Origin of the sequence: Limnobacter litoralis (assembly GCF_030160455.1) — a bacterium.
GTDB classification, from domain to species: Bacteria; Pseudomonadota; Gammaproteobacteria; order Burkholderiales; family Burkholderiaceae_B; genus Limnobacter; species Limnobacter litoralis.
In genome coordinates, this window is record NZ_BSOJ01000027.1 from 1 (window position 1) to 57,671 (window position 57,671).

General features: G+C 54.5%; 48 protein-coding genes (1 of these 48 running past the window's edge). 30 read left to right on the top strand and 18 right to left on the bottom strand.

Features of this window, described 5'->3' with window-relative positions:
- The first annotated feature begins 219 nt into the window (after nt 1-219).
- Genes QQJ87_RS10920 through QQJ87_RS10930 form a run of 3 tightly spaced genes read left to right on the top strand, consistent with a single transcriptional unit; the run spans nt 220 to nt 2,041 of the window.
- Nucleotides 220-1,320: a substrate-binding domain-containing protein gene (locus QQJ87_RS10920; protein WP_284281757.1), complete on the top strand. Its 1,101-nt coding sequence runs from the start codon at nt 220-222 to the stop codon at nt 1,318-1,320.
- Between the two features lie 4 nt (nt 1,321-1,324).
- A complete protein-coding gene (crcB, locus tag QQJ87_RS10925) occupies nt 1,325-1,708 on the top strand; it encodes a fluoride efflux transporter CrcB (RefSeq protein ID WP_284281758.1) in 384 nt (127 codons plus the stop codon).
- Nucleotides 1,709-1,723: 15 nt separating this feature from the next.
- The gene (locus tag QQJ87_RS10930; protein ID WP_284281759.1) at nt 1,724-2,041 is read left to right on the top strand and encodes a DUF190 domain-containing protein; all 318 of its coding nucleotides are present in this window, start codon (nt 1,724-1,726) and stop codon (nt 2,039-2,041) included.
- A gap of 24 nt (nt 2,042-2,065) precedes the next feature.
- Here QQJ87_RS10930 and QQJ87_RS10935 read toward each other — a convergent pair whose 3' ends face one another.
- Both QQJ87_RS10935 and QQJ87_RS10940 read right to left on the bottom strand, forming a co-directional pair.
- On the bottom strand, nt 2,066-3,478 hold the full coding sequence (locus QQJ87_RS10935; protein ID WP_284281760.1) for a WS/DGAT/MGAT family O-acyltransferase: 1,413 nt from the start codon (nt 3,476-3,478) through the stop codon (nt 2,066-2,068).
- 47 nt (nt 3,479-3,525) lie between these two features.
- Nucleotides 3,526-4,200, bottom strand: a complete 675-nt coding sequence (locus QQJ87_RS10940; protein ID WP_284281761.1) for a TetR/AcrR family transcriptional regulator — start codon at nt 4,198-4,200, stop codon at nt 3,526-3,528.
- Nucleotides 4,201-4,273: 73 nt separating this feature from the next.
- Between QQJ87_RS10940 and QQJ87_RS10945 the strand changes: the two genes are divergently transcribed.
- Both QQJ87_RS10945 and QQJ87_RS10950 read left to right on the top strand, forming a co-directional pair.
- Nucleotides 4,274-5,740, top strand: a complete 1,467-nt coding sequence (locus QQJ87_RS10945) for a hypothetical protein (RefSeq protein WP_284281762.1) — start codon at nt 4,274-4,276, stop codon at nt 5,738-5,740.
- Nucleotides 5,741-5,743: 3 nt separating this feature from the next.
- Nucleotides 5,744-7,543 (top strand): hypothetical protein, encoded by a 1,800-nt coding sequence (locus tag QQJ87_RS10950; protein ID WP_284281763.1) that lies wholly within the window; start codon nt 5,744-5,746, stop codon nt 7,541-7,543.
- Here the strand turns inward: QQJ87_RS10950 and QQJ87_RS10955 are convergent.
- The 8 genes from QQJ87_RS10955 to QQJ87_RS10990 form a co-directional block, all read right to left on the bottom strand.
- Complete coding sequence (locus QQJ87_RS10955) at nt 7,540-8,172, bottom strand: hypothetical protein (RefSeq protein ID WP_284281764.1); 633 nt, start codon at nt 8,170-8,172, stop codon at nt 7,540-7,542. The two genes, QQJ87_RS10950 and QQJ87_RS10955, sit on opposite strands and share 4 nt — an antisense overlap.
- 75 nt (nt 8,173-8,247) lie before the next feature.
- A complete protein-coding gene (locus tag QQJ87_RS10960; protein ID WP_284281766.1) occupies nt 8,248-9,708 on the bottom strand; it encodes a flavin-containing monooxygenase in 1,461 nt (486 codons plus the stop codon).
- A 5-nt stretch (nt 9,709-9,713) separates the two neighbouring features.
- Nucleotides 9,714-10,370 carry an acetoacetate decarboxylase family protein gene (locus tag QQJ87_RS10965; protein ID WP_284281767.1) on the bottom strand — a complete coding sequence of 219 codons (657 nt, stop codon included), beginning with the start codon at nt 10,368-10,370 and terminating at the stop codon, nt 9,714-9,716.
- A 38-nt stretch (nt 10,371-10,408) separates the two neighbouring features.
- On the bottom strand, nt 10,409-11,353 hold the full coding sequence (rocF, locus tag QQJ87_RS10970) for an arginase (protein WP_284281768.1): 945 nt from the start codon (nt 11,351-11,353) through the stop codon (nt 10,409-10,411).
- The gene (gene ocd, locus QQJ87_RS10975) at nt 11,350-12,402 is read right to left on the bottom strand and encodes an ornithine cyclodeaminase (protein ID WP_284281770.1); all 1,053 of its coding nucleotides are present in this window, start codon (nt 12,400-12,402) and stop codon (nt 11,350-11,352) included. Before ocd ends, rocF begins: the two co-directional genes overlap by 4 nt.
- Before the next feature lie 68 nt (nt 12,403-12,470).
- A complete protein-coding gene (yghU, locus tag QQJ87_RS10980) occupies nt 12,471-13,349 on the bottom strand; it encodes a glutathione-dependent disulfide-bond oxidoreductase (RefSeq protein ID WP_284281771.1) in 879 nt (292 codons plus the stop codon).
- An 82-nt stretch (nt 13,350-13,431) separates the two neighbouring features.
- Nucleotides 13,432-15,069, bottom strand: coding sequence for an acyl-CoA synthetase (locus QQJ87_RS10985; protein ID WP_284281772.1), 1,638 nt, complete (start codon nt 15,067-15,069; stop codon nt 13,432-13,434).
- Between the two features lie 105 nt (nt 15,070-15,174).
- Nucleotides 15,175-17,148 (bottom strand): CocE/NonD family hydrolase, encoded by a 1,974-nt coding sequence (locus tag QQJ87_RS10990; protein WP_284281774.1) that lies wholly within the window; start codon nt 17,146-17,148, stop codon nt 15,175-15,177.
- A 231-nt stretch (nt 17,149-17,379) separates the two neighbouring features.
- Here QQJ87_RS10990 and QQJ87_RS10995 point away from each other — a divergent pair, with 231 nt between their 5' ends.
- From QQJ87_RS10995 to QQJ87_RS11005, 3 genes are all read left to right on the top strand, one after another.
- The gene (locus QQJ87_RS10995) at nt 17,380-19,578 is read left to right on the top strand and encodes a malate synthase G (RefSeq protein ID WP_284281775.1); all 2,199 of its coding nucleotides are present in this window, start codon (nt 17,380-17,382) and stop codon (nt 19,576-19,578) included.
- 311 nt (nt 19,579-19,889) lie between these two features.
- The gene (locus QQJ87_RS11000; protein WP_284281776.1) at nt 19,890-20,462 is read left to right on the top strand and encodes a hypothetical protein; all 573 of its coding nucleotides are present in this window, start codon (nt 19,890-19,892) and stop codon (nt 20,460-20,462) included.
- Nucleotides 20,444-20,833: a DUF4087 domain-containing protein gene (locus tag QQJ87_RS11005; protein ID WP_284281777.1), complete on the top strand. Its 390-nt coding sequence runs from the start codon at nt 20,444-20,446 to the stop codon at nt 20,831-20,833. The genes QQJ87_RS11000 and QQJ87_RS11005 overlap by 19 nt, the downstream gene beginning before the upstream one ends.
- Nucleotides 20,834-20,894: 61 nt before the next feature.
- Here QQJ87_RS11005 and QQJ87_RS11010 read toward each other — a convergent pair whose 3' ends face one another.
- Together QQJ87_RS11010 and QQJ87_RS11015 are read right to left on the bottom strand one after the other, a co-directional pair.
- Nucleotides 20,895-21,530: a LysE family translocator gene (locus tag QQJ87_RS11010; RefSeq protein ID WP_284281778.1), complete on the bottom strand. Its 636-nt coding sequence runs from the start codon at nt 21,528-21,530 to the stop codon at nt 20,895-20,897.
- A gap of 65 nt (nt 21,531-21,595) precedes the next feature.
- On the bottom strand, nt 21,596-22,501 hold the full coding sequence (locus QQJ87_RS11015; protein ID WP_284281869.1) for a LysR family transcriptional regulator: 906 nt from the start codon (nt 22,499-22,501) through the stop codon (nt 21,596-21,598).
- A 253-nt stretch (nt 22,502-22,754) separates the two neighbouring features.
- Here QQJ87_RS11015 and QQJ87_RS11020 point away from each other — a divergent pair, with 253 nt between their 5' ends.
- The 11 genes from QQJ87_RS11020 (at nt 22,755) to QQJ87_RS11070 (ending at nt 34,056) form a co-directional block, all read left to right on the top strand.
- On the top strand, nt 22,755-23,183 hold the full coding sequence (locus QQJ87_RS11020; RefSeq protein ID WP_284281779.1) for a nuclear transport factor 2 family protein: 429 nt from the start codon (nt 22,755-22,757) through the stop codon (nt 23,181-23,183).
- Nucleotides 23,184-23,445: 262 nt separating this feature from the next.
- On the top strand, nt 23,446-23,931 hold the full coding sequence (locus QQJ87_RS11025; RefSeq protein WP_284281870.1) for a sigma-70 family RNA polymerase sigma factor: 486 nt from the start codon (nt 23,446-23,448) through the stop codon (nt 23,929-23,931).
- Nucleotides 23,928-24,746 carry an anti-sigma factor family protein gene (locus QQJ87_RS11030; RefSeq protein WP_284281780.1) on the top strand — a complete coding sequence of 273 codons (819 nt, stop codon included), beginning with the start codon at nt 23,928-23,930 and terminating at the stop codon, nt 24,744-24,746. Before QQJ87_RS11025 ends, QQJ87_RS11030 begins: the two co-directional genes overlap by 4 nt.
- 25 nt (nt 24,747-24,771) lie before the next feature.
- A complete protein-coding gene (locus QQJ87_RS11035) occupies nt 24,772-25,206 on the top strand; it encodes a DUF305 domain-containing protein (protein WP_284281781.1) in 435 nt (144 codons plus the stop codon).
- 14 nt (nt 25,207-25,220) lie between these two features.
- Entirely contained in the window at nt 25,221-26,684 is a 1,464-nt protein-coding gene (locus QQJ87_RS11040; protein WP_431310098.1) for a YncE family protein, read from the top strand.
- A gap of 489 nt (nt 26,685-27,173) precedes the next feature.
- Nucleotides 27,174-28,322, top strand: a complete 1,149-nt coding sequence (locus QQJ87_RS11045) for a YeiH family putative sulfate export transporter (protein ID WP_284281783.1) — start codon at nt 27,174-27,176, stop codon at nt 28,320-28,322.
- A gap of 58 nt (nt 28,323-28,380) precedes the next feature.
- Entirely contained in the window at nt 28,381-29,364 is a 984-nt protein-coding gene (locus tag QQJ87_RS11050; protein WP_284281871.1) for a malate dehydrogenase, read from the top strand.
- 213 nt (nt 29,365-29,577) lie between these two features.
- Nucleotides 29,578-30,852 carry a SorA family sulfite dehydrogenase catalytic subunit gene (gene sorA, locus QQJ87_RS11055; RefSeq protein WP_284281784.1) on the top strand — a complete coding sequence of 425 codons (1,275 nt, stop codon included), beginning with the start codon at nt 29,578-29,580 and terminating at the stop codon, nt 30,850-30,852.
- Between the two features lie 10 nt (nt 30,853-30,862).
- Nucleotides 30,863-31,504 (top strand): c-type cytochrome, encoded by a 642-nt coding sequence (locus tag QQJ87_RS11060; RefSeq protein WP_284281785.1) that lies wholly within the window; start codon nt 30,863-30,865, stop codon nt 31,502-31,504.
- A gap of 569 nt (nt 31,505-32,073) precedes the next feature.
- On the top strand, nt 32,074-33,297 hold the full coding sequence (locus QQJ87_RS11065; RefSeq protein ID WP_284281786.1) for a YbfB/YjiJ family MFS transporter: 1,224 nt from the start codon (nt 32,074-32,076) through the stop codon (nt 33,295-33,297).
- Nucleotides 33,298-33,381: 84 nt separating this feature from the next.
- Complete coding sequence (locus QQJ87_RS11070) at nt 33,382-34,056, top strand: hypothetical protein (RefSeq protein WP_284281788.1); 675 nt, start codon at nt 33,382-33,384, stop codon at nt 34,054-34,056.
- A gap of 21 nt (nt 34,057-34,077) precedes the next feature.
- On the opposite strand, the gene QQJ87_RS11075 is transcribed toward QQJ87_RS11070, so the two are convergent.
- Nucleotides 34,078-34,677: a TetR/AcrR family transcriptional regulator gene (locus tag QQJ87_RS11075; protein ID WP_284281789.1), complete on the bottom strand. Its 600-nt coding sequence runs from the start codon at nt 34,675-34,677 to the stop codon at nt 34,078-34,080.
- 77 nt (nt 34,678-34,754) lie between these two features.
- Between QQJ87_RS11075 and QQJ87_RS11080 the strand changes: the two genes are divergently transcribed.
- Nucleotides 34,755-35,897, top strand: a complete 1,143-nt coding sequence (locus tag QQJ87_RS11080; RefSeq protein WP_284281791.1) for an acyl-CoA dehydrogenase family protein — start codon at nt 34,755-34,757, stop codon at nt 35,895-35,897.
- Here QQJ87_RS11080 and QQJ87_RS11085 read toward each other — a convergent pair.
- The gene (locus QQJ87_RS11085) at nt 35,878-36,873 is read right to left on the bottom strand and encodes an alpha/beta hydrolase (protein ID WP_284281793.1); all 996 of its coding nucleotides are present in this window, start codon (nt 36,871-36,873) and stop codon (nt 35,878-35,880) included. The genes QQJ87_RS11080 and QQJ87_RS11085 overlap by 20 nt on opposite strands.
- A gap of 190 nt (nt 36,874-37,063) precedes the next feature.
- On the opposite strand from QQJ87_RS11085, the gene kdpA reads away from it, so the two are divergent.
- The 6 genes from kdpA to mgtA all read left to right on the top strand — a co-directional run bounded on the left by kdpA (nt 37,064) and on the right by mgtA (nt 47,839).
- Complete coding sequence (gene kdpA, locus QQJ87_RS11090; RefSeq protein ID WP_284281794.1) at nt 37,064-38,752, top strand: potassium-transporting ATPase subunit KdpA; 1,689 nt, start codon at nt 37,064-37,066, stop codon at nt 38,750-38,752.
- A complete protein-coding gene (gene kdpB, locus QQJ87_RS11095) occupies nt 38,749-40,734 on the top strand; it encodes a potassium-transporting ATPase subunit KdpB (RefSeq protein ID WP_284281795.1) in 1,986 nt (661 codons plus the stop codon). Before kdpA ends, kdpB begins: the two co-directional genes overlap by 4 nt.
- A 12-nt stretch (nt 40,735-40,746) precedes the next feature.
- A complete protein-coding gene (gene kdpC, locus QQJ87_RS11100) occupies nt 40,747-41,337 on the top strand; it encodes a potassium-transporting ATPase subunit KdpC (RefSeq protein ID WP_284281796.1) in 591 nt (196 codons plus the stop codon).
- Between the two features lie 8 nt (nt 41,338-41,345).
- The gene (locus tag QQJ87_RS11105) at nt 41,346-43,997 is read left to right on the top strand and encodes a sensor histidine kinase (protein ID WP_284281797.1); all 2,652 of its coding nucleotides are present in this window, start codon (nt 41,346-41,348) and stop codon (nt 43,995-43,997) included.
- Nucleotides 43,994-44,704, top strand: a complete 711-nt coding sequence (locus tag QQJ87_RS11110; RefSeq protein WP_284281798.1) for a response regulator — start codon at nt 43,994-43,996, stop codon at nt 44,702-44,704. Before QQJ87_RS11105 ends, QQJ87_RS11110 begins: the two co-directional genes overlap by 4 nt.
- Nucleotides 44,705-45,073: 369 nt before the next feature.
- Nucleotides 45,074-47,839, top strand: coding sequence for a magnesium-translocating P-type ATPase (gene mgtA, locus QQJ87_RS11115; protein WP_284281799.1), 2,766 nt, complete (start codon nt 45,074-45,076; stop codon nt 47,837-47,839).
- A gap of 1,046 nt (nt 47,840-48,885) precedes the next feature.
- Here the strand turns inward: mgtA and QQJ87_RS11120 are convergent.
- Both QQJ87_RS11120 and QQJ87_RS11125 read right to left on the bottom strand, forming a co-directional pair.
- Complete coding sequence (locus tag QQJ87_RS11120) at nt 48,886-49,947, bottom strand: NAD(P)H-dependent flavin oxidoreductase (RefSeq protein ID WP_284281800.1); 1,062 nt, start codon at nt 49,945-49,947, stop codon at nt 48,886-48,888.
- Between the two features lie 89 nt (nt 49,948-50,036).
- The gene (locus QQJ87_RS11125; RefSeq protein ID WP_284281801.1) at nt 50,037-50,402 is read right to left on the bottom strand and encodes a hypothetical protein; all 366 of its coding nucleotides are present in this window, start codon (nt 50,400-50,402) and stop codon (nt 50,037-50,039) included.
- A gap of 126 nt (nt 50,403-50,528) precedes the next feature.
- Between QQJ87_RS11125 and QQJ87_RS11130 the strand changes: the two genes are divergently transcribed.
- The 4 genes from QQJ87_RS11130 (at nt 50,529) to QQJ87_RS11145 (ending at nt 55,295) form a co-directional block, all read left to right on the top strand.
- On the top strand, nt 50,529-51,230 hold the full coding sequence (locus tag QQJ87_RS11130) for a response regulator transcription factor (RefSeq protein ID WP_284281802.1): 702 nt from the start codon (nt 50,529-50,531) through the stop codon (nt 51,228-51,230).
- Entirely contained in the window at nt 51,211-52,548 is a 1,338-nt protein-coding gene (locus QQJ87_RS11135; RefSeq protein WP_284281803.1) for a FecR family protein, read from the top strand. Before QQJ87_RS11130 ends, QQJ87_RS11135 begins: the two co-directional genes overlap by 20 nt.
- Nucleotides 52,545-54,794: a CHASE2 domain-containing protein gene (locus tag QQJ87_RS11140; protein ID WP_284281805.1), complete on the top strand. Its 2,250-nt coding sequence runs from the start codon at nt 52,545-52,547 to the stop codon at nt 54,792-54,794. The genes QQJ87_RS11135 and QQJ87_RS11140 overlap by 4 nt, the downstream gene beginning before the upstream one ends.
- 123 nt (nt 54,795-54,917) lie before the next feature.
- Entirely contained in the window at nt 54,918-55,295 is a 378-nt protein-coding gene (locus QQJ87_RS11145; protein ID WP_284281806.1) for a hypothetical protein, read from the top strand.
- Nucleotides 55,296-55,306: 11 nt separating this feature from the next.
- Here the strand turns inward: QQJ87_RS11145 and QQJ87_RS11150 are convergent, their stop codons facing one another.
- Both QQJ87_RS11150 and QQJ87_RS11155 read right to left on the bottom strand, forming a co-directional pair.
- Nucleotides 55,307-57,094, bottom strand: a complete 1,788-nt coding sequence (locus QQJ87_RS11150; protein ID WP_284281807.1) for a pyrroloquinoline quinone-dependent dehydrogenase — start codon at nt 57,092-57,094, stop codon at nt 55,307-55,309.
- A 100-nt stretch (nt 57,095-57,194) separates the two neighbouring features.
- Nucleotides 57,195-57,671: the end of a mandelate racemase/muconate lactonizing enzyme family protein gene (locus QQJ87_RS11155; RefSeq protein ID WP_284281808.1), read on the bottom strand. 690 nt of this gene lie beyond the right edge of the window; only the last 477 of its 1,167 coding nucleotides appear in the window; its start codon lies beyond the right edge, outside the window; it ends in the stop codon at nt 57,195-57,197.

Below are 57,671 nucleotides of genomic sequence, written 5' to 3' on the forward strand. Positions count from 1 at the left end.
CCGCCTCGCATATCTCCTACTGCAACTGATGACATTGAACCTCCTGCCTCAATACTTTTAATTATTTGGAAAAACGCACGGTCCTAACTTATGTGTTTAGGACATAAACCGGAGAGTAGAGTAAACTGCTTAAATTGTGCAATATGCGAAAAAAACACGATTTTTTATGCATTAAGTAGCATAAGAGTTAACCCTTAGGGGATTTCTATAGGTTTTTGAATGCATAAAGTATCCATCAAACCGGTGTGGACCATCACCGACTCCAGCAATCAACCGCTATCCCCCAGGCTTTTAGACCTTCTCGTAGACGTACAGGAACACGGTAGTCTCAGCCAATCCTGCAAGGCGACTGGTGCGTCTTATCGCCATGCCTGGAATCTGATTCGACAGGGCGAGGCCCAATTAGGCAGACCCTTATTGGTCATGGAAAGGGGCAAAGGATCAACCCTGACCCCACTGGGAGAAAAGCTGGTGTGGGCAGGTCACCGAATTTCTGCACGGCTCAGCCCCATGCTGGAATCTTTGTCCTCCGAGCTTGAGGGCGAACTTGAAAAGGCACTCAGCCAACACATTCAGCCACTTCGGGTGCATGCCAGCCACGGGTTTGCCGTTGAAAAACTGATAGACATTTTGCTGCGCGAAAACGAGGCCGTTGAACGCAAATATGTGGGTAGCCAGGAGGCAGTGGCGTCACTTGGGCAGGGTCATTGTGATCTGGCTGGCTTCCATTTACCGCAGGGCGAATTTGAAGCCGAGGCACTGGCCCACTATGCGCGATGGCTAAACACCGACTCAGTGCGCATTATCAATGTAGCCACACGGCGCCAAGGGCTGATGGTTGCACGAGGAAACCCCATGAAAATCTACACCTTGAAAGATCTGACGCGCCCCGAGGTGCGGTTCGTCAACCGACAGCCCAGTTCAGGCACGCACTTTCTGTTGACTTGCCTTTTGCGCAAAGAGGGCATCAGCCCGGATCAGCTCAATGGCTTTACCCAAAGCGAATTTACCCACGCGGCTGTGGCAGCTTATGTTGCAAGCGGCATGGCGGATGCGGGACTCGGCGTAGAAACACCTTCCAAACGGTTTAAACTGGATTTCGTGCCCATGGCCACCGAACGCTATTTTTTGGCTTGCCATGAAAAGCAACTGAAAAGCCCCTCGGTGAAGCGGGTCGTGGATGTGCTCAAAAGCGAAGCTTTCAGAGCCTTGGTGAATGAATTACCTGGTTACTCAGCGCATGACTGCGGTCAGATTCAAACACTACAGGACACCTTTCCGGGGCACAATCTCATTTCAAACCAAAGTAAGCGGAGTTAATTCAATGGTGCAATCCATTCTTGCCATTTGCGCAGGTGCCTCGCTTGGGGCAGTGCTGCGATGGATCCTGGGCAACGGCCTGAACCACCTGTTTCCAACCGTGCCGCCCGGCACACTGGTGGCGAACCTGTTGGGTGGCTATCTCATTGGCTTGGCGATTGCCTGGTTCAGTCATCACACCGAACTGGCCCCTGAATGGCGCCTGTTGGTCATCACGGGTTTTCTGGGTGGACTTACCACTTTCTCAACCTTTTCGGCCGAGGTCGTCGGTCTGATTCAACAGGGCCGTTTAGTGTGGGCCGGTGCAGCCATTTCGATCCATGTGATCGGTTCGCTGACCATGACGCTGCTGGGCATGGCCACAGTGGCTGCCTTAAGACACGTTTAATGACCGGGGGACACTATGCATGGCTATCAACTGACGTTTTTCACCGAACAAAACCGCAAACACGGCCATGTGCCAATGGGCGAATGGTTAATTCAGCAAGCCAAAAAAATGGGACTGGGTGGTGCCACCTTAAGCACCGCCAGCGAGGGCTTTGGGCACGCCCACAAATTGCACGCTGCGCGCTTTTTTGAATTGGCCGACCAACCACTTGAAGTGACCATGGCGGTCACCCAAGCCGAGGCGGAACGTGTGTTTGAGCTATTGAGAACCGAAAAAATCAAACTGTTCTACGTCAAAACACCCATTGAATTCGGCACGACCGACGAGCTGTAAAACCCATCAGTCTTGCCGCTTGCCTTATTGAGCAGACACCGTTTGGGTTTTGTCCTGGCGCGCAGGCTTTTCAGCCTCTTGCTCCAGCTCCAGCAACGCATTCTCCAGATAATCCAGCATGCGTTGCACCTTCGGGGCAGACTCGCGGCAGGCAATAATGCCAAAGTCGAGATTGTCCTGATAGCTTTGCACGGTGATGTTCATGGCGTAACCGTGCCAAATCAGTGAAGCGGGGTAGTTGGCCAGCAACTCAGCGCCGTTCAGAAAACGCGCCTCACGAGGGCCTGGTACATTGGACACCACCACGTTGAACAACACTGGGATACGGCCGTCCAGCCCGCTGACCTGCCCGGCCAGCAAAGGCACGTTGGTCATGATGGTGTGGGTGTCGATTTCCACCTTGCTCATGTCACCCAACCGCTGTTTGGCCGAGGCCATGCTTTCCTGAATGGCTTTGATACGCACGGACGCACTGCGAATGCGCGTGCCCAGGGTGACCTGCACTGCGGAGATGGCATTGCCGCCCTCGTCCACTTGATCGGCAGAACGCACGGACACCGGCACGTTGGCAACCAGTGAATGGGCTGGCAACACGGAATGACCCAACAGGTATTCACGCAGCGCACCGCCACACATGGCCAGCACCACGTCATTCAAGGTGGCGTCATACTGCTTGGCCACCGCTTTCAAACGAGACAGCGACCAGCTCTGCGCCACAAATCGACGCGCCTGATGCACGCGCTTGTTCAGCACCGTGGGCGGGGCCTTGTAAATGCTTTTGACGTTGCTGTCTTTGGAAGTTGTAGCCAGCTTGGCCAGATTGACTGCCACATTGCCAAGGGCCTTGACAGATTCACCGACCGAGGGGGCCTTGCGTTTGGCCGATTTCACTTTACCGGTCTGTTCGCGTTCAATGTCCTCCCACTCTGCCGACCAAGGGGGTGGCAGCTTCTGGTCCGCTGCCATGGCCAGGCGCGACTGTAAAATCCGCATGGCGGCCACGCCATCCACCAGGCTGTGGTGAATCTTGACGTATAGGGCAAAGCGATTGCCCTCAATACCCTCGATCAAATAGCATTCCCACAGGGGGTGGTTGCGGTCGAGCCGTTGCGCATGCACGCGCGAAATCAGCGACAACAACTCACGAATGCGACCTGGTTTGGGCAAAGCAGCGTGGCGCACATGGTATTCCATGTCGATGTCGTGGTCGTTCACCCACCCGGCATCCAGATTCATGGGCAGGCGCGCATGCAACTTTCGGTTAAAGGGGCGGGCCACTTCCTTGGCGTCTCTCAGCCAGGCCAGCATGTCCTGCATGTAATTTTCGGGGGTGTTGTCCGGCAGGGCGTACAACATCAGGCCGCCCACGTGCATGGGGGTTTCCGGGGTTTCCATGGTCAACCAGCCGGAGTCAAGCAAAGTCAGTCTCTTCTTCATTCGAGAAATACCCAGTTAGATCAAGGTTTTAATAATCGACTGGCCGCTCAGGTCTCTGTGGGTTCGGCCAGCCCTCCCTTGATATACCCGAGAAACAGTGAATTCAGATGTTTGATCCAGTCTGGACGTTCAAAAATGGGGCTTAGCTGCTCGTCTGCCAGCAGAATCGAATAGTCGGCCAAGCCGTGCACCACCGAGTTCACCGCAAGGTAAATCCGAAAACGCACGTCCACCCGGTCACGCCCGGGCAGGCATTGCATCAGGTTGTCTTCAAATGGCTCGAGATAAGGCAGAAAAAGGTTCTGCAACACCGACTGTCCCTGCTGCCCCGCCTGCCAAGTCAATCGGGATAAAAAGCGAATACCGACCGGTCCTTCCGGGTTCAGCATGAAGTAGTTCAAAAACGGCTGAAACACCAGACCCACCCAAGCCTCCACGGTGGGCACAGGGCCGCGTTCCTGAAACTGCTGCTGCGCCTTGTCCATGTGGACGGCCAAGCCCTGCTTTACCCGATCAACCACTGCCTGCACCAGTAGCTCACGTGTTTTGAAGTGGTAATACACCGCAGACCGGTTTGATTGCCCGGCCAGATCACGAATCTGGCTCATCTTCACCGCATCAATTCCAGCTTTGGCAAACTCGATGAGTGCCACCTGCAAGATGTGCTCGCGGGTATCGGAGTGCGCCTCTGTCGGTAATGTGCGGATTGTTGAATTAATCACAGCGTATTAATCTGAAAGTATTAAAGCAGGGGTATTACAACAGAAAACCGCAAAGACGGGGAGACAGATTGACATGCGGACACTCTCTTTGAAACAACTGGGCGTGGCAATTGCCTGCCTTGGCCTTGCAGCCTGCATGGGCAACACCGATGCGGGTGGCGGCACAAGCCCAGCCGTGTCGCCAAGCGGCAATGCCAGCTCGCCCAGCCCAAGCCTGGCCAGCACCTTGTCGGCACAGCAGGCCCCGGCAGGCCTGGGTTGTGGCTGGCAAACCGCCTCAGACCCAGACCGCACGAACATCGCGTTTCCAGACACCAGCGCCAAGTACTGGGTTGCAAGTGTCTTGCTGACACCAGGCAATCGCCTGCGCATAGATGGCCGATACCCCGACGCGCGCTACTTTTCATTCAATGTGTACGACCCAGCCCTTCGACCCACCGACGCGCTGGCGGATGTGGAGATCTCGCCCAAGAATGGTCGAAGCAACCCCTTTTCAACACCCAACGGCCGCCCGGGTGGCGCATACACCGCCTATTTAAACTATGGGCAATCACCCACACAAAACGTCTCGGTTCCAAGGGCACCGAATACCCTGTACGGCGGCAATGTGGCGCTTGGCCCGGGTGGATCACCCAACTTTGGACTGGTTACCCTGATTTACCGCATTTACGTGTCCCACTCAGGCGACTATTTCAGCGGCGGCGTACCATTGCCCCAACTGACGCTTGAATCGGCAGACGGCAAGAACACAATTGCAACCTTGCCCAATTGCGAAGAGCCCCTGCTACCCACTTTCGGCGGACTGGCTCCGAAACAGGGCTTGAACAACGCCTTGGTGTCGGCTGACTACCCCGACCAATTGCCCACCTTTTTTCCGATTGGCACTTATCCACCCAAATCTGCCAAGTTTTTTAGCCTGCCAGACACTGTGCTAGGCATCGGGCGAGAACAAACCGGCGTCGTGCCGCCAACCCCTGACGTGGCGCCTTTGAACGGCGGGGGCGGATTTTTGAGCAACATTCACAACGCCTACACCTCCACGACTTTCAACCGCCGCTACGGCAATATTGTGCTGGTCAGGGCCAAGGCACCCACGTTTCGCGGGGCACGCGGCGTGGGTTTTAACCAGGAGCAAATGCGGTACTGGTCGATTTGCGGCAATGAATTTGCCACCCAGCGTTTTACCCAATGTGCCGCTGACTATCAAACTGCAATAGACGCCAATGGTTACTTCACGGCGGTGGTCAGTGACCTGGCGGACCGACCCGCCAATGCCACAGCAGCCAACGGGTTCACCTGGCTGGCCTGGGGTGCCTATCCCGACATGGTCGTGATCTATCGCCACATGCTGGCCAACCCGGCATTCAAACAATCCATCCAGAATCAGCCGTTTGGCGGAGATCTGAAAGCGGGCATGGGCGAGTACTACCCAGAAGCCGCCTATTGCGACAAAGCCACTTTTGAGCAAAGCAACAACCCCGCAGAGGTGTTTGCGCTGTGTTCAAAGTATCAATTTGACCACCTCAAGCCAGGATCGTAAGCCATGAAACAGCGCCACGTCAGCACCCTGTTGCTTGCCCTGTCTGTAGCGGGTCTGCAGGCCTGCGGCAGCGACAGCAATTCCGTCACCCCTGCGGCAGGCCCCTCCGCCAGCGTCACCCCAGCCCAGGCTGGCAACAGCACAGTTGAAGGAACTACCACGAGTGCCAGCAATGCCAACCTGGTGCAATTGGCCAAGGCCTGCGGCAACACACTGCCCCTGGAAACCCTGAGCTGCACCACACCCGCCAGCGCCGATGGCAATGAACCGCCCTGCAATCCGCAACTGGCGCAAAGCGCCTGGTCTGCTGCGCACCGTGGCAATTACGCACAAGCGTCCAGCAACCTGCCGGGGGTCAAAGGCGACCTGAGCACGCTGAACATCGACCACACCGATCTGGACTCGGCCCCAATCATCATGGACTTCACTGAACCCGACCCCCAAGGAAACGTGGCCGTGTGGGCTTCCACTGTGGGATTTTCCGGGCTGGTGTTCAAAAAAGACGCTGAAACGCTGGAGACTTTGGGGCAATACAGGCCCAGCGGCGTGGGCACCATTTCAACATCGGGCGCCTACAACCTGCTGGACCGCAGCCAAAACCTGATCGTGGGTGCGGCAAAAAACATTCGGGTGTTCGGCGATGCAGTAGCCGGCGACCACCGCTCGGGCGTGAAGGTGCTGAAAGACTTTGCCCTGCCCCCCGACGCCCTGTGCACCAACAACGATGAAATGGTCGGCATCACCATGCTGCCCAATGGCAATGTGGCCTTTGCCACCAAATATGGCAACGTCGGCATACTGCCCCGTTACCCGCAGGCCATGTGCAATGCCAGCCTTCAGGTTTACAAAATCAACGGCGAACGCTGCAACACCGGCAACGGCCTGGAAGAAGTGTCCAACAGCATTGCGGCAGATGAAAACAACAACATCTATGTGGTCACCAGCGAGGCCATGTATCAGATCAAAGCACAAAACAACACGCTACAGCAGGGCTGGCGGTCCACTTACCTTGGCGCAGGCAAAACCGGTGCCGGACGACTCGGGCCAGGTTCTGGCAGCACCCCCACGCTGGCAGGCACACGTGGATCAGACGACCGCTTTGTGGTGATCACCGACGGTGCTGATCTGATGAATGTGGTCTTCATGTGGCGCGATCAAATTCCGGGCGACTGGAAGCCCATTCGCGAGGGCGCTGATCGGCGAATCGCCTGCGAGGTGCCCATTAATTTTGGCGATCCGAATGCCACGCAGAGCCTCTCCGAACAATCGGTGCTGGTGCGTGGCAACAGCGCCATGGTGGTGAACAATCGCGTGGCCCTGAACCCGCTGCTGACCCAAGTGCCTAGTCAGTTACAGCCCTTCACGCAGTTGCTTTCGGGCTTGTCATTCAATCGGCCCCATGGCCTTCAACGTGTGGACTGGGACCCGAAGACCCGCACCTGTCACACCGTGTGGAGCAACACCGACATCAGCTGGCCCAACGGCATTCCCACCATGAGCGCCGCCGACGGCCTGATTTACGGCATTGGATCGCGCACCGTCAATGGCATTGACACCTGGACGCTGGAGGCTGTGAACTTTGCCAGTGGGCAAACCGAGTTTGTGGTGCCCAGCACGCCGCTGCCCAGCGACAACAGCTTTTATGCTGCCACCACGATTGGCCCCGACCACAGTGTGTGGACAGGCACTTTCGGCGGCATTACCCGGTTCAGAAGCTGCAAACCCGGTGAATCCAATTGCGGCAGAAAACCGGACTACACCAAGGCGGTGCCTCTGTCAGCCCTGAACCGTCAAAACTTCTAGAAGGTTTCGTTCATCATTTTGGTGGCCAGCATGCCCAGCCAGGGTTCCTTGGGCAGGCTGCTGACAAACACAGGGTCTACCAGCACGGCCTGTGCTTTGTCAGACTGCCCGGTTTTGCGCAGCACGCGGGCCAGTTGAATCAGGAAGGCGGGAACACCCATGGTGTTGCCACGGGCGCGCCATTGTTCAATCGCCTCCTGAATGTCGGGCACGCCCGTGGCGTCTCCATTCCACACTTTTGCCCAACCAAACACCACGCGGGCGGCAGTCACGAAATAATCAAAGCCCAGCGCCTGTGAAAGGCGCAGAGTCTCGGCCGCGTAATGCTCGGCCCGTGGCCCATCGGATATGTGCAGACAGGTCCACATGGCACACCCCAGCGCATAGGCCTGAGTAAAAGGTGGCAGCCCTTTGGACGCCAGCTCGACCGCCAGTTCAGCCTCTTGGAGGGCCAGCGCAGTGAAGCCTGAAATGTCGGCAAACAGGGCGATGCCATGAAGTGTGTGGCCGTGGGGCTGCCGGGCGTCGTCGAGGTGCCCGGCATTGGCCAGACGGACCAAAAACCGGGGCAAAAAACTTGAAACGTTGTGCAAATACGGATTCACCAAGGCCCCAGCCGTGCTCGACATTCAAACGACCTTGATGCTACCAACAAATCCCGATTCGCAACAGATCGTACATTCGGGCAGGGCAGCCCGAATGGATCACGCAAATTTCAGCGCTGGGTCTTCCACTGGTTCGTCCAGCAGCAACTTGCTGTCGTAGTAGTAGTCCTGTTTGTTGTGCCAGGGGTGCCGCTCACCTTGCCGTGGCAACTGGTCTGAAACCCGCTGCAAATAGCCGGAATTCAAACCACCCAGCACAGTCAGGCCATCCACCACATTGACGCCATCGGCTTTGGGCACCACCACCTGATGGCCTTTTTTGTCCATCCAGTTCAGCAGGCGACACACATAGCCGCTGACCAGGTCTGATTTCAAAGTCCAGGACGCATGGGTGTAGCCCACCACCATGGCGGCATTGGGCACGTCTTGCAGCAAGGCACTTTTGTAGATCATTTTGTTGCCCAGTTCAACCGGCTTGTTGTCCACCGAGAGGGTAATGCCTCCAAACATCTGCACATTCAAACCAGTCGCGGTCACAATGATGTCGGCCTTCAACACCTCGCCGCTTTGAAGTTCGATGCCCTCTGGCGTGAAGGTCTTGATGTGATCGGTGGCCACACTGGCCTTGCCGCTTTTCAGTGCCTTGAAAAAATCGCCATCAGGCACCAGGCACAAGCGCTGGTCCCAGGGCATGTATTTTGGCGTGAAGTGCTTCATGTCCACATTGGAGCCCTTCAACTGCGCCCGCATGCGCGAAATAATCAGCCTGCGCATCACGGTGGGCTTGCTTTTGCAGGCCTTGAACATGAAGTGTGCCAAACCGATGGTGCGCAGCCGGTTGGCCTTGTAGGCCAGCTTGGCAGGCAGTGTTTTTTGCAACACCTTGGTCAGCGCGTCCACCGACGGCAATGAAAAAATGTAACTGGGTGAACGCTGCAGCATCGTGACATGACCAGCTTTGGGTGCCATGTTGGGCACCAAGGTCACCGCTGTGGCGCCACTGCCGATAATCACCACGTTCTTGCCGGTGTAATCCAGGTCCTCAGGCCAGTGCTGGGGGTGCACAATCAAACCCTTGAACTGGTCTTCACCCGGAAAGTGCGGCTTGTAGCCTTGGTCATAGTTGTAATAACCCGCACAACTCATCAAGAACCGCGCGCGGTATTGCTCGGTTTCACCCGTGGCCTCATTCAACACATCGAGCACCCAGCGCTTCAATGCGCTGTCCCAATTGGCGCTGCCCACTTTGCGCTCAAACCGAATGTGATCGAACACCCGGTTTTCTTCCGCGGCTTCTTGCACGTAACTGCGAATGTCGGGCCCATGCGAGAAAAAGTGCGCGTTGCGCCAAGGCTTGAACTTGAAACCGAAACTGAACATGTCGGAATCCGACCGGATGCCAGGGTAGCGAAACAGGTCCCAAGTGCCGCCAATTTTGGTGCGCCTTTCCAGAATCGTAAAACGGCGCTTCGGGCATTCCTTCTTCAGGTGGCAGGCGGCGCTGATGCCGGAAATACCGGCACCCACGATTAGAACGTCTTCTTCGAACACGGTAGTCATGGTCTTTACAAAGCCTCAATGTCTGGAATTGGAAAAGTCATCTGAAAATCGGCAATCTCAAAGGCGGTCAGTACCTCGGTCCTTTCCAGTGCCGGAAACAGGCCTGAACGGCTTTTGATTTCGCCCACACGGGCGTAACGCGCCCGCCCGGCTGCGCTTGGGCTGTAGGTGAAGCACTGGCCCTCCCACTGCTGCACCAGGGTTTTGAATGCCTTGGGCGCAATGCGGGTCGACACTGGAAAACGAAAACCGACGCCCTGCCAGTCCATCTCGAACACGGGGTGGCCCTCGCTTCGAACACACACACGCTGGCTTCCATCCGGGCGCGTTTCCCACTCAAAGTCAGCCAGGTTTTTCGGGATGCCCCAATTGGCCCGTCCATTGATTACGCTGGCCATGGACGACACAAAAATATTGCTGATGGTGAACCTGCGCTTGCCCAGCAATTCGATGCTGCCGGGCAGAAACAACAGCTCCTGATAAGGGCCGGCATCCGAGGACGCATAATCCACCAGCATCAACACGCGCAGGGGCGATTTGAGATTGCCCTTGACATGCCTGGGCACGCAAGGATCGCTCAGGGTGGCCATTTGATTGCCCTTGAACAGCACAATCAAACCACGACCAGTCAAATTCCACGGGGCAGGAAAGTTGTTTCGCATAAATCAAACGTTTGATCATTTTTGTGTATGGCATGATCTTAAACGCGAATACCCCCGGCCGACAACGCGGGCAGTAAAGATTGCAACAATTCCACCGCCAGTCGGGCTGTCATGCCGCCTGGGTCTTTTGCAGGGTTGTATTCCACCAAGTCAATGGAGCCAGCCTGACCAAAAGCCGCCATGTGACGCACGCACTGAAAAGCCTCCTCCTGGGTGGGGCCACCCGCCACAGGCGTGCCGACACCGGGCGCCAAAACCGGGTCCAGGAAATCCAGATCAAAACTGACATGCAGGTGCACGTCTGGCCCGTGGTCGCCCAAGGCCAGCCTCAATGTCTCGTGCATGCCCAATTGTCGGATTTGCGCCATTGAAAAAACATGCACCCCTGCCTGTTGCAAAAGGCGTTGTTCACCCGCATCGATAGATCGAACGCCAATCAGGCTGACATCGGCCGGAGCCACCGCTTGCGGAAACCCGGCCATTTGTGCCAGCGCAGGCGGGCCCAGACCACACAGGCAGGCCAACGGCATGCCGTGGGCGTTGCCGCTGGGGCTGGTGTGTGGCATATTGAAATCAGCGTGCGCGTCCAGCCAAACCAGCTTCAACCGTTTGCCGGTTGCTCTGCAGTGCGCTGCCACCGCGCTGACCGACCCTACGGCCACGCTGTGATCTCCACCGATCAGCAAAGGCATTTGACCGTGCTGCAACACCTGGCTGACTGCATTGAATACCGCCAGATTCCAGCCCAACACCTGCTGCCAATCCTTCACTGCAAAGGTAGACGGCTCATCCTCAGACAGCGAAATCTTGCCGGGCTTGGGCAGATCGCCCCAATCGGTCACTGGCCAGCCAGCCCCCCGCAAACCCTCCAGCAGACCATTGGCCCGAAGGGCCTGAGGCCCGTGGCGGGTGCCTTTGACGCCAGCACCCACACCCGTGGGAGCGCCCAGCAGGCCAATGCCTCTGAAATCACACGCATTCACACCTCGCACTCCTGCCCCATGCGCAAACAGGCAAACAGATTACGAGGGTCTTCCAGTTGCGGCACCAAATCCAGCCTTTGACCCACGTGCCAGTGGCCGGCCAACGTCTTCCAGTAACGCAGGGCCGAGAAATCCTCCAGCGCAAAACCCACCGAATCAAACAAGGTAACCTCTTCGTTGTTGCTGCGCCCGGGCGCTTGCCTGGCCAACACCTGCCACAACTCGGTGACCTCAAAATGAGCGGGCATCTGCTGAATTTCACCCTCCATCCGGGTTTGTGGCTCGTACTCCACAAACACACGCGCCCGGCGCAGCACATCGGGATGAACCTCGGTCTTTCCGGGGCAATCACCACCCACTGCGTTCAGATGCATGCCCGGTTCAATCATGGTGGGGGTAATCACCGTGGCGCGGTTTTTGTCGGCCGTCAATGTGGTCACGATGTCCGCCCCCTTCACCGCCGATTCCACGTTGGCGCAGGGCTTCGCATCCAGACCCATGTGGCGCATGTTGTCGACCAGCTTGCGGGTGGCATCCATGCTGATGTCATACAGACGAAACTCTTGGATGCCCAGCAAATGGGCAAATGCCGCCACCTGAAATTCGCTTTGGGCACCATTGCCAATAACGGCCATGATTTTTGAACCTGGCCGTGCCAGCGCCCGTGCGGCCACCGCCGACGTGGCCGCAGTCCGCAGGGCCGTGGTCAAGGTCAGTTCGCTGATGAAATGCGGGGCACCCGTGGCCACATCGGCCAGCACCCCAAAGGCCATGACGGTGGGCAAGCCAAAGCGATGGTTGTAAGGGTGACCGTTGACGTATTTGAACGCAAATTGCCGCGCGTTGGAAATGGGCATCAATTCAATGACACCGTCTTTGGTGTGGCTGGCAGTGCGCGGACTTTTTCGAAATTCTTTCCAGTGAAGAAAGTCGGATTCAATGTCTTGCGCCATGCCGGCCAGGCAATTGTAGAGCCCTTCCCGTTCAATCAGGTGGCGTACATCGCTCACGCTCAGGAAGGTGGTTTTAACCTGTCTGTTGAGTTGCATGATGGCCTCCGTCTGACCGTGCAGACAGTTCCATCATGCGCTCATTGCGGGTGAAAGAAAACACCCTGTCAGCTGGCTTTCGGCGGGTTCAATTTGTCCTGGGTTTTCAGATCGAAGTCAGAAGCGTCATGGCGTTCATGCAGCTGCTCCTCGGGGGCTCCCCAGGCGCGATTGACCATTCGACCCCGTTTTACAGCGGGCCTTTCGCCAATCATCTTGGTCCAGCGTTGTACGTTTTTGTAAATTTGCACATCCAGAAATTCGGCTGCGTTGTAAACCGCATTGGACGCCACACCGCCATACCAGGGCCAGATCGCCATGTCGGCAATCGTGTAGTCCTCACCGGCAATGTAGGTGCGGGTTGCCAGCATTTTGTCGAGCACGTCCAGCTGACGTTTCACTTCCATGGCGTAGCGGTTGATCGGATATTCGTACTTCTCGGGTGCATAGGCGTAAAAGTGGCCAAAGCCGCCACCCAACATGGGCGCGCTACCCATTTGCCAGAACAGCCAGTTCAGGGTTTCAGTTCGACCAGCCGGGTCTTTGGGTAAAAACTCGCCAAACTTTTCAGCCAGATACACCAAAATGGAGCCTGATTCAAACACGCGTGTGGCCGGGTTGGTACTGCGGTCCACAAGCGCTGGAATTTTGGAATTGGGGTTGACTTCCACAAAGCCGGAACTGAACTGGTCGCCTTCGCTGATCTTGATGAGGTGGGCGTCATATTCAGCACCCGCATGGCCCTTGGCCAGCAATTCCTCCAGCATGACGGTTACTTTCACACCGTTGGGCGTGGCCAGCGAATACAACTGCAAGGGGTGCTTGCCCACCGGCAAGGCCTTGTCGTGCGTGGCACCCGCAATGGGCCGGTTGATGTTGGCAAAGGCACCGCCGTTGGCAGAATCCCAGGTCCAGACTTTCGGGGGAACGTACTTTCCATCGCTCATGAGTTAACCTCTTTGTTGTACTGCAAAAAAGCATGATAACGCCATTTTTTTGAACGAATTGCCATTTCGGAAAAACCAAGCCCTATTCAATGGCCGACGCCGATTTCATCTGCTCACGCAACACAAATTTCTGGATTTTGCCAGTGGCGGTTTTCGGCAAAGGCCCAAACACGATTTGCTTGGGCACTTTGTATTTCGCCATGTGTTCACGACAGAACTCGATCAGATCCGCCTCGGAAAGCACCGCGCTGTCTTTCAGCTCCACAAAGGCTGCAGGCACTTCACCCCACTTCGCATCGGGCTTGGCCACTACCGCTGCGGCCATCACGCTGGGGTGGCGGTACAGCACTTCTTCCACCTCGACAGACGAAATGTTTTCTCCGCCCGAAATGATGACGTCCTTGGACCGGTCCTTGATTTTCACGTAGCCATCGGGATGCACCACCGCCAGGTCGCCGGTGTGAAACCAACCGCCCTCAAAGGCCGCCTTGGTGGCCTTTTCGTTTTTCAAATAGCCCTTCATCACGATGTTGCCGCGGAACATGATCTCGCCCATCGTTTCGCCATCGGCAGGCACGGGCTGCAGGGTTTCCGGGTTCAGCACCGTCACGGTTTCCTGCAAGTGGTAAGCCACACCCTGCCGGCCATTGCGCTCAGCCCGCTGGGCAATCGGCAAATCACCCCACTCAGGCTGCTGCGCGCACACCGCTGCGGGGCCGTAGGTCTCAGTCAGGCCATACACATGGGTAATGCTGATGCCCAGGTTTTCGCACCCTTCCAAAATGGCAGCGGGTGGCGGTGCACCGGCAATCAGGCCGCTGACCGGGTGATCCAGCCCAATTGTTTTCGCCTCGGGTGAATTGATCAACATGCCAAACACAATGGGTGCGCCACACAGGTGGGTGATCTGATGTTGGCGAATCAGCGGGAACACCACAGCAGGGTCCACCTTGCGCAGGCACACACTGGTGCCCGCATTGGCCGCCATGGTCCAGGGGAAGCACCAGCCATTGCAATGGAACATGGGAAGCGTCCACAGATAGGTGGCGTGTTGAGGCAGGTTACCGGCCAGAATGTTCGACACGGCATTGAGGTAAGCGCCCCGGTGATGATAGACCACACCTTTGGGGTCGCCCGTGGTGCCGCTGGTGTAATTCAAGGAAATGGCGTCCCACTCGTTTTCAGGCAGTTGCCAAGCGTAGTTGTCGTCGCCTCGCGCCAGAAAATCCTCATAGTTCACACTGCCCAGCGACTCGCCTTGGTGATAATCCGGGTCCAGGGAATCAATCACCAGGGGCTTTGGCCCGGTCAGCAAGGCCAGCGCCTCCTTGATGGTGCCGGAAAACTCAGGGTCGGTGATCAACACCTTCGCCTCGCCATGGCCCAGCATGAAAGCAATGGTTTTGGCGTCCAACCGAGTGTTCAGGGTGTTCAACACACCGCCCGTCATGGGCACGGCAAAGTGACACTCAAACATGGCCGCGATGTTGGGCAACATGACCGCCACGGTGGTGCCTTTGCCCACGCCATGCGCAGCCAGCGCACTGGCCAGCTTTTTGCACCGGGCATAGGTTTCTTGCCAGGTGTAGTGGCGCTCCCCCTGAATCAGGCTGATGCGCTTGGGATACACCAAAGCCGAACGGGCCAGAAAACTCAAAGGGGACAGCTGTACAAAGTTGGCTGGATTGGCGTCTAGGCCCTGGGCGTAGGCGTTGCTCATGAATGTCTCGCGGATGTGTTATGGAATACCCGCATTATGCAACGCCCAAGCTGGCAGGAAGCTGACAAAAGCAGACGACCCACGGGGGTCGCCTGCCGGATGGCCTTATTTCAAGGCCGTGTTGGGCACCACGGGCAAAACCACCTTCGAGACGTGTTTGTCGTCGTTCAGAATTGTCACGACCCCCACTGCACCTTTGACCAAAGTCACCAGGGGTGGCAGGCCCTGCGGCAGGTTGCTGGACGCAATCGAAATCTGCAATTGGTGCCCTTTCGGAATCATGGCGCTGGTCGGGAAGATTTCCACGGGCAGCAACATGGGTTCGTTCATATTGACGGGTTGAACCGCCGCCTGGGTGAACGGGTGCCAAGGTTGAATGCGCAACCCATTGATGAAGCGGGAACGCGTGTCATCCACTGCCCGGTGTGACGCGGTCAACAAACCATTGGTGATGGCCAGCGACTTGCCTGTAGCGGGGTCGTAATCCGACACCCGAACTGACAAACTGGCGTCCAGACTGGTGGTGCTGATCCACACGTCGGCCTCTATCGGGCCGTTCAGGTACAAGTCGTCGGCCAACACTGGCGTACGGAAATTGGCAGACGGAATCTGGTTGAAGGTGTCTTCCGAGAAGCAAGGCAGCGGCACAAAACCGGCAATGCCAGCGGTCCACTGCGAGGTGCTGAGCGAACACAAACCAAACACAGGTGCCTGCAAAATCGTGTTGCTTTGCTCGCCGGCAACAGGCTGGTTGGCACTCAAGCTGTTGTCACCATGCAGATACAGCGCAGTGGCCTGCATGTTGGGGTGTGGCCAGTTGCTGGTGCTCACATAATGTCCGTAGCCCTGCACGAACTGCGTCACATTCGGCACGCTGTCAGCCTTGGCATTCATGCCCTTCAAGTACTGGTCAAACCACATCAGTTCAATGTGATTCATGGCGGGCACAGCATCGGCTGGCAAGCCATCAGAGGGTACGCCGCCAGCCTGAATGTGAGTCCATGGACCAATCAGCAGTTTGGTGGTGGTGTTCTGCTTCAGGTTTTCAAACCACAGCGGTTCGCTGCGCTGAAACAAGTCGTGCAAACCGCCCACCACAAATGTAGGCACCTTTACGTTTTTTGCCACCTCCAGTGGGGAACGCGTCTTCCAGAAATCACCGTCGTAGGCGGTGTTTGAATCGCCCGTGACCGCCTTGACGATGGTAGGCCCCTGAAAATCGTTGACAGCGCTCAACAAATGCTGAACGATCTGGGTGAGGCCTTTCTGCGGGTCGGTCTGCAGAGAATCAAATGGCACACTGCCCAGCCCGGTCACCAGGCCCAGCCAGAGCGGGATAAAGGTGGGGTTGACCTGCCCACCCGTAAAAACGATGTCACGGTAGCCATCACCGATCGGCACGATCGGGAACGCCGCTTTCACAGCCGGGTTGCCTTGGGAAGCGGTCAGCATGGCGGTAATGCCGAGGTAGGACACGCCATATACACCAATGCTGCCGTTACTCCAGGCTTGGTTGGCCACCCAATTCACGACCTCGCCGTAATCCTGTTGCTCGCGTTCATCAAATGCGCGCCACACGCCGTCTGAATTGCCTGTGCCACGTACATCCACCACCACAGTGGCGTAACCACGCTGAACCAGGTAAGGGTCGGCACCGCCCAAAGCTGGCACGTAGGAACCCACCCGCTTGTTGTAAGAAGTCTGAATCAGAATGACCGGAAACTTGCCATCCGCCGCAGTGCCGTCGGCTTTGGCCGGCAGGCTGATGGTGGCCGCCAGCTCGGCGCCGTCGCTCATCTTGATGTATTGCGTGGGCAGTGCTGTGACGCCGGGAAAATCGACAGGGCGATCGTAATCGAACCACTTTTGACCGTTGCCCTTCGTAATTGGCACTTGCCGGGCTGTGCTGGTGCGTGTACCCAGGGTTGAAAAACTCGGGCCATTGTCCGCCTGAGAGGCCGAAACCGACCCGCCTGCGCTGCCAGAAGCGCCCGTGGTGGTCGGATCTTGCCCGCCACAACCGGCCAAAACCGCAGCCACAGACAGCACCCAAGCCCCACCCAAACCCTTGAATTTCATTGAAAAGTCTCCGTGGGTTTTAAATTTTCCCAGAAGATTACTCCCGGGTAACTTCCACAACAAGACGGTAAATTACTGACTTGATACAGAAAATGTCTGCAAATGGATTCACGGTGTCGGTATTCTCGTTTCCTCGGATAAAGTTCGCGCATCAAATCCTTTACAATCTTCGGTCTAGACGTGCAGCAACAGAAAGCGCGCCACTTATTCCACAGCTTGAGGTTTCAAAAAATGACAGAACGCACAACCGTTCACGGCTTGAAAGTAGCCACCAATCTGTACAAGTTCATTGAAGAACAGGTATTGCCCGGCACTGGCATCGACAGCGCCGCTTTCTGGAAAGGTTTTGACGCCATTGTGGCTGACCTGGCCCCCAAAAACGCCGCTTTGCTGGCCGAGCGCGACCGCATCCAGCTTGAAATGGATGCCTGGCACAAAGCCAACCCCGGCCCCATCAAAGACATGGCCGCCTATCAGGAATTCCTGAAAAAGATTGGTTACCTGGTTGAGCAGCCCGCCAAGGTGCAGGCCACCACAGCGAACGTCGACAGCGAACTGGCCACTCAAGCCGGCCCACAATTGGTGGTGCCCATCCTGAATGCACGCTACGCGCTGAACGCCGCCAACGCCCGCTGGGGCAGCCTGTACGACGCGCTGTACGGCACCGACGTCATTTCTGAAGAAGGCGGTGCTGACCGCGCAGGCGGCTACAACCCCGTCCGCGGCGCCAAAGTGATTGAATTCGCGCGCAACTTCCTCGACGCTTCTTTCCCACTGAGCGGTGGCAGCCACAAGGAAGCCGCTGGCTACGCCATCGAAGGCGGCGCGCTGAAAGTGGCCCAAAAAGATGGAAAAGTGGCCACTTTGGCCAATGCGGCACAACTGGTGGGTTACCAAGGCGATGCCGCTGCACCCTCTTCCGTGCTGCTGGTCAACAACGGCATTCACGCCGACATCATCATCAACCGCAATACACCCATCGGCCAGTCTGACGCCGCTGGTGTGGCCGACGTGGTGCTGGAAGCGGCCCTGTCGACCATTCTCGACCTCGAAGACTCTGTGGCTGCGGTGGACGCCGACGACAAAGTGCTGGCATACAGCAACTGGCTGGGCATTCTGAAAGGCACATTGACTGAATCCGTCACCAAGGGTGGCAAAACCTTCACCCGCGGCCTGAACGCCGACCGCGTATACACCGGTGCAAACGGTGGCACAGTGACCATGCACGGTCGCTCCATGCTGTTCCTGCGCAACGTGGGTCACTTGATGACCAACCCCGCCATTCTGTGGGGCGCTGACAACAAGGAAATTCCAGAAGGCATTCTGGACGCCATCGTCACCACCACCATCGCCCTGCACGACCTGAAAGGCCATGGCGTCAACGGCATTCGCAACAGCCGCAAAGGCTCTGTGTACATCGTGAAGCCCAAAATGCACGGCCCCACCGAAGTCGCCTTTGCCGGTGAACTGTTCAGCCGTGTTGAAAAGCTGCTCGGCCTGCCAGAAAGCACCGTCAAGCTCGGCATCATGGACGAAGAGCGCCGCACTTCAGTCAACCTGAAGGCCTGTATTGCTGCCGCTGCAAGCCGTGTAGCTTTTATCAACACCGGCTTTTTGGACCGCACTGGCGACGAAATGCACACCGCCATGCAGGCTGGCGCGATGATCCGCAAAGCCGACATGAAAGGCAGCAAGTGGATTGCCGCCTACGAAAAGAACAACGTGCTGGTTGGTTTGAGCTGTGGCCTGAAAGGCCGCGCGCAAATCGGCAAGGGCATGTGGGCCATGCCCGACCTGATGAAGGCCATGTTGGAACAGAAAATCGGCCACCCCAAAGCCGGTGCCAACACCGCTTGGGTGCCCTCACCCACGGCAGCCACCTTGCACGCCCTGCACTACCACCAGGTCAGCGTAGCCGCTGTTCAAGCCGAGCTTGAAAAAATCGACGCTGAAGCCGAGCGCCCAGCCATTTTGGCCGACCTGCTGCAAGTGCCCGTGGCCACCAACACCAACTGGTCTGACGCTGAAAAGCAGCAAGAACTGGACAACAACGCACAGGGCATTCTGGGCTATGTAGTTCGCTGGGTGGATCAGGGTGTGGGTTGCTCCAAGGTGCCCGACATCAACAACGTTGGCCTGATGGAAGACCGCGCCACACTGCGCATTTCAAGCCAGCACATTGCCAACTGGCTGGAGCACGGCATCGTGACCGAAGCACAGGTCATGGAAACCATGAAGCGCATGGCCGCTGTGGTGGATGGCCAGAACGCAGGCGACCCCGCTTACCAGCCCATGGCTGGCAACTTTGAAAAGTCTGCCGCCTTCAAGGCAGCATGCGATCTGGTGTTCAAGGGCAAGGAACAACCTTCCGGCTACACCGAGCCACTGCTGCACGCATGGCGCCTGAAAGTGAAGGCTGGCGCAGCCTGAGCTGAACAACAAGTTACCTGGGAAAGCCGGATATCCAACCCGGCCTGAGTCGAGCACCCGCTGGTCAAAAGCCAGCGGGTGTTTTTTAATCAGAACAGAATAGACATTTGCTAACCGAATCGAAAATACCTACAGTGCAGGAACATGTGAACCGTACCAATGATGATTAATGTCCAATCAGCCTTACTTCTACTGCCATCCGTTCGACAAATTCAAGTTCCTGGTGGAATTCCGCAAGCAGTTCGCATCTGACCCTCATTACACATCGAGCTGCTTGAAAGATCTTGAAGTCGAAGGCATGGGTTATAACCATGAAGCCAGTGACAGAATTTGGTAGAGGTGCAGGACGAAATTATTTTCTTCCAGTCAAAGTCGAGAAGCTATCAACCGGAAACGTCCTTGTTACGGAGTTCGATGGCGATCAGTTTGAAATTGATTCATTGTCAGGAAAGGCAGTTGCGAAAACCCCAAAAGCCACATTAGGGGCCGTGTGTAACATTAAGCCAAACTCCAGTTATGTAAATAACAAAGGGACCGAGAATAGATATTACGGTCGTGGTTATACCCAATTAACCTGGTGGAGCAACTACGCCCGAGCCAGCGTAGCATTGGGCATGGGCCTTCAACTGTTGTTAAAACCTGATTTGGTGCTGAAACCGGAGATCGCCTACCGGTTGATGTCGCACGGAATGCGAACTGGCGAGGGATTCGCAAACGGACATCGATTTTCCGATTATTTTCATGGCGACATCACAGACTATGTGAATGCTCGGAGAATGGTCAATGGTCTCAATCGTGCACATGAAATCGCGGAAATAGCAAAAAAGTTTGAAAAAATTTTGATCGACAGCAAAGTGGATTTGAAATGCCCAGAACCAGCATAATCAAACACCTCGGATTACTCGGAGTTTGTATCCCACTGCTTTTGATAACCACAGCCTGCAACGCCAGCAAGCAGGTCATTAACGAATGCGGCTGGTTCATCAACCCTGTACCCAACGAAGTTACCTTTGCCACAAAACACGAGAGTTGGATTATTTCGCAACAAGGTGGTCACGAGGCGCAAGGAGACTGGCCTGAGTTTCCAGACAAACAATGGGCAGTGACCAATTCGGGGTTCCATGGATATGGATGCGCTTGCATGAAACTTGAGGTTGAAACAGCAACGCATTTTGTTCAAAAAATAGTCGATTCAAAAATCAAATCACTGGACTACTGTCGAGCTACATTAAAGCTCAAGACACCAACCAAATGAAAATTCAAAACTAGGCCTCCGGCGTGTCCGTGTCTTGAAGGCCTTTCATGTGACCTTGCCCCTACGCGCTGTGGCGTGGCTGAACCAGCAGCCTCAGGGCCAGCGCGCCCAACACAAACCCCATGACATAGCGCTGCACGGACAGCCAAAACCGGTTTCGGGCAAACCACACCGCAATCTGCGCGGCGCACAAGGCCACCAGCAAATTGACCGTGGCGCCTATCAACACCTGTGTCATGCCGAATACCAGACTTTGACCGAGCACTGAACCTCTTCCCGGCACAATGAACTGAGGCAGCACCGACAGATAAAAAATGGCCACTTTGGGGTTGAGTATGCTGGTCATCACCCCCATCACAAACAATCGGCGATCTGACTCGGCAGCCATCGGTGTCGGCTCGAAAGGAGATCGCGCCCCCGGCCTGAGGGTTTGCCAAGCCAGCCAGCCCAAATACACAGCACCCGCGAAGCGAAGCACTTCATAGCCCATCGGCACAGCCAGAAACAGCGCAGACAAACCCAACGCGGCAGAACACATGTGCACCGTAAAACCCAGCACCACCCCAAACCACGACATCACACCGGCGCGACGCCCCTGACACAGCGAACGCGACAACAGGTACATCATGTTGGGGCCCGGGGTTAAAGCCATGAGAAACGCGGCGGCCGCGAAAAGAATCAAGCTATTCTGGGTCATTCAGTGCAAACCATAAAATCACAACGGTGAATTGGAGAGCAGGATTTCTACAAGCCAGCTATGCATTATTTCTGATTTGACCTTTCCCTGCAAAATCGTAAAAACGTTTGAAGTCGTGCTGACAACACTTTGTGCCGTTGATGGATTAGAAATAAATTTCGTTTAAGTATTGGAAGGGGAGTACTCAATTCCACTAGTCTTCCCGCTGAAATAAAATCGGCTACAACCAATCGCGACAGACAGGCCAACCCCAACCCCTCAGCAGCGGCGTGCTTGATTGCTTCTGAATTACTAAACTGCCCACCAGCATTGATGCTGTGCAAGTATGGAACCAATGCATGTTCTACTGCCTCACGCGTACCGGAACCAGGTTCGCGCAGCAGCCATAGGGCTTCTCGCAATGCCTTGATCGATATCGGATGTTGTGAATTGTCACAGACCAGGGGATGGCTCGGTGCAGCTACCACTATCAAATCATCCACGATCCAGGGCTCTACATGCAGGTCAGGGTCATGCCACGGGCCCTCAATCAAGCCGATATCAAGCTCAAAATTAATCACTGCAGTTGCAATTTCCGACGTATTGGCGATAGTTACGCTCGGGGCAGCCCCCGCCTGTTTCAACCCAAAGGCCGACAGCATCTTGGGTAACAGATAAATACCAATCGTCGTACTGGCTCCAATATGCAGCCCGGCACCCGACTCAAGGCCGCCCGGCGCAAACTGCTTCTCGATAGTCGACGCTGCATCAAGCATCTGCCTGGCCTGAGGCAAAAGCAGGCGACCGTTGTCATTGATCTTAAGCCGTTTGCCAAGCCTATCGAAAAGTCTTGCATCAAGCATTGACTCCAGTTCAATTAGTGCCGAACTGGTGGCAGATTGAGACAGGGCTATCAGATCGGCAGCCGCCGTGGTGCTTCCCGATTCGGCAATCGCTAAAAAGATCTGAAGCTGACGTAGCGATAGGCGCATAAGAGTTAGGCGATTCAGATAACTGTGTTGTCGCTGAATGATACAGAAAAAAGCCGTATCTACTTCTGCAGGATGCACATATTCTTACCGCAAGACCCCGCAATGAAGACCAACAGGTCTTCTGACCGAGTCGGGGGCCTTTGACCCGACCGTCAATTGACATCTGAAAAATTTCAAAAGGTTTGGAATAAAAGGCCACCAGATTTCGTATATCCCGTTGTAAGTATCACTAAATCATCTACCGGAGAGCATCATGAAAAAATTATTGATTACAGCACTGTTGAGTTTCACAGCAGCAAGCAGCGCACTTGCGGGGCCCGCCAGCGATGCAGCAAAAGCCCATTTTTCAGCAGTTGCCTCACATGACACCGATGGAATAATGAAAGGTTATGCGGCAAATGCCGTGCTTGAGTGGGTTGGCGGTCCGCTTGATGGCAGGTACAGCAGCAATGAGGCAATCCGCAGTACGTGGGAAAAGTTCGGCAAGGCAGTCGGTCCTCTGGAATTGAAAATTGACAAACTTGAGGAGTCAGCCAATCCGAAAGGCTCAACTGTCACGGCCAACGTGATGTTTGTAGGAAAAATGCCGATCAAGGTGCGGTATGTGCTGACTTATCGTGAAGGCGCACTGGTTGATGAGATTTGGCAGATTGATCCAAAACTTGAGTTGTCCAGCTATTGATCACTTGAGTGTGAGCGGGAATACCGATTGGTGCAAGATCGGGCACTTGCCGCAATCGGGTTAAAAACATAAGCGTGCATGTGTTTTTTAGATTCCATAGTTGTGACTAGCACTAGGCATCCCGGGACACAGGTGAACTTATTTGGGACGCCCGTGATTGAAATTGCGATGTGGTCCAAGTACACACAGATTACTGGTCCGCCTGGTGAGCACATATCTGAATAGGAGCATTAGGAAAGTCATGACGACACGGGAAGAACAAATGACAGTCTGTATCCCGAGTCTGCGCCGCTATGCACGAGCACTAGTAGGAAATCGTTCCATGGCAGAGGACCTTGTCCAGGACACCCTGGAACGCGGCTGGAGTCGATTGAATTCCTGGCAGCATGGAAGCGACATGCGCGCATGGTTGTTTTCTATTATGCACAACTTGTTCGTAGACACTGTACGCAGGCAAAGAATGTCGACCGAGGCTTACGATGAAGACAAGGAAGCATCGGACTTGAGTGAACCTCAAATGAATCGAATGCTCATCATGGATTTGCATACGTCGCTGAGCAAGTTGCCGATGGAACAAAGGGAGGTTCTGTTGCTCGTTTCGCTGGAAGAACTGAGCTACGAAGAAGTAGCCAATACCTTGAGCATCCCCGTCGGCACCGTGATGTCCAGGCTGTTTCGAGCACGCGAGAAATTGCGTTCTTTAATGGAGGTTCGTGAGTCTTCGAACCTGTTGAGGATGGTGAAATGAAAGATCAATTCAGTCACGCTCTTGTAACGGAGGCGGATCTGCATGCCTACATCGATGGATTGTTACCGTTGAGCAGGTGTGCCGAGATAGAGTCATATTTGGCATCACACCCGGCAGAGGCTGAGCGACTCAAGTCATATCTCAAGCAAAATGAGGCTTTGCACATGGCGTTTGACAGCGTGCTTGATGAGCCTCTACCAAAACGGTTAACAGTCCCCCCAACGCCTGCTCGCACACACGCTTGGCATCTACAACGGATAGCTGCTTGTGTGGCCATCGCGTTTACAGGTGGCATAGCTGGCTGGTATTTGCATGGGCAGACATATGCTGAACAAATGCTTGCGAAAAATGGTGTTTACACAGTTGCGCAAGGCTCAAGTTCGGACGATCTGGCACGGCAAGCAGCAATTGCACACGTGGTCTACAGCCCGGATGTGAGACGCCCGGTGGAGATAGGTGCCGACCAGGAGGACCAACTGGTTACCTGGCTTTCGAAACGTCTTGGGACCCCCATTAGGCCGCCAAAACTTGGCCAGATCGGTTACGAGCTCATCGGCGGTCGGCTGTTGCCCGGCCAGAGCGGCCCGGTCGCCCAATTCATGTATCAGGATGTTGCCGGCCAGAGGCTCACACTGTATGTCACAAAAGACCAGACTCAAAACCATGACACGCGATTCCGGTTCGAGCAGGAAGGGCCTGTTAACGTTTTCTATTGGATTGACGGCAGATTCGGTTACGCATTGTCGGCCGGGATAGGCAGGAAAGAACTCGCTCGTATCGCAAAGGTTGTTTACGAGCAAATTGCATCTTCATAACCGTTGGAACCAAAGAGGAAAAATCATGATGACCTATGGGTCTTTATTCACCAAAAAAATGCCGCTGTTGTTTTCAATCGCTCTGTCGGCATTTTCATTGTCTGTCTCCGCACAAGACATTCAAAGAATTCCAGAAATCACGCAGACGGAAGCTATATCCGGTGCTTCCAACTTTGCACAGGCCATGGACAATTCAATGAACATAATGAACGCGGGCATGAGCCAGGCACCGATGAATGGCGACCCAGACCACGACTTCGCATCAATGATGATTCCACATCATCAGGGCGCGGTCAACATGGCCAAGGCTGAATTGCTGTTCGGAAAAAATCCTGTTCTACGCCGCCTGGCCCAGGAAATCATAGTCACTCAAAATTCTGAAATTTCAGTCATGCAGTCTGAATTAGGCGTCGCGTCGGCCGAGACGCCACCACATAACACATCAACTCACAAGGAATAATTATGATAAAAGGTATTTTCAGAAAATCAGTACTGGCAACAGCATTGTTTGGAACCACTGCAATTTTCAGTGCTGTGGCAATTGCAGGTCAGGCACCAGAATCAGCAAGTGCCAAAGACATTCCGATTAGTTCCCATGACCGCGTCTATCTGAGCGACCAGTCGTCAAACACCGTATCCGTATTCGACCCCGCCACGGAAAGTTTACTTGGTGTAATCCGCCTGGGAGACCCGACCCCTGGCAACCTCAGCCCACTGTATAAAGGACAGCTGTTGGTGCATGGCATGGGGTTTTCACCAGATCATGCGACACTGGACGTGGTGTCGATCGGCTCGAACTCAGTGACTTTTATAGACACAGCGACCAATCGGGTCAAGCACACGACCTATGTTGGCCGCTCTCCTCATGAGGCGTTCTTCACCCCGGACGGTAAGGAAGTATGGGTCACGATTCGAGGTGAAGATTACATTCAGGTACTGGATGGCAAAACCTACGAGCCAACCAAGAAAATCATGGTTCCGAACGGTCCAGGCATGACTATCTTTTCGCCAGACGGAAAATATGGTTATGTGGTGTCAAGTTTCACACCCGACATGGTGGTGATCGACACCAAATCACACAAGATTGTCGGCCATGTTAAACAGGCATCGCCCTTCAGCCCGGACCTGGCCGCCACCCCCGATGGCGGGCAAGTATGGCTCACACTGAAAGACATCGGGAAGACGCAGGTGATTAACGCGCATCCGCCCTTTAATACACTTGCGGTACTGGACACGGGGCCAATCACCAATCACGTTAACATTGCACGCAATGCAAACGGGCAATTTGCCTACGTAACGGTAGGCGGCCTGAATGAAGTAAAAGTTTTCACGACCACCGACAAGCCAAAACTGGTCGCAACAATCCCGGTAGGTGCGTTACCTCACGGTTTGTGGCCATCTGGCGATGGAACTAGAATTTACGTGGGTCTGGAAAATGGGAATGGTGTAGCAATAATTGACACCTTGAACAACAAGGTAACAGGGACGGTTGCCAGCGGTCAGTCACCGCAAGGCATGGTGTATGTTCCGAATGCAGTTCCGGTCGGTGCCGGTACCGAGAATCTGCTGCCGCTCGCCAATGTCGGCAGTGCAATCAAGCTCACAATGGGGCCGAGTGGTTCACAACAGGTCAGCACCACTGTTTCCATAAACAACCAAGGTTTGCTGGATCTTATGCAGGTGGCCGTAACCGGAATTGAACCCAAAAAACCATATATGTTGGCTCTCTCTACCCAGCCTGATGGTGCCGGCTCACTTGAACCTCTGGCAAAATTTGTGGGCAATCCGGCAGGGGCCGCCATTATCAGCACGCTGGGCCCGTTGCGCAAAGCGGTCGATAAAGATTTACCAGCTGACGCGACACAACGACGTTACCTGGTAATTGCAAAATTGACATCCGAAGGAAAGCCGGAAGAGGTCGTCCAAGTTCAACATTAACAAACCCAAACGCACACATCGGTTAGGACTCGAGCTCGGCAAGGTGCGTCATGGATCCGAGCGAAAGTCCCTGACCATCTTGGCCCTAGTGACAAAAAAGGAAGTCATTGTAGGCCGCGTCGCATTGCCTGTAATCAAAACTGGTCGTGCCCTTTCCGATGCACTCTACCTCGGGTGCCTGGAAAGGGCACACAACATGTTCTTATATTCTGGTTGTTGTTGATCTCAAAAACGCTGTCTGTTTTGGGCCAATCGGTGCAAGTTTCCGTACCATTTTCCAAATCACAATCCCCACAATGGTTCGCTGACAAATCAATGTTCGCTTTCATCTCCTGAATTGCCATTCATGGGAGAGGCGTTTCTGTGAGGAGCAAAATGGTATTTACCAAAAAACCTACCTTTTTTTTAGGTTATTAATACGTAAATTATTTGTTTTTTAATTATTAAAAATGCACGTAACCTGATCCATACATCAACCTGGAAATGATCATGGACACATTAAAAACTTCCCCACAAGTCAGCCACCCCTCCGCTGTCGCCCGAAATTCAAGAAGTCGGAGCGGACTAGGAATAACGCTTGCAGCCTATCTGCCTGGTCTTGGGCTGGCAACACTCATTGCATTAATGGCCAACGAAATGGGCAAACTGCAGTTTCTGCAGTCCAAAGGCATCAGTGCGTTGACCTTGGCGATCGTACTGGGTATGGTTGTCGGCAATACTTTTTATCCACGGATTGCGGCTACATGCGCAGCTGGAGTTGGTTTTTCAAAACAAAACCTGCTTCGCTTGGGCATCATCTTCTATGGATTGCGTCTGACATTTCAGGACATTGGCCGCGTCGGAATCGCTGGCGTCATCATCGACGCAATAGTACTTACCAGCACTTTTTTTCTTGCCTGGTTTCTTGGAACACGATTATTCAAGCTTGACCGCAAAACAGCAATGCTAATCGGTGCTGGTAGCTCAATATGTGGCGCAGCGGCTGTAATGGCGGCAGAGCCAGTGATCAGGGGCCGTGCCGAGCAGGTGACCGTAGCAGTATCGACGGTCGTTGTATTTGGCACACTTGCGATCTTTCTTTACCCAGCTTTATATCACCTGAATGAGCAGTGGCACCTGGTGTCAGTCACACCTACAGCTTTTGGAATTTTTACCGGTTCAACAGTGCATGAGGTCGCACAGGTCGTTGCAGCAGCGCGCGCGATCAGCGAAGAAGCAGCAAACACAGCCGTGATCGCAAAAATGGTGCGAGTGATGATGCTGGCACCCTTTTTAATCATGCTGTCCGCTTGGTTATCGCGAGAAAAGTCTGTGCATCCTGCGCACGTTGGAGTCCAGGTCGCCAAAACTGATCACCCCACACCGGGCAAAATCACGATTCCTTGGTTCGCATTGATCTTCGTAGCAGTCGCCGGGCTAAACTCGCTCGCGATTCTGCCGCACAGCCTGGTATCAGTGGCACTTGACATTGACACATTAATGCTGGCTATGGCAATGGCGGCACTAGGCCTGACTACACACATGTCCGCAATCCAGAAGGCTGGTGTTAAGCCGCTGCTGCTGGCGTTGGTGTTGTTTGTCTGGTTGATCGTCGGCGGTCTGCTCATCAATGCAGTTGTATCCGCTGTGCTTGGCTGATTTTGAGGCTAAGGGCATTCAAACCAATTCACTTTTAAAACATCAACCCGAGGAGCTCATTATGAAATCACCCAAACGCATAGCCATTACCGGTGCAGCTGGCCAGATCGGCTACGCCTTGGTATTCCGAATTGCAAACGGAGATCTGCTTGGACCAGATCAACCGATCATTCTCCATTTACTGGATTTACCGCATGCGTCTGGTGCTTTGCGTGGTATTTCGATGGAGTTGGAGGACTGCGCATTCCCGCTACTGGACAAAGTAGTGATCTCAGACGATCCACACGTTGCCTTTCGCGACGTTGACATTGCAATTCTTGTTGGGGCACAGCCGCGTAAAAAGGGTATGGAGCGCATTGACTTACTGGAGGCAAATGCCAGTATATTTGTAGAGCAGGGACGCGCATTGAACGCAGTCGCCAACCGATCAGTCAAAGTACTGGTGGTAGGCAACCCTGCCAACACAAATGCGCTCATTGCAATGACTGCTGCACCAGACCTTGATCGATCTTGCTTTAGCGCAATGATACGGCTAGATCAAAACAGGGCTCAAGCAATGCTGGCATCGCATCTCGACAAGCCTGTTGACAGTATTTCTCAGTTAATAGTGTGGGGTAATCATTCACCGACAATGTTTGCGGACTACCGCTTTGCCCTGGTGTACGGCCATTCAGTCCCTTTTGTTATTCAAAACGAACAGTGGAACCGTGAGGTGTTCATTAAAACTGTGGCACAGCGCGGTACAGCAATCATTGAGGCGCGTGGTCAGTCATCGGCGGCCTCGGCGGCCAATGCCGCGCTTGATCATATGCGCGACTGGGTGTGCGGCAGTAATGATCGCTGGGTTTCCATGGCTTTACCTTCTGATGGATCGTATGACATTGAAGAGGGTATATTCTTTGGTGTTCCCACGATCTGCAGAAGCGGAAGCATCGAACGCATACGGGACCTTGATATAAATGCATTTGCGCGCGAAAGGTTACAGCTCGCTCAAGATGAATTACGGCAGGAACGCGATGCAATTCGGCATTTGCTGGTTTAAGTGTTCCTGGCATTACTTTGATGATCTACCAATAAAAGAGATAGATAAAAGGGAATTGCCTGTTTTATCCGTTTTGCAATGGTGTTCATATTGGCTAAAGTCAAGACCATGACGACATCAGTTGTCTGAGGCATAAATGAGTCGCGAGTTTGGCCACGTGTGCTGACAAGAGGTGTACTTCATACAATTATTATCACAAAGGAGATCGTATCTATGAAACCTCACTCCATTATTGCCCCGTTAGATAACGAGCCCCAAATACCAGTTGCATCGCGGCGACACTTCATTGTTGGAGCTGGCATGCTTGTTACAAGCCTCGCGACGACTCCCGCCAGAAGCTTGGCCATAACCGCAACGGGAGAAGGCGTAACGTTTGCCGATGGTCCCCGAGAACTGGTCAAGTACCCACAGAAACAACCACTAATCCGTGTAACAACCCGCCCCCCACACTTGGAAACGCCATTCGAGTTATTTAACCGTGGAGCAATTACGCCTAACGATGCATTTTTCGTGCGCTATCATCTGGCAAACATTCCGACTGCAATCGACCCCGACACCTACAGACTGGTGGTCAAAGGTCACGTCAATACAACGCTGAACCTGTCTTTGGTTGAACTCAAGGCTTTGGCAAATCATGTGGAATTAGTTGCCGTCAACCAGTGTTCCGGCAATAGTCGTGGCTTTTCTTCTCCGCGCGTGTTCGGTGCCCAGTTGGCAAATGGTGCCATGGGTAATGCACGTTGGGTTGGTGTACCTCTTAAAGCCGTGCTTGAAAAGGCTGGGGTCAAGGCGGGTGCCAAGCAAGTGATGTTTAACGGATTGGATCAACCAGTGCTGCCCACTACATCCGATTTCAGGAAAACACTGAACATAGATCACGCGCTGGATGGTGAGGTGATGCTTGCGTGGCAGATGAATGGCTCAGATATTCCCTTCCTCAATGGCTTTCCATTAAAGCTCATCGTACCTGGCTATTTCGGCACTTACTGGGTTAAGCATCTCTCAGAAATTGAAGTGCTCGACCAGCAATTTGAGGGTCACGACGCCTTGTTTATGACCAAAGCATACCGTATTCCCGACAATGAATGTAACTGTATAACGCCTGGTACTACACCTGACAAAACCCGGCCTATTTCAACTCTGCCAGTGCGCAGTTTCATTACTAGCGTGACTAACGGAAGTGTTATACCTGTCGGCCGCACAATAGAACTGAAGGGCATAGCCTTTGACGGGGGAGCCGGAATCAAGTTGGTTGAAGTGTCGATTGATGGAGGCAAAACCTGGCGCACAGCAAAGTTGGGGAGCGATCTTGGTCGCTATTCATTCCGGGAATGGATCTTGCCGGTCAAATTCAATATTAAAGGAGGAGCCGTGCTCATGGTGCGCGCCACGAATCGACAGGGTGAAGTGCAGCCACCGAATTCAACATGGAATCCGGGGGGCTATCGCCGCCACGTGATCGAATCAACTGGTGTGATGATTGTTTAAGGGAACGCACATGAACAAAATATTAAACCTGTGCACGGGACTGGTCTTTGCTGGTACGGCCCTGCTCGTGCGTGCGACTCCCTTGGAGCTTAAGCTGCCGCCTGAGACGGCACAGTTCAAGATTTCGCCTCTGCCTGGGTATGTGGTCGCCACCCAAAAATGCGTAATATGCCATTCGGCCGATTACATCAAGTACCAACCCCCAGGCATGAACCTAGCGCAGTGGACAAGTGAGGCTGGAAAGATGCAGCACCTTTATGGTGCCCCCCTTACCGATGACGAAATCCGAAAGGTAGGTGCCTATCTGGCTGTGACCTACGGCACAGCTCAGGAAAGTGAGTTGCCACCTGAATTAAAAGTTGACACCCCAATATCCAAGACAACAACAGAACAGGTGGCAACTCTAGATGCCACGTCGCTGCTAAATGCCAACAGTTGCCTTGGGTGTCATGCTATCGACAAAAAGATAGTCGGCCCAAGCTATCATGAGGTTGCGGTCAAGTATAAAGGTGACCCTCAAGCTCTGGCCAAGATCGCAGCCAACATTCGCGCTGGTGGCTCCGGGAAATGGGGATCGGCTGCAATGCCTCCTTTTTCTCAACTGACATCAGCGGAGTTACGCACCCTTGCTGAATTTGTTCTAAGGCAATGACCACTTTAGAGCCTTCAACTGTATGGGATTAAAACTTTCCAACAAACCATCAAACCGATAGACAAATTCCAGTTTGACCTTCCCCTGTTTGGTGGTAGGTCAACTTGGGTATTGCAGCCTGCATACCCTAATTTGCGAGCTGAAGTCCGCCTTACATTGAAATCAGGATAGCTTCAAAACTATTTGAATTTCCGCGCTGCTTTTCAAATAAAGCATTGGATGGCGGGCGGGTTTGGATAGAAACAAATGTGCGGGCAGATTAAACAATGCAAAACGACAAGTCCAAATCCCAGTCAAGGCGGGTTGGCTGGAAGCTTACTCTTGGGATCGCAACAATGTGTCTGATCTTTTATCTACGGGCGGATCTCATTTGACTCCCAATTGCTGTCAAATCCGTAAAGAAGCCAATCAATCAATACAGACCCTCAACACCATTCAGTGATTCACAATAAATCATGAAATGACGACAAACCAAGTCGAGCACAAGAAGTCTGAAAGCCAATCCGCCTATAATTTATTACGGACAAGCTGTCCCGATCATCCGCATCACCTTCTCAAGAGCATTGCCCATGAGCACACTCAGCAGCCCTCAGATTGAACGCTATCGGGTGTTGTTCAGCGGCATTTGCGCGCTGGTGCTTACGCTCGGTCTGTCCCGTTTTGCCTACACCCCATTGCTGCCCATTATGCGCAATCAGGCTGGGCTGAGCGTACTGGCCGGGGGCTGGCTGGCGACCATCAATTATGCGGGCTACATGACCGGTGCCATTCTGGCCTCGTCCATCAGCAACCTCCAGTTGAAATACCGCCTTTACAAAATCGGCCTGGTGCTTGCCGTCGTCAGCACCATGACCATGGGCATGACCCAGAGCGTCGTTGCATGGGGAATCATGCGATTCATCGGTGGTTTTTCCAGCATGACAGGCATGCTGATCGGCTCAGGCCTTTTGATGAACTGGCTGATGCGCAAGGGGCACAAGCCCGAGCTGGGGCTGCATTTCACGGGCCTGGGCCTTGGCATTGCCGTGTCAGGTACGGCTGTGGCATTGATGTCCAGCCACTTGGGCTGGGATCAGCAATGGATGGCGCTGGGTGTGTTTGGCATTCTGTTTTTCATTCCAGCCTGGCTGTGGCTGCCACCACCGGAGGCCCCAGCAAGTTCATCCAAAACAACACACAACGCGGCCCTGAATCAAACACCACGCCCCACTCAAACATGGATGTGGTTGCTGATCGCGGCGTATTTCTGTGGCGGATTTGGCTATGTCATCAGCGCCACGTTCACAGTCGACATTCTCGTGCATCTGCCCCTTTTGAAAGCCAACAGCAGTTGGGTGTGGGTCATCGTAGGCCTGGCAGCCACGCCGTCCTGCTTTCTGTGGGACAAAGTGGCCAGCAACCTGGGGCATGTGAAGGCGCTGATTTTGGCGTATGTGGTGCAAACGTTTTCTCTGGTGTTGCCCATCATGACTGAGGGCGCCGCCCTGAACATTCTGGGTGCAGTGCTGTTCGGCATCACCTTTGTGGGCATTGTCAGCCTGACCCTCACCCTGGTTGGGCTGCACTTCAAAGACAACCCGGCCAAAGCCATGGCCAGAATGACCCTGAGTTTTGGGGTGGCACAAATTGTGGCCCCCGCCATGGCCGGTGCCATTGCGCACGCAACCGGAAGTTACCACTGGGCGCTGGTGGTCACGGCGCTCGTGATGTTGTCGGGTGTTGGGCTGCTTGTGCTGCTGATGCGGGAGGAGCGATTAAACGCCAGTCAGAGTCAGCGGCTTCCTCACCCATAAGATTCAGCAAATGGGGTGTATTTTGCCCCAGCCCCCATCGAGTAATACACTAAAGGTCACTGCGTTCAACACATCAACTGCATTGTGACAAAACTACGATTTACTCTATTTACAGGACTTTGGGTGTTATGTGCCTCAGGTTGTGCGTCCGTTGATTCTCTACCGAAAGAACCCTTAGTCGACTCAGGAGCCATCGCGGTTGTTTTCGATGCTGGCAATTCGCTGCAGCTTAAAAAAGTGGGCGTTACTCAAATCAGCTATCAAGATCGTTTGGCCAACATATCCAAATGGGGTCTAAAGGCGTTATTGGACAATTATGCGCAAGATACCCTCAAAGGAGCGCATCGCTTTAGCTCGGTCAGCGCGTTTGACAGCTACAACCCCACTTCTGTGTTTCAGAGAGCGGCGATTCTGAACAAAAAAATCGATTATGTGCTTGTCTTTCGACCGGCTAGTAAAGCAAGCATTGATTTCGGAACTCTTTCTGCACTCCATGGAATCGGCATTACACAAACCAGCACGCTCACGGGCAAACACAAGACAATTGGTCAAGTCATTTTACGTGCGACTCTATACGACGCAAAAAACGGTAAAGTCATGCTAAGCAAGGAAGCCCACGATTGGTGGCTTCCACAATTTGAGCTCAACGATTCGTTGAAGCTTGACCAAGAGCAAATCAACAGCATTTACAACAACACAATACCCGTTGGCAAAAGTGTAGTGCATCAGCTCCTCAGACAATTGCAGTTGATTCCGTAGTTCCGCGTAAACGCGATCAGGTCATCCATTCAAAGCCAGCATTGAAAACGCTTCTCTGGCGGCTTTTTCAAGTTCGGTGCGACTAAAACCTCGGCCGCCGTCCGGCACCAACGGAGCCAGCAAGCCATGAATTTGCACCACGATCATGGCGGCACGGCGCTTGTATTCTTCCTTTGAAATTTTCGGGTTTAGGCCGTTGATCAGTTTGAACACCTCTTTGCGCTCGCGTTCAAACACGGTTTGCATCAATTGCGCAGCGAATGGCAAACGATTGGCCAGGGCATTGATCTCAGCCAGTAAACCATAGGTATCGGGTTGCCTGATCTCGATCAGCACCTGATCAATCAGGGCCTTGAACCGTTCAAGCTGAGAGGCAGACTGCATTCGGTCTGTCATTTCAGCCACCCGCAGTTGAAAGCCATCCAGAATGTGAATCAACAAGGCCTCTACCAGCTTTTCCTTGCTGGGATAGTAGTGCTGCAAATTGCCCAGAGAGATGCCCACTTGCTGCGCAACCGCCCGCATGCTTAAGCCCGCATAGCCTTGCTGCGCCAGCAAAGTCTGGGCAACCGCCAGAATGACCTGCGTGCGCTCAAACCCTTTTTCTTGCATTTTTGCCATAGTGTTGGTGTAGTATTAGGTCACTCGACCTATAAATTAAATCAAAAACAAATCAGCACCAAAGGAGATTTTCCATCATGCGTTACCCCAACCCCAGCTGGATGAATTCGGATCTGGAACTTTACCGCAGTAATGTACGCCGTTTCGTGGAAGAAGAGATCAAACCGAACCAGCAAAAATGGGCCAAACAGCAGCACGTCGACCGTGAAGTGTGGCTGAAGGCCGGCGAACTGGGCGTGTTGCTGGCTGACGTGCCAGATGAATATGGTGGCGCAGGTGGCGACTTTTCACACATGGCGGTGCTGTTTGAAGAGCTGGCCTATTCCGGCGACCGCTCGTTCGGCGTGCATGTGCATGCCATTGCCGCACACTACATTCTGAACCACGGCACTGAAGAGCAAAAGCAATACTTTCTGCCCAAAATGGCCAGCGGCGAGATGATCGGTGCGATTGCGATGAGTGAACCCGGTGCGGGCTCGGACCTGCAGGGTGTGCGCACCACTGCCGTTCGCGATGGCAACCACTATGTGGTCAACGGCTCCAAGATTTTCATTTCCAACGGTTACCTGGCCGATGTCATTGTGGTGGTCTGTAAAACCGATCCGGCTGCAGGTGCCAAGGGCACCTCCCTGTTGCTGCTTGAAACACGCAACGCCGAAGGATTCAAGGTAGGCCGTATTCTGGAAAAGCTGGGGCAAAAGGGGCAAGACACCTGCGAACTGTTCTTTGACAATGTGCGCATTCCTGCGGCCAATCTGCTGGGGGCCGAAGGTGCAGGCTTTGTGCAGTTGATGCAAGAACTGCCCTACGAGCGGCTGATGCTGGGTGTGGGCGCCATGGCCATTGTCGAAATGGCCATTGAAACCACGCTGGAATACGCGAAAGACCGCAAGGCCTTCGGCAAGGCGATTTTTGATTTCCAGAATACCCGCTTTAAGATGGCCGAATTGAAGTCGCAGGCGGTGGTTGCGCGTGCCTTCATCGACAACTGCATTGAAAAACTGATCGCAGGCAAGCTGGACACCGTCACCGCGTCAATCGCCAAACTGCACATGAGTGAACTGGAATGCAAAACCATCGATGAATGTTTGCAGTTCTTTGGCGGCTATGGCTACATGCTGGAATACCCCATTGCCCAGATGTACGCCGATGCACGGGTGCAGCGCATTTATGGCGGCACCAGCGAAATCATGAAAGAAATTATTGCGCGTTCGCTGTAAGTTCTTCGGTCGTAGGCTGTCGGCCCTGCATACGGGCCGACAGAAAGGCACCCAGCCTTTCAACCGCCCGCTCAGCGGTTTTCAGCAAGTCGGCATTCATCTGGAAGTCGTGCCAGTAGTTCTCGTAAATTTCAACACGCACGGGCACCTCAAAAAGCCTGGCCCTTTCGGCCAGTCTCATGCTGTCGTCCAGCAGCACTTCACGGTCGCCCACCTGAATCAACATGGGCGGTAAATCCCGCAAGTTTTGCTCCAGTGGATGGTGGGCCCAGTCGGCTCGGTTGAACTGATAGGCATCCAGACCACGGGCCAGCAGGTCGTAACTCAACATGGGGTCTTCGTCGTCTTTGCTGCGCAGCGTGGTGCCACGCAGGGTGCCGTCGGTCATGGGTGAAAGCAAAGCCAATGCGGCGGACATTTCCCACTCGTCACGAATGCGAAGGCACAGGGCCAGCGACAGCATGCCACCCGCAGAATCACCAGCAACTGCAATTTGACGGGCCAGGTAACCCATGCGGCGCAAATCTTGATGCACTGCCAGTATTTCATCAATCGCTTTGGGGTATGGGTTCTCGGGTGCCAGTGAATAATCCACCACCGCCACAGACGCGCCTGTCATGCGGGCAAGCCGACTGGTAATCGAGCGATGCGACTTGGCGCTGCCCAAACAGAACACACCGCCGTGCAGGTAAATAATCACGCCCTTGGGGTCGCAATGCAAAGACTGAACCCACTCCACGGGGGTGTCACCCAAGCGCCGCTGCGAAATTCGAACGCCACTGACAGGGCGCAGCTTGCTGGTGATCTGGTCGAAGGCCTTGCGTTGAAGGTCAAACCCAAAATTCAGGCTGCCTACACCGCGAAACGCCACTTGAATGGCCATGGCCAGCGCCGTGCGTTTGATGTCCTCAAGGCGGCCAGCCTGGTATCGGTATAGCTGGTTCAGGTAGTAGTTGTCCGGTTGCTGCTGCGCCATGGTATCTGATTGATTTTTTGTTATACCCACTCCACTTTAATTCAAAAATTAAGCGGGAGGTGGATGTCTTCGCCGTGCAAGAAGAATTCAGGGATTTAACGATTTCTTTACGAGAATCCACTTTTTTCGTCTGGAAAATTTACGCAACAGTTCAAGACAATGAAGCCTGTCTAAACCACAGGAAACCATCATGCTCGAAACCTGTTTGCTCTACGCAGCGGTGCTGATACTGGGCTGGCCGCTTGGGCATTATCTGGCGGCTGTCATGCGGGGAGATCGAAGCCGTGCAGAGCCACTGTTTGATCTGATCGAAAAGCCCATTTATGCAATGCTTGGCAAAGCCGCGCGTCAACCCATGTCACTTCGGCAGTACCTGACCGCATTTGTTGCTTGCAACGCCGCACTGGGTCTGACGGTGTGGATGGTATTTATGTTTCAGGGCCATCTGCCATGGAACCCAAATCATGCCCCAGGCATGTCCTGGGATCTGGCCTTGCACACAGCCATTTCTTTTTTGACCAACACCAATCAGCAGCACTATTCGGGTCAGGCTCAATTGTCTCTTTTGTCGCAGGCGTCCGCCATCACAGGATTACAGGTCGCTTCGCCGCTGATGGGATTGGCTATGGCCTGTTGCATGTTGCGGCTGCTTTTTGGCAGACAGGATGAACCAAACAAACCACAAAATTTTTGGGTGGACATTGTGCGTCCAGCCATTCGCCTGCTCTTGCCAGCTGGCTTGGTACTCTCCGTTTTACTGACGTCGCAAGGTGTACCAGCCACGCTGTCAGGTGGACCCCAATTCAGACCACTGGACACCACTTGGAAAAACCTAGCGCAAGTAGTGCCTTTGGGCCCAGTTGCCCCCATGGTTGCAGTCAAACAGCTGGGTACCAATGGCGGTGGCTGGTATGGCCCGAACAGTGCAGCACCGCTTGAAAACCCGACACCACTGTCCAACTTTCTGGAGACTTTGGCCATTTTATTGATGCCTGTTGCTGTCGTGTTTATGGTCGGTCCGTTCACAGGGCGCAAACGACTGACCACCCTCATCATCGGAGTCATGATCGCCATGTCGATTGGGGCGAGCGCCGCATCGATCGCGGCAGAACATAATTCCCCAGGTTTGCAAGGCGCAAGTTGGATGGAAGGCAAGGAGCAACGCTTCAATGTCGACGAATCAGCGCTGTGGTCGAGTTTGACGACCCAAACCTCGAATGGCTCGGTCAATGCCATGATGGATTCGATGGCCCCGCTGACCATTCTGGTCGCACTGTGCAACATGATGATCAACAGCACGTTTGGCGGTGTAGGTTGTGGACTGCTGCAGTTTTTCGTCTACCTGATGCTCACCGTGTTTCTGGCTGGCTTGATGACCGGCCGCACACCTGAACTGTTCGGTCGAAAAATTGAGGCAGGCGAAATACGCTGGCTGGGAGTTCTCATCCTGTTGCAGCCTTTAACTGTGCTGGGCCTGTCTGCAATCACCTTTTCTTTTCCAGGCTTGGCCGCAACCAGCAACCCGGGCTTTCACGGCTTTGCCCAGGTGCTTTACGAGTACACCTCGGCGTATGCAAACAACGGCTCAGGCCTTGAAGGTCTGGGTGACAACACAGTTTGGTGGAACGTCAACGCTTCGATTGCTCTGTTGCTAGGCCGCTTTCCTTCGCTGATGATTCCTGTGGTGTTGGCATGGCGCCTTTCCCGAAAACCTCTGGTACCTGAAAACGCTGGCTCATTGCAAGTTGAAAGCATCACATTCGGACTGGTTCTGATTGCCACAATCCTGATCCTGACTCTGCTTCAATTCACGCCTGCGCTGATGCTGGGCCCCGTCGCAGACCACTTTGCCCTGACAATAACTGGAGTCAAGCCATGAATATGCGTTATGAAATCGCTCTGGAGACCTTTAGAAAACTGTCACCCACCAAAGCATTCAGCAACCCGGTTATGGCCATCGTCTGGATCGGGACCTGGCTTAGCTTACTGCTGGCACCGAGCAACAACCTGGGCTGGGCCTTCGGGATTGCTGTCTTTGTGGCCTTGCTGACTACAGTGCTGTTTGCAAACTTTGCAGAGGCGGTTGCCGAAGCGCGCGGCAGGGGACAGGCCCGCGCCTTGCGAGAAGCACGCAAAGACCTGATGGCCAATGTCCTGCTTCAAGACGGATCGGTGCAGATCAAGCCTGCGTCGGCACTGCAGTGTGGCGACCGAGTACGTGTCAGCGCAGGTGAGCAAATACCCGCCGATGGTGAAATTGTTCAAGGCTGCGCCTCCATCAGTGAGGCTGCAGTTACCGGTGAATCAGCACCCGTTCTAAGAGAAGCAGAGACCGACCGTTCCGGAGTGATCGGCGGCACGCTGGTGATGTCAGATCAAATTGACGTTGAGATTACCGCAGCACCGGGTGACAGTTTTCTGGACAGAATGATCAGCCTTGTGGAAGGCGCAAACCGTCAAAAAACGCCCAACGAGATTGCCCTGGGTCAGCTGCTGATCATCATGACCTTGACCTTTCTGATTGTGGTTCTGACTCTGCCGTTTGTTGCACGGCAGCTGGGCCTTCAGATCAACCCGTTGATTCTGATCGCACTGCTGGTGTGCCTGATCCCAACGACGATTAGCGGTCTGCTGCCGGCCATTGGAATTGCCGGCATGAACCGGGCTTTGAAGCACAATGTGCTTGCAAAAAGTGGCAAAGCTGTCGAGGTGGCTGGCGATCTGGATGTTCTAATGCTCGACAAGACGGGCACCATCACTCACGGAGACCGCATGGCAACGCGCATCATCCCTTTGGGACGATACACCGAAGACACCGCCCGACGCATCAGTTATCTCACCTCGGCCATGGACCCGACTCCTGAAGGAAAATCCATCGTAACGCTGGCGGGTGATCAAGCCGAATGGAAAGCCACGCTGACAAACGCCGAATTTCTGCCCTTCAGTGCGACCACCCGCATGTCCGGGTTGAATCTATCCAATGGTGTTCAATTGCGCAAAGGGGCAGCCGATTCCATCACGGCGCATTGTGCGCAATTGGGCGGCCGAATTCCCCCCAAAACTGAGAGTCTGGTTGAGGAAATTGCCCGGGCTGGCGGCACACCGCTGCTGGTGTGTGAGGACGCAGACATTGTGGCCGTCATAGAGCTTTCGGATGTCGTAAAGCCTGGCATTCAGGCACGTTTCGCACGGTTGAGAAGCATGGGCATACGCACAGTGATGATTACCGGAGACAATCCACTGACGGCGGCAGCCATTGCTGCCAAAGCTGGAGTGGATGACTACATGGCTCAGGCACGCCCCGAGGACAAACTGGCACGAATACGGGAGGAACAGGCTGCAGGTCACCTGGTCGCCATGGTGGGCGATGGCACCAACGATGCACCTGCGCTTGCTCAAGCCGACATCGGGCTGGCCATGAATTCGGGCACGCAAGCCGCACGCGAGGCTGGCAACATGGTTGACTTGGACAGCAATCCGACCAAATTGCTGGAAGTGGTTGAAATCGGAAAACAGCAGCTGATCACCCGCGGAGCACTGACCACCTTTTCACTGGCCAATGACGTGTCGAAATATTTTGCGATTTTGCCGGTTCTGTTTGTTCCAATTTCCCCGGGTATGGCCAGTCTGAATGTGATGCACCTTGCCAGTACGAGTTCGGCCGTTCTGAGCGCCTTGATATTCAACGCCATTGTGATCCCTTTGCTCATTCCGCTGGCCTTGAAGGGCGTTCCCTTTGTGCCAGGCCCAGCGACCAATTTGCTTCGCAGAAACATGCTGGTTTATGGAGCGGGTGGTGTGCTGCTGCCATTCATCGGCATCAAGCTCATTGACCTAGCCCTTCAATTTATAAGATTTTGAAAGGACCTGACTATGAAAAGCGCAACTATTGAGCTGGTCCGACCAGTAATTGGACTTTTAATTGTCACCCTGGGGGTATTCGGGCTTGTCTACACCCTCTGCGGAACAGGAGCCGGGCAACTGCTGTATCGCGAACAGGCCAATGGCAGCCTGATCATTCAAAATGGCACAGTACGCGGCTCTTATCTGGTCGCACAAGCCTTTCCGAACCAGCAATATTTCCTGTCCAGACCTTCTGCAGCGAACTATGATCCGATGACCATGGGTGCCAGCAACATGGCCTTAAGCAATCCCGCTTTAAACGCCAGAATCCGGAAAGACGCATTAGACCTCCGCGCTCGATTGGGTCTGGAACCCAAACAAACAATTCCTGCTGATTTACTGACTGAATCTGCCAGCGGAATCGATCCAGATATCAGTGTTGAATCGGCCCTGCTCCAACTGCCTGCCGTGGCCAGTGCGCGTCATGTTTCGACGCAGCGTTTGCAGTCCCTGGTTTCGGAATTGACGCAGACTCCGCAATTCGGTTTACTGGGTGAGGCACGCGTCAATGTGATGCAACTCAACACCCATCTCGATCAACTGGACAAAGTAAAAAATTGAATCACACCATGAACAGGGCTGATGCACTCGTCCAGGAACTGAACAAAACTGCCAAAGGCAGACTGACCGTATTTTTGGGTGCGGCACCAGGAGTCGGAAAAACCTTCGCGATGCTGCAACGCGCCCGGGAGCTTTTGCAAAACGGTACAGACGTGGTGATCGGAGTGGTGGAAACGCACGGACGCGGTGAAACTGCGCGGCAAATGGAAGGGCTGCCTGCCCTGCCCATGATGGACATCCACCACCAGGGCCAAATACTCAAGGAATTTGATCTGGAGGCCGCCCTAAACAGGCGCCCCTCGCTCATATTGATCGATGAACTGGCGCACAGCAACGGACCAGGGTGTTTGCACGCTCAGCGCTGGCAGGACGTGGAATCGTTGCTCAAGGCAGGTATCGATGTGTATGGCACTCTGAACATCCAGCATCTTGAAAGCATCAATGATCAGGTCCATCAGTTGACCGGTGTCAGAGTGCGTGAAACCGTGCCCGACACCCTATTCGACCATCTTCGGGATATTCGTCTGATTGATTTGCCACCGGATGACCTCCTCGAGCGCCTTCAACAAGGAAAAATTTACGCACCACACATAGCAAGGCAAGCAATGACGGGATTCTTCACACCCGTCAACTTAAAGGCACTTCGCGACCTCGCCATTGACAAGGCTGGTCAATTGATTGATCAGGATTCCCGCATGGCGCTTAGCGCCAATGGACGCGAATCTGCACCGATGAGAAAAACCGTCCTGATTGTGCTGGACGGATCCGAACGCAGCGAATACATGTTGCGCGCGGGCGGACGTCTTGCCGAAAGACGCGGTGCACGATGGATCGCCCTGTGTGTCGTGAGTCGAAATGCCCATCTGGATGACACTCACAGGGCGCGTCTGGATCAGTGGAGTGACTTGACGCGCAGATTGGGCGGGGAATTTGAGGTGGTTCATCACTCCGACAGAATTCATGCCATTTTTGAGGTAGCAAGGGTAAGACAAGTCACCGCCATACTGGCTGAACGTGGTCATGAGGGTTTAATAGCAAGGCTTTGTCGGCGAACGCTGGCGGATCAGCTGCTGCACCGGGGAAGGCAATATGAAATCACGCTGATTGCTTCAGACGATTCCAGACCTGCAAAATCGATTTTGCGGGCAAACCAGGTGCCCTTTGCTGACTGGGCATTTGCAGTACTCTGCAGCATTCTGGCGGTTTTGACCGCGTGGGCAGCCGACAGCCTTCTGGCCTTCAAAGACCTGTCAGCCATTTTCCTGATCGCAGTGCTGGTGGTTGCCACGCGGACCGGAAGAAGCGCGGCTACACTGGCTGCAGTAACGTGTTTTCTGGCCTACAACTACTTTTTCATAGAGCCTCGTTTTACTTTCGAAATATCCGCAGAACAAGGGATTATCACCGTATCGGGTTTTCTGGTGACTGCATTGATGGCTGGTGGTCTGGCCTCGCGTATGCGAGAACAACTGGACGCTTTGCGGGCAGCCAATGCCTACGGCATTGCCTTGGAACAACTCACCCGGCAACTCTCGACAGCCACCGACATACATGCGGTTCTGGAACGTGGCGCGAGGGCATTGGCTCAATCCAGTGGGGCTCGTGTCTGGTTGAGGGTAGGTACCTTGGCTGAAACCCAAGCAGAATTCACCTTATCCGAAGATCCGAAAATTCGGCATGCTGCAAGCCTTTGTGAATCCACACGGGAAGAATGCGGACGCTTCACCAACACATTGGCCGGCGCAGAATGGCTATTCATGCCCATGCCGGCCAGCAACAGCGGATCGGAAGGAGTCGCAGGATTTTGCTTCCCGGCCAGTCAGAAAAGCCTGTCCAATGAAATGGCTACGCTTCTGAAGTCGATGACCCAAAGTATCGGTGATGCAGTGATGCGCACCAGGCTGGTCAATGAGCTGGAGTCAGCCAGAGTGATTTCTGAAACTGAAAAGCTTCGTTCGGCACTGCTCTCATCGGTGTCACATGACCTGCGCTCCCCACTGGCGGCCATGGTAGGCGCTGCCGAAACGCTGGACACTTTCCAAACAAGCCTTCCGCCGGAGGATCATGCAGCACTTCTGGACACCATTTTGCAAGAAGGTCAACGCTTGGACCGCTACATTCAGAACTTGCTGGATATGACCAGACTGGGACACAACGGCCTTGCCTTAAAGCGTGAATGGACCTACGTTGAAGATCTCGTTGCCTCTGCAGTCCAGAGACTTCAACGCTACCACCCGGGCCAAACCATTGAAGTACAAATTGAAGACGGATTGCCTCCACTTCATGCCCATCCGGCCCTGATTGAGCAGGCTTTGTTCAATGTGATTGAAAATGCAGCCAAGTTTTCTCCAATTGGCGAAGCGCTGGAAATAAGAGTAGCCCGACAATCAGACAAACTTCAAATTGAAGTGACCGACAAAGGCCCTGGCATACCTGCCGATGAAAGAGCAAAGGTGTTTGACATGTTCTACACCATGCAGCGCGGCGATCGGGGTACTCAAGGCACCGGTCTTGGACTGACCATTGTGCAAGGCATTGTTGGTTCACACATGGGCGAAGTCACTGCCCTGCCCGGTCCAGATGGCCAGGGTACAACGTTGAGAATATGCTTGCCCTTGAGTGTTGAACCCAACAGCTCCTCGGTTGATTACACAGAATGACAGAAGCCACCACTGCAAAAATACTAATCATCGACGATGAACCCCAAATCAGGCGGTTTCTGGGCATCAGCTTGCGTGCCGCTGGTTACCGCACCTGCGAGGCAAGCACTGGCGCAGAGGGGCTCGGCGAGCTGGCAGCCTCTCAACCGAATTTGGTCATTCTTGACCTGGGACTTACCGACATGGATGGCGGAGAGGTACTGGAACACATCCGAACCCTGTCTGAGGTACCTGTGCTGATACTCTCGGTGCGCTCTTCAGAGCAGGAAAAAGTTCGGCTACTGGATATTGGGGCCAATGACTATTTGACCAAACCGTTCGGACTTCAGGAAATGCTGGCCAGGGTTCGGGCACTGCTGAGACATCACCAACCCAAAGACACGGACCCGAGCGGGCTTTATGACGATGGACACCTTTGTATCGATTTGAAAAACCGACAGGTTTGGCTGGAGGGCCTTGAAGTCAGTCTGACCAAAAAAGAATATCACTTGCTGTCGATTTTGGTAAAAAACGCAGGGCGAACGCTAACCCAACCACAACTGCTGAAAGAAGTGTGGGGGCCAAGCCACATTGAAGACACACATTATCTGCGCGTGGCGGTCAGTAAAATCCGAAGCAAACTGGGTGAGGACGCGCTGAACCCCAAATACATCATCACTGAAAACGGTGTGGGTTTGAGGTTTCGATTCGCTCCAACCAGCACCTAGATCACAAAATCGTTGACGCTCATGCAGGGCAGCAGTAAACTCGCACCACTTTGTAAATTTGGAGATCCGAGTGGGAACCTCTTGTGGTGACAGTAGTCGATCGTTGATATCGATCGCAACCCGCTTGGCCTGACGGTAAATCCAGTTTCTACTGCATCCACCGTTAAGCCCAGTGTTTAAACGGTGGTAATTCTGTAACAAATTCCTGTTACAAATTCCTTCCTTTTTTGAGTGAACAGATCGCCTGGCACACGCACGGATAGTTTGTCCGTCGCCTGTGTATGCCTTCCGTGTGTCTCAAGAGTTAATGGCTCACCCAGCTATTCCTGTTCGTATCAGTTATAGGGCCCCTGTCAGGAGCACACAACAATGAACCTCGCCCTCTTGAAAGAATTTTTTGCCGGCTTTTTGCGCAATCGCCACCTGGGTCGCCATTTCAAGCGTCTTGCCCTACTGGAGACCCTGCCTCAGTCTGAATTTGGCCGGACATTACCGCCGCAGTTGACTCAACATCTGGTCAAGGCGGCGCGATTGAACAATGATGAATTGCTAAAAAGCCTGCAAAGTCACAGCGATGGTCTGTCTGAGCCGCAGGCTGACCTGGTGCGCCGCCGCGTGGGTTACAACGAGGTTGAACATGAAAAGCCCCTGCACTGGCGCGTGCACCTGTGGCAGTGCTACCGCAACCCGTTCAACCTGCTGCTGACCCTGCTGGCCATCGTGTCTTTCCTGACACACGACATGAAGGCCACCACAGTTATTTCGACCATGATCGTGCTGTCCACGCTTCTGCGCTTCTGGCAAGAGGCCAAGTCCAACAAGGCGGCCGACGCCTTGAAAGCCATGGTCAGCAATACGGCCACAGTCAGCCGCCGCGATGTCACCGAGGACGCCGCTGAGGTGTTCGAGCAATTTTACGGCGCCAAGATTCAAGCGAAATCAGCCCGCCGCGAGGAAGTGCCCATCAAGCTGCTGGTGCCGGGTGACCTGCTGATTTTGTCGGCTGGCGACATGATTCCTGCCGACTGCCGCGTGCTGTCCGCCAAAGACCTGTTTGTATCGCAAGCCGCCATGACCGGGGAATCTCTGCCCGTTGAAAAGTTTGCGGCACAACGCGATGCAAGCACCATCAACCCGCTGGAGCTCGACAACATCTTGTTCATGGGTACAAACGTGGTGTCAGGCGCAGCCACAGCCGTGGTGCTAAGCACGGGTAACCGCACCTATTTTGGCGCGTTGGCCAGCCGCGTCACCGCCACCGACCGCGCGCCCACCTCCTTTCAAACTGGTGTGAACAAGGTCAGCTGGGTGCTGATTCGCTTCATGTTGATCATGGCGCCATTGGTGCTGTTCATCAATGGCTTTACCAAGCACGACTGGATGGAAGCCCTGCTGTTTGCCATGTCGATTGCCGTGGGCCTGACCCCCGAAATGCTGCCCATGATCGTGACCTCTACACTGGCCAAGGGTGCGGTGTTTCTGTCACGCAAAAAAGTCATCGTAAAACGCCTGGACGCCATTCAGAACTTCGGCGCGATGGACGTGCTGTGCACTGACAAAACAGGCACCCTGACGCAAGACAAGATTTTTCTGGCACGGCATGTGGATGTGTGGGGCGAAGAGGCCGATGAGGTGCTGGAAATGGCTTATTTGAACAGCTACTACCAGACGGGCCTGAAAAACCTGCTGGACGTGGCGGTGCTGGAACACGCCGACGTGCACCGTGAACTAAACCCCGCACGCAACTACCGCAAGGTCGACGAAATTCCGTTCGATTTCAACCGCAGGCGCATGTCTGTGGTCGTCAGCGAACGTGAAGACCACCACGAACTGATCACCAAAGGCGCGGTTGAAGAAGTGTTGTCCGTGTGCACCCACGTCCGCCATGGCGAAGGGGTTGAACCCCTCTCGCAAGCGCTGCTGGATCGCATTCGTCAGGTGACTGGCGACCTGAACGAAGAAGGCTTGCGCGTGGTGGCCGTGGCCGCCAAGGAAATGCCACCCCGCCGGGAGAACTACGGCATTGCCGATGAGTCTGGCTTGACCTTGATTGGTTACGTGGCCTTTTTGGACCCCCCCAAGGAATCCACAGCCCCTGCCCTGGAAGCCCTGGCCGCGCATGGCGTGGCCGTGAAAGTGCTGACTGGCGACAACGAACTGGTGACCGCCAAAATTTGCCGCGAAGTGGGCCTGGAGCAGCGCGGTGTGCTGATGGGTGGTGAAATCGAGCGCATGAACGACGCGGAACTGGCCAAAGCGGTGGAAGACAACAATGTGTTTGCCAAACTGACACCGGCCCACAAAGAACGAATTGTGCGCATGTTGAAAGGCAACGGCCATGTGGTGGGCTTCATGGGTGATGGCATCAACGACGCCCCCGCCCTGCGTGCGGCCGACATCGGCATTTCAGTGGACACCGCCGTGGACATTGCCAAAGAAGCCGCCGACATCATCTTGCTGGAAAAGAGCCTGATGGTGCTTGAAGAAGGCGTGCTGGAGGGCCGCCGCACCTTTGCCAACATGCTGAAATACATCAAGCTGACCGCAAGCTCCAACTTCGGCAACGTGTTTTCAGTGTTGGTGGCCAGTGCGTTCATTCCGTTTTTGCCCATGCTGCCCATGCATTTGCTGGTTCAAAACCTGTTGTACGACATTTCACAAATTGCGGTGCCCTTCGACCTGGTTGACGATGAAATGCTGACCAAGCCACTGACCTGGCAGCCCGCTGAAATTGGCCGTTTCATGCTGTATTTCGGGCCGCTCAGCTCGGTCTTCGACATCATCACGTTTTTGATGATGTGGTTTGTGTTTGGTGCCAACAGCCCTGAACACCAAACCCTGTTCCAGTCTGGCTGGTTCGTCATGGGCTTGCTCACGCAAACGCTGATTGTGCACATGATCCGCACGCCCAAGCTGCCGTTCATCCAAAGCCGGGCGGCCACGCCGTTGATCGTCATGACCGGCATCATCATGGCAGTGGGTATTTTTCTGCCCATGGGGCCCTTGGCGCATTACTTCAAGCTGCAGGCCCTGCCGCCGCTTTACTTTGCGCTGACTGCGCTGATTGTGGTGGGTTACATGGCACTGACACAGGCTGTGAAGGGCTATTACGCGCGTCGGTTTGGGTGGAATTAGAGTGTTGGCTTGATTTAGATCAAGACGCCAATGTTTGCTTTTTGTTAAAAATTGCTTAAGCCAATTACAAAAAGCCACACGGGGGGCGAGCTATGTCAATTCATCAAATCCGTTTATCCAATCAGCCAGCAGTGCTTCGGGCATTGCTGCTTGCTGGCGCCATTCTGAGCCTGTTCGCCACAAACAGCGCTCAGGCAATCCCAGTGTTCGCACGCCAAACCCAACAAAAATGCGTGGCTTGCCACGCAGGCGGGCAGTTTCCAGAGCTGACTCCGTTTGGTCGCCTGTTCAAGGAAACGGGCTACACCATGGGCGAGCGCACCATGCCCTTTTCGGTCATGGCGCTGGCAGAGTACGCCAAAGTGGCCAGCACGCTGGACGCTGCACCCGCATGGATGCAGTATGTGCCCGTTGGCTCACCCGGTGCCTATCAGTTCACCGATGCCAACACACCCTACCCCACCACCGCGTCTGACAGTGGGGTGGCCGGTTTAACAGCCTACGCTCTGTGGAACAGTTGCGTGTATGCAGAATTTGGCCTGTATCGCACAGCCAACCAGATCTTTTCAATCTTGAACGCGGGTACACCCACGGCCGACACCACGCAGTTGCAGGGTTTGAACAACCCCTACTGGCGCCTGGCCTACACCAAAGACTGGGGCAGCCAGAACATCATGGTGGGCACCAGTGGCATGCTGGCCGACGTGTACGACGGCACCACTACCCCCACAGACGGCAATGCTTACCAGCACAAAAAGAGCATTGGACTGGACATGCAGTATCAGTATTTGGGCGATCCCAATGTGGTGTCTGTGCAGATGGCCTACATGCGCAACACGGTTGACGATTCAGTCAACGGTGGTGGTGGCCCATCGATTGACACGCCCCGCACATTCCGCAGCAAACTGACGTATGTTTACCAGAATACTTACGGCGGCGATGTAGCCTATTTCAACCTGATCGACGAAAAAGACCGCACGCAAGAGAAGCAAGGTCTGACCTATGAGCTGTTCTGGATACCGGTGCAAGACATTCGGGTGGGCCGCTTACTGAGCCAGTGCAGCTTCCTGGGGCTGTTCAGACCTGGGCAGGGACTGCAGGGCAATTTCAGCTTCGTGCATGATGCGCTGAGTCAGCGAGGCCACCGTGGGCACATCGCTGACCAAACCCTGTACCTGGCCGATCAGTTGAACACCGCGCTGGTGATCGCCTTCAATCGTGGCGCGTTTGATGGACAAAATGGACGCGCCAAAAAATGTCACTTTCAAGGTTTGTGCAAACCCCATTTTGAACACGTCGCGAATCAAACTGCCCACAGGGCGACGGGTGTCTCGGGCGGCCTGCAGGGCACGCCACACGGCACGCCACAATGACAATTTTTTGGCGGTTACTTTTTTCGCGTTGGGCGTGGCCATGACGCGGCAGGGCATGCTGTCAAAATTCGCGTTGTAAATCGTTTCTTCAACCTGCTTGTCGACGATCATGCTTTTGGTGGTTTGATGCACAGGGCTTTCTTGTGTGGCAGCCCAGCGCGTGCCCATGGCCACGGCATCGGCGCCCAGCGACAAGGCCGCCACCAGCCCTGCCCCACTGCCAAACCCACCTGCGGCAACAATCGGCAGGTTGGTCACCTGCCGAATGGCGGGTATCAACACAAGCGAGGTGACCGAACCGCCGTGCGCAGCCGCTTCATGACCCGTCACCAGCAAAGCATCCACACCCGCCTTTTGGGCACTCAATGCATGTTTGGCAGACACCACCGTGGCAATCACCTTCCCGCCATAGGCGTGTACCCGTTCACACACATCGGCACCGCTTCCCAGTGAAAAATTCACCACGGGTACCTGCTCGGCCAGGGCAACCTCCAGATTTTCACGGGCGCCCGGCATCAACAAGGCGCAACCAATGCCAAAAGGTTTGTCTGTCAGCGATTTCACCCGCCGAATTTCATCCAGAGTTTGCGCAGGCGTCAAATGGCCGATGGCCAGAATACCCAAGCCACCTGCGTTGCTGGTGGCAGCCACCAGATCGGCGTTGGCCACATAGGTCATGCCGGGGCACAGCAGCGGATGTTCAATACCAAACAGTTCAGTGATTCGAGTTTTCATGACAGACCAATGGATTGGAAAAAGAAAAACGGCGGCATTGCGCGAACAATACCAGCCGTTCCTGTTTTGGATATTACTTCAAAGTAGCTTTACTTGGAAGTTGCCCCGACACCCACGCCAACGCCGGCGTCAACACCCAACTTCTTGCCGCTCACGCCCAGGTCAGCCTTTGCACCCGCCTCGGCCTTTGCATCACCATCTGTTTTCATGTGGTCTTTCATTTTGCCTTTCATGTGGCCCTTCATGTGCTCCTTGTCATGGCCCTTCATGTTGCCGTGCATTTGGCCTTTCATGGCGCCATCGGCTTTCATTTCAGCGCCCTCTTTCATGCCCATGCCACTGTGATGCTGGTCCATTTGGGTTTCACCTTTGGCACTCATGTGTGCGTCATCGGCGTGCGCCAAAGCTGTAAACAAAGCCATGGATGAGAATGCTGCAATTGCGAGTTTTTTCATGTGGATCTCCTTGGGTAGTACATCAACAGGTTGCTTGTTTCGTGATGGCCTTGAAACTTTGATACAGTAACAGCCTGGGCTGTACCTTGTCATAGTTTGCATGATTGCCACAACAAAGGGATTAACGTGAGAATTGCGTTATTGGATGACGAACCCTCGGAAACAGCCCGCCTGAGCGAGTTTTTGCAAGGTGCCGGGCACAGCACGGATCTGTTTCAGGACCCCCGCCTTTTTGTCAAACACCTGCACCGCGAAACATTTGACCTGATCGTCATTGACTGGCAAATGCCCGGCATGAGCGGACTTGAAGTGCTGCATTGGATCCGCAAGGCCATGCAATCCGACACGCCCGTCATTTTTGTGACCAATCTTGGGGGCGAGGCCAGCATCATGGAAGGACTGGACAACGGCGCTGACGATTACCTGACCAAGCCCGTGCGCAAAGGCGAGTTTTTAAGCCGTGTGCATGCCACGCTAAGACGTGCCCAACCCGCTACAGCCCCGAAAGCCACTGAGACCTACGGGCCCTACACATTCAAAGCGCTTGAATCCATCGTGCGTTTGAACGACGAGGACATCGCGCTGACGCCCAAGGAACTGAACTTGTCACTCTTGCTGTTTCGCAACGCAGACAAAGCCCTTTCAAGAACCTACATTCAACAACACGTTTGGGGCAACGACAACATCACGACGCGCTCGATGGACGCGCATTTGTCGCGCTTGAGAACCAAACTGCACCTGAACGATGCTGAACAGGGTTATCACCTGATGCCCATTTACAATTTCGGATACCGACTGGTTGCCACCCATGCGACACACTCCGTTTAAGACCTTTACCCTGCTTTTTGCTTTGGCTGGTCTTTGCAGCCCGGCAATCTCGGCCGACAATGGCAATCTCGACTACACAGTGATCAAGGGCGACACCATCTGGACCTTCTCTCAGGTCTACTTGAACGGCGATGAAGCCTGGAAAGAGGTGGTGAAGTTAAATGCGGTGAAAAACCCGAAACTGCTGCAACCTGGCACTCATTTGCGGATTCCGGTCAACCTGTTGAAGCAGGAGCGCAGTCTGGCCACCATTGTTTCCAGCACTGGGCCTGTCAACCTGATCCCTTTCGGACAAACTGCGCACGCTGCAAAAGCGGGTGAAACCGTGGCCTACAAAGACCGCCTGAGCACCGGACCACAAGGTTTTGCCAGCATCAAGCTGCCCGACGGCTCAATCATCAGCTTGCCCTCCAACACCGAGGTGCAAGTCAACGCACTGGCCAAATCAGCCTTCAAAAACCGAATTGAGTCGGATCTCTCTGTGCAGCAAGGCAAAGTGGAGGCCATCGTAACCCGGCAAAAGCAGGATGACCGCTTCATTTTGCGCACGCCTCAAGCCATTGCTGGCGTGCGTGGCACAGAATTCCGATTTGGACTCGGTGAACAAGACAACACCCTGCTGGAAGTGCTCGACGGGGCCGTGGCATTGGGTGCGCCACAAGGCAAGCAAGAACAATTGGTGCGAGGGGGCGAGTTGGCCAGCGTTGATTCGCAAGGGCAACTCAGCACAACCAGCCTGCCCACTGCGCCGCGCTGGAATATCGACAGCAGTATTCAGGTTTCAGAGCAGGTGGATCTTGCCTTGGGCGACACACCCATGGCTGCACCCAATGTGCACGTTACCGTGGCCGACAACACCGCCTTTGACAATCCACGATTCGAGACACGCAGTGCAAACCCGGTGATTAATATCCCCGACCTGCCAGACGGCGTGTGGTTTGCCAAAGCGGCTTACACCCTACCCAACGGTGCAGAGGGTGAGGCCCAAACCCTGATGATCGACCGGCTGACTGGCAAAGGTGGTAAAAGTCCGTCGGCCATTCAAACAGATCCCAATGGCCGTTCAGTGACTTTCAAATGGGTGCCGCTTGGTCAAGCACAGCGCTATCAACTAAGGATTACACCCTCAGCAAATGCACCGGCCATCCAACAAATGACTCAAGCACCCTCTGCCTCAGTGTGCTGTCTCAAGCCAGGCGCCTATGTGTGGCAGGTCAGCTACTTCGACAGTTCAAACACCTTGGTGCATGAAAGCCCTGCACAAACACTGCTGGTGGGTCCCAAGGTCAGTCTGCCGTCCGCGCCCAAAAGCCAGTGAATGACCCTGAAAAAAAGCCGGCACTGCTCAGGCCCCAGATCATTCTGGCGGCCTGGCTGATTTTGTTTTGTGTGCTGTTCTCGTTCAGCAAAGCCCCCGAAACACTGAACCGGCTTTTTGATGACCTGGCACTCAGCCAGTTCCACAGAAAAGTAGATCCCCAACTGTTGTTGATCTCCATTGATGACAACAGCTTGAGCCAACTGGGTCAGTGGCCCTGGTCTCGCGCCCTGCATGCTCAACTGATTGATCGCCTTTCAAAGTCTGAGGTGAAGGCGGTGGCCCTGGACATCGTGTTGACCGAGCCTGCAAAGGCACCGACCGAGGACAAAGCACTTGCCGACGCAATTTCGACTACACGCATGCCTGTCTTTTTGCCCGCCATTCAGGCGGATCGGGCCAATTTGCCCGGATTGCGAAACGGGTGGCTGACACCCAGCGAAACCCTCAAAAGCAAGCCCGGCCAATGGGTTGACATCGGTGTCCATGTAGACCCTGACGGCATACTGCGCAGCTTAAAGACGCCGCAAAGCGATGCGGGCGCAATGCCCTCTTTGTCGTGGGCAATGGCAAACAGCGCCCTGCCCCAAATTTCACCCCAGCCTGCTGGAGTGTGGCACATTCCGTTTGCCGGCCCCGGGGGGTCAGTGCCTGCGGTGTCTTACGTGGAGGTGCTGAAAGGACAGGTTCCCAAAAGCCTGCTTGCGGGCAAACTGGTTTTTGTGGGTGCCACGGCAGCGGGTCTTCAGGACCTTTTTATCACACCAGGTGGTGGCTACATGCCCGGGGTTGAAGTGCATGCCCAAGCCACAGACGCACTTTTAAAAAATCTGCACTACCGGCATCTTTCAACGGCATGGTCATGGGTTTTAGCGGTGCTGGCCGTGATTGGTTTGCTTCGTCTGTTCGGTCACAGTGCAAGCCGACAACTTGCATTGGGCGTGCTGATGTTCATTCTCGCCATTTTGGGCGTCATGTGGATCGGCGTTGCCGCGAAGGGGGTGTTCATCGCCCCGGCTCAAGCCCTGTTTGCCGTATTGATGGTGTACCCGCTCTGGAGCTGGCAGCGTTTGGAGTGGGTGTCCCGCTTTGCAAGCGAACAACTTGAAAAGCTGCACCCCGACAGGGCACTGGGCAATCTGTTCGGTTGGTCCGCGCCGCGCAGCCTTCACGCCGCCGAAGACCCATTGAGCGCGAAATTGCGAACCATCGAGGCGCTGCACACCCTGATTGGCGAGTCCGAAACTTTTTTCAGGACCATTCTGGAAGAACATCCGCACCCCGTCATGATTGCGGACACGCATCACCGCCTGGTCAAGCTCAATGAACTGGCGCGTCAACAGTTTGCGCTGACTGAGGGTGCAACACTGCCAGAATTTTGGGGATCAGACACCTGGAACAGCCTGCTGACAGCGCATGAAAGTCAGGAATTGACACTTCAAGTCCAGTCGGGTCAGTCACGCATCTTCTCAGCACAGGCCTTTTCAATTGCCAGCGGGAAAAATCAGTTTACTTTGCTGCTGCTGATCGACCGAACCGAGGAAAGAACCCTTCAACAGCAACGCGACGACACCATCCGGTTTTTGTCTCACGACCTGCGGGCACCCCAGTCCAGCATACTCGCAATGATCGACGACGCCAGAGAACAGACCTCCGAGTCGGACAATCGGCCCTTGCTGGACAAGATTGCCGCTGCCGCCCGACGCACCCTGAGCATGGCGCAAGGTTTTCTGGAAGCCCAGCGGGCCGAGCACAACACGGTCAATCTGACGGAAGTGCAAATCAACAACCTGGCTTTGGAGGCGATTTATCAAGCCAGTGCCAACGCAAAAAGGGCTGGAGTCACTCTGACGCTCGAAGAAAACAATGCCCTGTATTACGTTCAGGGCGATCACGAACTGCTGGCGCGCGTGCTACAAAACCTGCTCGACAATGCCATTAAGTACAGCCCAGCCAAAGGAAGGGTGTGGGTGCGTTTGTCGACGAATCACGAACAGTCACCCGGCATGGTTGCAATCGAAGTTGAAGACGAAGGGCCCGGCATTCCAGCCACACAACGCGAACAGATATTCAAACCCTTCGTACAAGGCGATGCACCCAAGGGTGACAAGGGCATCGGCTTGGGTCTGCACTTCGTCCAACAGGTTGCCCGGCAGTTGGGGGGCAACGTTGCCTGTTTGGCCAGTCCGATGGGGGGCGCCTTGTTTCGGTTGGAACTGCCCTGCACCGACGTGGAATCGCTTTAAGCCGCTTTCAAAATGCCATCGGTTTTGTTACAGATGATTACGGGGTCAACCTGCCCTGCCATTGCGCCGTTACCCTACAGCCTTGGAACAACAATCCACCCCTAAGGCAAGGGATATAAAAAGATGACCCAAACCACCTACCGCATTTGCGTGCTGGAGGACAACCACCTGTTGCTGGAGCTACTGGTGGGTTTAATCAATGACAATTTGCCCACCTGCTCACTGACCACATGCACCACCATGGCCGAGCTGGTCGATCAAGGCCTGAATTTTGATTTTCTGGTTTCTGATCTGGACCTGCCAGACTCGCCCGCTCACCGAACAGCGCAATATCTGGAAGCATTGCCGGCCAACACGCAAATTGCCTGCTTCACGGCGGATGAACGCAGTGGCAGGCAACTTGAACAGCGCACGCAGGGCCGCATTCGCTTTTTCAGCAAAACGGGCAGCATGGCCAGCCTGCTGAGCCTCATCAAAAGCAAGGCGGCCCTTCAACCCTGAAGGGTAAACGCTCAGGGTGCTGGCAATGCCCAAGCCCGAATGGTGTGGCCGGTTTGATAACCAAACAACTTGTTGCCACCCGCGGCTGCAACCACATATTGGCGCCCGTCGACGGTGTAAGTCACGGGTGGCGCATTCACGCCTGCATCGGCTTGCCCCGCCCACAGTTGTTTGCCGGTGTCTGCATCCACGGCAATCAACTTGCCCTCACCCAATCCTGTAAACACCAAACCACTGGCGGTGCTCAAAACCCCGCCAATGAGTGGCTGGTCCACCTTGTGCTGCCAGCGCAACTTGCCTGTGTCGAGGTTGATTGCGCTCAAGATGCCATAACGTTGGCCGTCGTCTGTCGGCGCCATGGATGAGTACTTCAATTCACCATGATCAGCATTCGCAGGCAAAGTGTGCAGGGTGTAACGCACCGGCCAGTGAATGCCGGCAACAAACACATCGCGGCGCTGCTCATCCACCGACACAGGCGACCAGTTTGAACCACCGATCACGCCGGGATAAATCAGTGTGCCGGCTTCAGTCGGTTTCTTAAAGAAGTTCTTGCGCGGCACGAACGAGTCGCTTTTGTACAGCAATTTGCCAGTTATCCGATTGTGAGCGTAAAACCAGCCTGTCTTTCCGGCCTCGCCCACCGCTGGCACCTGCTTGCCCTTGATGTTGGCAGTGAACAAAACGGGCGGACTGGCCACATCGTATCCCCACTGATCGTGCGGCACTTGTTGGTAATACCATTTGATTTTGCCGGTGTGAACGTCCAGCGCCACCAAACTGGCCGTGTACAGGTTGTCCCCAGGTCTTGAAGAACCCTCCATCTGCGGCGAAGGGTTGCCTGTGCCGAAATACAGAAGACCGTTTTCACGATCAATGGCCGGTGTACTCCAGGCGGAGCCGCCACCATACTCCCAAGCGTCCGGGTACTTATTTAACTCGCGTTTTTCCTGGGCTATGTTTCGCGGCAAGGGTACGCCATCGGGGGTGGTTTTGCGGAAATGTCCTTCCCAGCCTGTGGCAGGCACCGTGTCAAACTTCCACACCTGCTGACCGGTTTTGGCGTCAAACGCAGCCATAAAGCCACGGCGACCGTACTTGCCCGCAATGCCGACCACCTCGCCCAGTGGCGCATTGGGGTCAGGCTTGTCCAGATGCAGCCCATAACCCACGCCGGTAATGCCCACAATCACCAAACCATCCACCACCATGGGGGCCATGTTGATACCCGCGCCCGAAGTGCCCGCGACGGTCATCTTTCCGCCGTTTGTGTTCAAGTCTTTGCCCAACGTGTCCGCGTCTTCGTGCACGCCCTGCTCACCACCGGTCACATCGACGTCCCACACCTTCTTGCCCGTTTGAGCGTCCAGCGCAATGAGTCGTGAATCCACCGTGCCCATGTAGACCAGGCCGTTTTCAACGGCAACGCCACGATTGGCTGGGCCACAGCACATGGGGCGGCTTTTGATTCGATCGTGGATGTAACGCCAGATTTCCTCGCCCGTGTCCGCTTTCAAAGCCACCACGCCATTGAAAGGCAGTGACACATACATGACGCGCCCCACCACAATTGGCGTGGCCTGAAAGCTGCCTGACACCTTGGTGTCAAATGTCCAGGCGGGCTCCAGGCGATTGACGTTGTGCACATTGATCTGCGTCAGCTCGCTGTGTCGCTGGTGCTGCCAATTGCCGCCAAACACAGGCCAATCGGTGTCCGCCCCCGCAGTGGCTGCAACAGCCAGGCTGGCAGCCACACACAGCGTGGCCGCAAGTGCAGTGGTTCTGAAGACGTGTCTCATGCTCGGTTTCCTGCTGTTACAAACAGAACATACCTTGCAATTTTCGAGCCTATTCAATGTGTTGCAGAATGACGCACCCGCAACACAAGGCCAGCAGGACTCAATCCGACAGCGCTTTCATTCGGGCGTACAGGTCAGCCTTGCCTTCAAAGCCGATACCCGGCAGATCTGGCAAAGTGACATAGCCCTGCTGAACCTTCACACCATCGGGGAAGCCGCCATAGGGCTGAAAAAGGTCGGGATAAGACTCATTGCCGCCCAAACCCAGCCCGGCTGCGATGTTCAATGACATTTGATGCCCACCGTGCGGGATACAGCGCGACGCAGACCATCCGTGCTGATGCAGCATGTCCAGTGTGCGCAGATACTCCACCAAACCGTAGCTGAGGGCACAATCAAACTGCAACCAGTCGCGGTCGGGCCGCATGCCGCCGTAACGGATCAAATTGCGCGCGTCCTGCATCGAAAACAGGTTTTCACCAGTGGCCATGGGTTTGTCGTAATAATTGCGCAGCGTGGCCTGCAATTCAAAATCAAGTGGATCACCCGCCTCCTCGTACCAAAACAGGTCGTACTG

Bases quoted from the DNA above. Each gene is read 5' to 3' on its own strand.
- QQJ87_RS10920 (WP_284281757.1), top strand. From the start codon at position 220: ATGCATAAAGTATCCATCAAACCGGTGTGGACCATCACCGACTCCAGC.
- crcB (WP_284281758.1), top strand. From the start codon at position 1,325: ATGGTGCAATCCATTCTTGCCATTTGCGCAGGTGCCTCGCTTGGGGCA.
- QQJ87_RS10930 (WP_284281759.1), top strand. From the start codon at position 1,724: ATGCATGGCTATCAACTGACGTTTTTCACCGAACAAAACCGCAAACAC.
- QQJ87_RS10935 (WP_284281760.1), bottom strand. From the start codon at position 3,478: ATGAAGAAGAGACTGACTTTGCTTGACTCCGGCTGGTTGACCATGGAA.
- QQJ87_RS10945 (WP_284281762.1), top strand. From the start codon at position 4,274: ATGCGGACACTCTCTTTGAAACAACTGGGCGTGGCAATTGCCTGCCTT.
- QQJ87_RS10950 (WP_284281763.1), top strand. From the start codon at position 5,744: ATGAAACAGCGCCACGTCAGCACCCTGTTGCTTGCCCTGTCTGTAGCG.
- QQJ87_RS10955 (WP_284281764.1), bottom strand. From the start codon at position 8,172: ATGTCGAGCACGGCTGGGGCCTTGGTGAATCCGTATTTGCACAACGTT.
- QQJ87_RS10960 (WP_284281766.1), bottom strand. From the start codon at position 9,708: ATGACTACCGTGTTCGAAGAAGACGTTCTAATCGTGGGTGCCGGTATT.
- QQJ87_RS10965 (WP_284281767.1), bottom strand. From the start codon at position 10,370: ATGCGAAACAACTTTCCTGCCCCGTGGAATTTGACTGGTCGTGGTTTG.
- ocd (WP_284281770.1), bottom strand. From the start codon at position 12,402: ATGCAACTCAACAGACAGGTTAAAACCACCTTCCTGAGCGTGAGCGAT.
- yghU (WP_284281771.1), bottom strand. From the start codon at position 13,349: ATGAGCGATGGAAAGTACGTTCCCCCGAAAGTCTGGACCTGGGATTCT.
- QQJ87_RS10985 (WP_284281772.1), bottom strand. From the start codon at position 15,069: ATGAGCAACGCCTACGCCCAGGGCCTAGACGCCAATCCAGCCAACTTT.
- QQJ87_RS10990 (WP_284281774.1), bottom strand. From the start codon at position 17,148: ATGAAATTCAAGGGTTTGGGTGGGGCTTGGGTGCTGTCTGTGGCTGCG.
- QQJ87_RS10995 (WP_284281775.1), top strand. From the start codon at position 17,380: ATGACAGAACGCACAACCGTTCACGGCTTGAAAGTAGCCACCAATCTG.
- QQJ87_RS11000 (WP_284281776.1), top strand. From the start codon at position 19,890: ATGAAGCCAGTGACAGAATTTGGTAGAGGTGCAGGACGAAATTATTTT.
- QQJ87_RS11005 (WP_284281777.1), top strand. From the start codon at position 20,444: ATGCCCAGAACCAGCATAATCAAACACCTCGGATTACTCGGAGTTTGT.
- QQJ87_RS11010 (WP_284281778.1), bottom strand. From the start codon at position 21,530: ATGACCCAGAATAGCTTGATTCTTTTCGCGGCCGCCGCGTTTCTCATG.
- QQJ87_RS11015 (WP_284281869.1), bottom strand. From the start codon at position 22,501: ATGCGCCTATCGCTACGTCAGCTTCAGATCTTTTTAGCGATTGCCGAA.
- QQJ87_RS11020 (WP_284281779.1), top strand. From the start codon at position 22,755: ATGAAAAAATTATTGATTACAGCACTGTTGAGTTTCACAGCAGCAAGC.
- QQJ87_RS11025 (WP_284281870.1), top strand. From the start codon at position 23,446: ATGACAGTCTGTATCCCGAGTCTGCGCCGCTATGCACGAGCACTAGTA.
- QQJ87_RS11030 (WP_284281780.1), top strand. From the start codon at position 23,928: ATGAAAGATCAATTCAGTCACGCTCTTGTAACGGAGGCGGATCTGCAT.
- QQJ87_RS11035 (WP_284281781.1), top strand. From the start codon at position 24,772: ATGATGACCTATGGGTCTTTATTCACCAAAAAAATGCCGCTGTTGTTT.
- QQJ87_RS11045 (WP_284281783.1), top strand. From the start codon at position 27,174: ATGGACACATTAAAAACTTCCCCACAAGTCAGCCACCCCTCCGCTGTC.
- sorA (WP_284281784.1), top strand. From the start codon at position 29,578: ATGAAACCTCACTCCATTATTGCCCCGTTAGATAACGAGCCCCAAATA.
- QQJ87_RS11060 (WP_284281785.1), top strand. From the start codon at position 30,863: ATGAACAAAATATTAAACCTGTGCACGGGACTGGTCTTTGCTGGTACG.
- QQJ87_RS11065 (WP_284281786.1), top strand. From the start codon at position 32,074: ATGAGCACACTCAGCAGCCCTCAGATTGAACGCTATCGGGTGTTGTTC.
- QQJ87_RS11075 (WP_284281789.1), bottom strand. From the start codon at position 34,677: ATGGCAAAAATGCAAGAAAAAGGGTTTGAGCGCACGCAGGTCATTCTG.
- QQJ87_RS11080 (WP_284281791.1), top strand. From the start codon at position 34,755: ATGCGTTACCCCAACCCCAGCTGGATGAATTCGGATCTGGAACTTTAC.
- QQJ87_RS11085 (WP_284281793.1), bottom strand. From the start codon at position 36,873: ATGGCGCAGCAGCAACCGGACAACTACTACCTGAACCAGCTATACCGA.
- kdpA (WP_284281794.1), top strand. From the start codon at position 37,064: ATGCTCGAAACCTGTTTGCTCTACGCAGCGGTGCTGATACTGGGCTGG.
- kdpB (WP_284281795.1), top strand. From the start codon at position 38,749: ATGAATATGCGTTATGAAATCGCTCTGGAGACCTTTAGAAAACTGTCA.
- kdpC (WP_284281796.1), top strand. From the start codon at position 40,747: ATGAAAAGCGCAACTATTGAGCTGGTCCGACCAGTAATTGGACTTTTA.
- QQJ87_RS11105 (WP_284281797.1), top strand. From the start codon at position 41,346: ATGAACAGGGCTGATGCACTCGTCCAGGAACTGAACAAAACTGCCAAA.
- QQJ87_RS11110 (WP_284281798.1), top strand. From the start codon at position 43,994: ATGACAGAAGCCACCACTGCAAAAATACTAATCATCGACGATGAACCC.
- mgtA (WP_284281799.1), top strand. From the start codon at position 45,074: ATGAACCTCGCCCTCTTGAAAGAATTTTTTGCCGGCTTTTTGCGCAAT.
- QQJ87_RS11120 (WP_284281800.1), bottom strand. From the start codon at position 49,947: ATGAAAACTCGAATCACTGAACTGTTTGGTATTGAACATCCGCTGCTG.
- QQJ87_RS11125 (WP_284281801.1), bottom strand. From the start codon at position 50,402: ATGAAAAAACTCGCAATTGCAGCATTCTCATCCATGGCTTTGTTTACA.
- QQJ87_RS11135 (WP_284281803.1), top strand. From the start codon at position 51,211: ATGCGACACACTCCGTTTAAGACCTTTACCCTGCTTTTTGCTTTGGCT.
- QQJ87_RS11145 (WP_284281806.1), top strand. From the start codon at position 54,918: ATGACCCAAACCACCTACCGCATTTGCGTGCTGGAGGACAACCACCTG.
- QQJ87_RS11150 (WP_284281807.1), bottom strand. From the start codon at position 57,094: ATGAGACACGTCTTCAGAACCACTGCACTTGCGGCCACGCTGTGTGTG.